The sequence below is a fragment of the Mesorhizobium norvegicum genome, from assembly GCF_004919685.1.
Classification (GTDB): Bacteria; Pseudomonadota; Alphaproteobacteria; order Rhizobiales; family Rhizobiaceae; genus Mesorhizobium; species Mesorhizobium norvegicum.
The window spans coordinates 1-57,671 of the sequence record NZ_SMYZ01000066.1 but is presented as its reverse complement, the minus strand read 5'-3'; the positions used below and the strand labels follow the sequence as shown (position 1 = coordinate 57,671).

The window sequence follows — 57,671 nt, the reverse complement described above, 5'->3', positions numbered from 1 at the left end:
TCTAATCGGGCTGATCGAGCGAGGCGTCCATGATGTCTGGTGCCGAGGTGAGGTTTGGCACGCCGGTAGCGGCACCGTCGCGACCTTCGCGCCCGGCGAACCGCATTTCGGGGGTGCTGGTGACGATCTTGGCTGGAGCCAGAAGATCTTCTACATGCCCGAAGGCCTTATCCGGCAAGTCCTTGACGACAGCGGCCAACGAACCCGGAACGATCGACTTCAAAAGCCCGTTCCAGGAGAATGCCCCAGTTGCACACGGCCTCAGCGCGTTTTGGCGCCTGCTTGAACATGGGCATAGCTCGGCACTGGAGATCGAGGAGTATCTGATCCGTTTCCTGCCCACGTCTTCGCAGAGGCCGGCGGATCGCGCGTTGCTGAGCCAAAATTCGTGCCACCGAGGTTCCGCGACGTATGTGACTTCATCCATGCCCACTTTGAAGAAGTTCTGCAACTCGCCGCCCTGGCCGCCCTTGCGGGATGCTCCAAGGCGACGTTGATCGATGGCTTTAAGGCGCATTTCGGGTTGCCCCCCACCCGCTACCTGATCCAGGTCCGCATCGACGAGGCGCGACGGCTGCTGAGGCGAGGTCAGCACGTCGCCGAGGTTGCCGTCGCGGTCGGGTTCGCGGACCAGAGCCACCTGACCCGACACTTCAAGGCGGTGTTGGGGGTGACGCCGGCACGTTACGTCTCGATTTGAATATCGTTCAATAAAGCGCGCGGCGAACCGTCTAGCTTGGACGCTCAATGGATGAAACGAGCGTCAAGACCATGAACGAAAGCAAGCAGACCCGCCCCCGCGGCTTCACCAGCGACAACATCGCCGGCGTCTCCCCCGAGGTGACCGCAGCCATCACCGCGTGCGCGTCGGGTCAGGCGCTTCCCTACGGCAACGATGAGCTGACGCATACCGTCGAGCGCCAGCTCGCCGAGCTGTTCGAGCATGCGGTCGACGTGTTCCTCGTTTCGACGGGGTCGGCGGCGAACGCGCTGGCGCTGGCGGCGATTACGCCGCCATGGGGCAGCATCCTCTCGACGCCGACGCACACATCAACCGCGACGAGTGCGGCGCGCCGGAGTTCTACACAGCCGGTGCGAAGTTGGTGCAGCTTCCAGGCGAGGCTGGCAAAATCGACATCGACGCCTTGGCGGCCAATGCAACGCGCATGGTGGGCGATATCCACTCGATCCAGCCCTCCAGCGTCAGCATCACGCAGGCGACCGAGATGGGATCGGTCTACGCGCTCGACGAAATCAAGGCGATCGGACATATCTGCCGGTCAGCGACCCTGCCGCTCCACATGGACGGTGCTCGCTTCGCCAACGCCCTCGTCACTCTCGGCTGCTCGCCGGCCGAGATGACGTGGAAGGCCGGCGTCGACCTTGTGTCGTTTGGCGCCACGAAGAATGGAACGTTTGGGGTCGATGCGGTCGTCTCGTTTCGCAGAGATCTCGCGAGCACGATCGCCTTTCGCCGCAAGCGGGCCGGCCAGTTGAGTTCCAAGATGCGCTTCATGGCGGCGCAAATGGACGGTTATCTGAGGGACGGTGTCTGGCTTCGCAACGCGACCCATGCCAATGCGATGGCATCGGCGCTCGCGCGGGGGTTGGCCCTGGTGCCAGGCGTGAAAATCCAGCAGCGTCCCGAGGCCAACATCCTGTTCTGCAGACTTCCCACGTCCCTGATCCGGGGGCTGCTCGACATGGGATTCCGCTTCTACCATGATCGCTGGGAGCCCGGGATCGTGAGGTTCGTCACCTCTTTCGCGACGACCGAGGCCGACGTGTCCGACTTGATCGGCGCGGCGACCAGCCTCTGCGCACCGGTCGGCTCGGCTCGTGTTCCGGCTGGCGCCGAATGAGTGTGGCGACCGTCGAGCGCTCTCGCCGCCCGTCATGGATGTCCTCTTTGCTCGACTGCATTGTCCGAGCGTTCCGGCCGCACGAGCATCTCAGGCTGTATCTTTTGTCTCAGGCCCTTTTAGACCTGCAACTTCATCTGACCTCGGCAAGGCGGCTTCACCGTGCGGTCACGAAGTAACCAGGTTGATTTGCAGGCCCCCTATCTGCGCAATTCACCTCAAGTCATCCGTAATCCTGCATGCTTGTAATATATATTTTGCATTCTTTTATCATATTTTTGATGAAAAATGCTGTTCACTCGTCCGAGTTACTTAAAAGAATGAGTCGGATCTGCGCGGGGTGGCAGCATCAATCGGGATTTTGACCACTAGCAGGAGAAAATATGCCTTCCATATCCACGCGCCGCGCCAACGCAACGGACGCAGGGACGGTCGTCCGTTTTATTCACGCGCTACTCGATGAACTCACTGGCGGGAAAGCGCCCGCGCCCGACGACGTGAGACAAAGCGCGGAGATAATGCTTGCCGACGCTGGCGTGGTCGCAGTGATCGCAACTGCAGATGACGAGCCGGTCGGCATCATGGTGCTGAATGAATGCACGGCGATCTATGCAGGAGGCAAGTTCGGCTATATTTCGGAGCTGTATGTTCGACCCGAAAAGCGCTCCAAAGGGATTGCCCCTCATCTGCTTGAGGTCGCCTCGCGGGAAGGCCGTGCGCGTGGTTGGAAGCGACTTGAGCTTGCAGCGCCCAGGCAACCAAAATGGAAGCGCACGCTCGATTTCTATCTGCGCAACGGCTTCGAGGAACTCGGCCCCCGGCTCTTTCGGATTATCTAGACTAGAGAGTTTGCTATGGGCTGCTCAAAGCAACCTGCGCGATCTCAGTGGATTGAGGTCCGGCGTGGTCGCTGCCTGACGCTGCAATCGTACCAGCATCGTCATCGCAAATGTGTGCCTCGGACAATGCAGCGTTCCCGTCACGCCGGCCGCCCGGAACGCATCGGCAAAAACCGCCGTTAATCGGGTCACGCTAACGGCGTTTCCTTGAGTGTTGAGGAACAGAGCCGAGGGCGGCAATTTTGCCAACCTACAGGGGCGCTGCATAGACGACCGCACCTGAGTTGCACCCGGTTACGCTGCGTATAGCCGAATGGCGGATGATTCCTATGAGGGTAGTCCTATGAAATTGTACGCGAAAGTCTTTGGTGGAGCGGCAGCCTTGCTTGCTGCCTGGCCGGCGATGGCCAGCGACGCGGTGGCGAGCGAACCGGCGCCCTACAATCCCAATTTCTCTTTCGTTGGCGGCGTCGGCGTCATCGACATCCAGGCCAACGAGCTGGTCTATCAGGCTCCCGGCAGCGGCTCGAAGCTGAGCAACCTTATCTGGGAAAGCACCTCTGCGGTCATTTCAGCCGAGATGACGGCGCGCAGCGAGGCCGGCTGGACCGCCAAGCTTTCCGGCCAGATCGCCTTCAGCGGCAACAGCTACATGGAAGACTATGACTGGACCCCGCGATTCTCGACCAATGATGGCTGGAACGACTGGAGCAACCGTTCGCGCCATTCCGACACCGATCTTGATTACTTCTATTCGGCAACCGTCGCGCTCGGCCACGATTTCCAGTTCAGCGACCAGCTGCTGATCAACGTCAACGGTGGTTTCAAGTACACCTCGGTCAAGTGGACTGCCTATGGCGGTTCCTATGTCTACAGCGTTGCCGGCTTCCGGGATTCGGTTGGCGACTTCCCAGGAGACGCAAAGGCCATCAGCTACCAGCAGAAATTGCCGGTCGCCTTCGCCGGCATCGATGCGACCTATGTCCAGGATCGCTGGAACTTCGGCTTTGCGCTGAAGGGCGGCACGACCTTCTCGGCCGGCGCTACCGATCATCACTGGATGCGTGACCTGCGCTTCGAGGATGATTTCGAATCGGCGCCGGTTCTGATGGTCGGCGGCAGCGTCGGCTACCAGTACAACGAGCGGACCAGCTTCTTCGTCTCCGGTTCCTACGAAAAGGTGTTCACCGCTCGCGGCGACTACAACACCTATGACATTGCGACCGGCGCAGAGACTGGCGGCGAAGACGACTGGATCGGCGGCGATTTTGCCGCGGCGACGGTGATGGTTGGCATCAAGACCTCGTTCTGATTGAACGAGTTCGACCGGAACGCCAAACCGATGTCCGCACGGCGCAGAAATCTGACGCGCCCGCGCGCCTGACGGCGCGTGCCGGGTGCTCGTGAACCGAGCCCGCTTTTTCTTCGCCAGGCTCAGGCGGTCTCGGCCATCCGGCTTCGCCCCCTGGCGCGGGCAGCCTGTCGGCTGCTGACGGTCGCCGCCCTGTCGGCCGGCGCGGTTTGTTCGTTGGCCGTTCCCGGCGGCGCGGGGTGGGCGGCACTCCCTTCTAGGCCCGCCGCGGCATCCCGCAACCCTTCGCTTCGCTTCGGGTCCTCCTCTTCGTTCCGGTCCTTCGGATGCGGTCCGCCTCCGACGGCGGGCCTTTCCGGTCGCGTCTCGCCGCCCACCCCACTTGCGGGGAAAGGCGCGGGATTGAAGAGCGGAGGACCAGACGATGCGTGCAAAACACCAGCGTTCCGGCAGCCGAGAGGCTGGCGCGGGCAGGGGCGGGCGCCCGGGCGCCAGCCTTTATCAGGAAATCACGGACCGCATCATTGCCGAACTGGAGCGCGGCACCGTGCCATGGGTCAAGCCATGGGGCAGCGCAAAGGCCGAACTCGGCCTGCCCAGCAACGCGGCCACCGGGCGCCGCTATTCCGGCATCAACATCCTCATCCTGTGGGGCGCCGTCATCGAGCGCAGCTATCCCGGCCAGAACTGGCTGACCTTCCGGCAGGCGCTTGCCCTTGGTGGCAATGTCAGGAAGGGCGAGCGCGGCACCACAATCGTGCATGCCGACCGCTTTGTCCCAAAGGGCGAGCAGGAGCGTGCCAAGGCCGATGGCGACGAACCGCAGGCGGTCCCTTTCCTGAAGCGCTTCACCGTCTTCAACGTCGCGCAGTGCGACGGCTTGCCCGCGCACCTTTACCGCAAGGCCGAGCCGCTGCCCGAACGCGAGATCGTCCCGCAGGCCGAGGCGCTTATTCGAGCAAGTGCCGCGGATTTCCGCATCGGCGGCGATCGCGCTTGCTACATGCCGGGCACCGACTCCATTCAGGTGCCGCCGCAGCCGGCATTCTTCCGGCAGATCGACTATTACCGCACCTGCTTCCACGAGCTTGGCCACTGGACCGGCCACCCGGCGCGGCTGGCGCGCGACCTCTCCGGCGCCTTCGGTTCCAAGACCTATGCGCGCGAGGAACTGGTTGCCGAAATCACTGCTGCCTTTGTCTGCTCGACCCTCGGCATCGAGCCGACAGTGCGCCATGCCGACTATATCGGCACATGGCTGAAGGTGCTGCGCGAGGACAATCGCGCCATCTTCCGCGCCGCCAGCCTTGCCTCCAAGGCCGCCGATTTTGTTCTGGGCTTCAACGCCGAGGCCCAAGGCGCGCAACAAGACGAGATCGCGGCATGAGCGCGCGCGATCGCCACACCCTGCAGACCGAGCCAACGCCGCAAAGGCGAGCAGACGCTCATTCCCGGTGTCCGGCCGCTCACCACGCGCGACCGACTCGCCCTTTTGGCCGACGCGCCGATGCGCCCGCGCGCGGCGCAAAAGCTGGTCGATATCGGGCTGTTCGATGACGCCCCCAGAAATCAACGCGACCTGTTTTGAGAGGAGTTTCCCATGATCCTGATCACCGACGAGCTTTGCGCCCGGCTGCTCGCCAATGGCGCAACCGACACCGACACCGACCATGTCCCGGTGGTCAAACTGTTCGATCCGACCGGGCCAGCAACCTGGCTTCTCACCGAACTCGACGCCGACGGCGACACCCTGTTCGGCCTTTGCCGTCCGGCGCGCGTTTGGAATGGCGCATGTTGAGCGCGGAAATGTTGAGCTTATTAAGCGGAATGTGGGCAAGTTGCATGGTTTGTCTCCTTCGTTTCAGGGGTGGGATTCCCCGCCGCAGAGGCTGCAAGCCGGCGCGGCGGGGCGGTTTTCGCGCCTAGCGGCGCATCTGTTCCGCCGTGTCGGGCGGAAGCTTGGAATGGGCGTTGCCAAGGGCCTCTGCCGCCTGTCGCAACAGCCGCTCGGCTTCGGTGATGTGGCCGGCGCTGCACGCTGCCTGGGCGTAGACGGAGAGCGGAAAGCGCGCCTTGAAGGCAGAGGTCGCGCTCGATGCCGAGGCCAAGCCGCCCCTTGACGCTTGCAAGCTCGGCAAGGCTGACGCTGCCGAGTTCGGGGAAGCCGAAGCCGAGGTCGTGTCGGACATTCTGCCGTCGGTTCGCGCGCGCGGCGTCCTGGTGCCGCTTCTGGTGCGGCCCAACGGCACGCCGGAAAGCTTCGAGATCGTCGCTGGCCGGCGCCGCTATTTCGCCGCGAAGTCGCTCGCCGACGAGCGCGGCGAGGACGATGCCTTGCCCTGCGCCATCATGGAGGACGGCGACGACGCCGACGCGCTCGAGGCCTCGCTGATCGAAAACTTCGCCCGGCTCGATCCCGACGAGGTGTCGCAGTGGGAGACGTTTTCGCGGCTGATCAGGGAAGGCCGCACCATTCCAGATATCGCCGCAACCTTCGGCGTCACCGAGCTTCTGGTCAAACGCATTCTGGCGCTCGGCGATCTTCTGCCCAAGATCCGCGAAGCCTATCGGCGCGAGGACATCGACGCCGAGACGGCGCGCCATCTGACCATGGCCTCCAAGGCGCAGCAGAAGGATTGGCTGGCGCTTTATGCCGACCCCGAGCAATACGCGCCGCGCGGCCACCAGTTGAAGCAATGGCTGTTCGGCGGCCAGTCGATTTCCGCCAAGGTGGCGCTGTTTGCCGTCGAGGATTATCCGGGCCTGGTCGTCTGCGACCTGTTCGGCGAGGACAGCTATTTCGCCGATGCCGACCTGTTCTGGCAAAAGCAGAACGAGGCAATTGCCGCCAAACGCGATGCCTACCTGGAAGCCGGCTGGCCCGAGGTGGCCGTGCTCGAACCGGGCCAGCATTTCCAGTCATGGGACCACAAAAGGCGCCGAGGAAGAAGGGCGGCAAGGTCTTCATCGGTCTCGCATCGCGGCGCGGTCGAGTGCCACGAGGGCTGGCTGTCGCGCAAGGAGGCCCGCCGCGCCCGCGCGCAAGGCGAGCGCGGCGCGCACGAAGAAATCCCAGCCAGGCCGTCGCGACCGGAACTCACCGGGCCGATGCAGAACTATGTCGATCTGCACCGCCACGGTGCCGTGCGTACCGCCATGCTCGACCATCCGGGGGTCGCGCTGCGCCTGATGGTGGCGCATGCCATCGCAGGTTCGGGCCTGTGGCAGGTTCGCCGCGAGCCGCAGCGCACCGCCAATGGAGCGGTGGCGGCAAGCCTCGCAGCCTGCAAGGCCGAAGCCGCATTCGCCGAAAAACGGCGCGCGGTGCTGGCGCTGCTTGGGCAGGCCGACGAGGAGGGTGCGATAGCCGGCGGCAATGGCGACGCCTTTGCGCTTGCCGCAGTCTTTGCCCGTTTGCTGGCACTTTGCGACGACGACGTCATGCGCGTTCTCGGCCTTGTCATGGCCGAGACGCTCGAAGCCGGCAGCGCCGCCGTCGAGGCGCTCGGCAACCATCTGGGCATCGACATGGGTGCGTGGTGGCAAGCGGACGACGCCTTCTTCGACCTGCTGCGCGACAGGGAGATCGCCAATTCGATGCTGGCCGACCTCGCCGGCAAGCCTGTCGCCGACGGCAATGTCGCCGAGAAGGTCAAGACGCAAAAGAAGATCATTCGCGATTGCCTCGCGGGCGAGAACGGCCGCGAGAAAATCGACAACTGGCTGCCCAACTGGATGAAATTCCCGGTCGAAAGCTACACGAAACGCGGCGGCTTCCGCACCGCCGATCAATGGGCGAGCGTCCAGCCGCTGTTCGTCCGCCAATAGCTGCCAAGCCGGGCGGCGGCTCTTTTCAAGTGCCGCCGCCCCGTTTGCCTGCCGCTGGAATATTGGCTGATGCGCACGGCGATCCGAACAGCATTTGCCACGCGCAAGGCTATTGTGCGTTGCACAAAAACCGACGCGCGCCTACACGTCCCTCCGTTGCGGGAATCGGGCTTGGACCAGCGGCGAGGCAATGAGAACCGATGCTTCGTCGATATCATATTGCATTCATAGCTGAGGACCTTCATGACCCTTTCGAGCCCTGACAAATCCGGCGCCGCCAGTCTCGAGGCCATCGCGCGAAACGGCGGCGTGCTGCGCCGCATCGCCGTGCGCATTCCGACCTATCTGTCGGACATTCGCGAGAACCCGGCATGGCTGCCGATGTTCGTGCTCGCCCGCACCATGCCGGCGCGCCGGATGCACTGGCGTGGGGCAAAGCCGGTTCGCGTGTCGCAAAAAGCCCACGACACCATGTTTGCCGGCGTCGATCGCCAGGAAATTGTCGAGGCGCTGCGGTCGGACGGGCTGTTTTGCGGGCTCGTCCTGCCGACTTCCATCCATGAAGAGATCGCCGCCTTCGCCCGCTACACGCCTTGTTTCGGCAATTTCGATCGCCGTCTCGAATTCATGGCTGAGGACCATGCCGAGGCCGAGAAGCGTTTTGGCCGCTCGCTGCTCAGCGGCCACTTTTTCGAACACATCCTCGGCTGCAAGGCAGCGGTCGCCATCCAGAACGATCCGCTGCTGCTCGACATCGCCGCGCATTATCTGGGCGCTCAGGCGAAACTGATCACCACACGCGTCTGGTGGAGCTTCCCGACCAGCGAGGCCTGCGACGCCGACAAGAACCGTGCCTCGCTCGGCAAGTATCATTTCGACCTCGATGACTGGCGGATGCTGAAATTCTTCTTCTATCTGACGCCCGTCGACGAAGGCACCGGCCCGCATGTCTATGTCCGTGGCAGTCATAACCGCCGCGCCATCAAGCATCAGCTGACGCTGCTTGTCGGCCATCCGGCGCAGGAGGTTCTCAAGGTCTATGGCGATGACAGCCCCGTCACGCTGACCAGCGAAGCCGGCCTCGGCTTTGTCGAGGATCCGTTCGGCTTCCATATGGGCACCGTGCCTTCGCGCACGCCACGGCTCATGATGGAAGTCGGCTTCGGCGTCTCGCCGCCCTCGCGCCGGCGCTTCCATGGCGAGCCGGTTATTCGCTGATCTCGAAAAAGTCCTGAAAACAGCCTTCCCCAGATCGGACGCCTGGTTCTCCCTTGGGCTGGCTGGTGCCATGGCGTGGTCATGGGACCAGCTGGCGCATGATTGGATTGGGCAGATACTTAAAGAAAATCACATATTTACGGGCCATTGTGTGCAAAAATCGCACACGAAAGTTCTGCTTCTCTCGCTTTTTCGTTCCCACGATGGAGCAACCGACAGCCCTTTTCGGACGCTCTTCTGCCGACGATATTGACCGCTTCAATGCTGCCGGCGGCGCTCGCCAGTCGGACGACGACGTTTGAATGCTCTTTCGCTAGGGTGAGCGCCCTGAGCCAATCATCATGCTGGCGGCGAACCACGTACCGGCGGCTCAAAACGACGTATTTTGGACTTTCCGCGGCGCCCTCCTAGCGTTCTCATTGACAGGAGAGACATCGAATGATGGAATGTCCTTGGTCCTAGGACAGAGGACAAGCTACAATGATTGGAATGAAAAGTCAGGATATCGTGGTGCTTCTGAAGCTCGTGAGCTTGCAGGAGCAAGGAGAGTTCGCGGGCCATGGGGAACAGCGTAGGGGCCTTGCGGGCGAGGACCCCTTCTCTGTTCGCGGGCTGGAATCCCTAACAGGTATCAGCAAGACGGAGATCAACGCCTCCTTAAAGCGCAGTCTCTCATCGGGGTTGGCCATTAAAGACCGGGATACGGGACGGGCCAATCCTCACCGCCGCAATCTCTATGAATTTATCGTCCACGGCCTGAAGTTCGTGTTTCCCGCGAAGGCAGGCGCGATGACGCGCGGTATTCCGACGGCGTTCGCCGCGCCGATGCTGAAGGGGCTATTGGTCAGCGGAGGCGAGTACATACACATATGGCCCTATGCCCAAGGGCGGGACATGGGGCAGTCGGTTGCACCTTTGTTCAAGAGTGTGCCTGAAGCAGTCCAGAAAGATGAACGGCTTTACGAATATCTTGCTCTCGTTGATGCCATCCGGCTCGGCAATCAGCGCGAAGCGGGCCTGGCTGGACAGCGGCTTTCGGAGAGGTTCCTGAAAAAATGACGGTCCGAGGCCAATTGCTCCTGATGCTGCAGACGGTGGCGGAAGCTTTGGGGGAAGACTTCCGGGAACGGCTGGTCTTTGTCGGCGGGTGCACAACCGCTCTTTTTATAACAGACGAAGTGACCCTTGAGGATGTGAGGGCGACTGACGACGTCGACCTCATCGTCGATCTTGCCGGTTATGGAGAGTGGGCGCAGTTGCGGGAAGAATTGAGGCAGCGAGGTTTCGCTGAGTCCCCCGAGGACAACGTCATCTGCCGGATGCGGCTGCGGGACCTCAAGGTCGACTTTATGCCGGACGATGCCGGCATACTCGGCTTCACTAACCACTGGTACGCAGCTGGGATCGAAACGGCAGTAACCCATGAATTGACCGATACGCTCAAGATCAAAAAGCTTTCCCCGGAGCTATTTGTCGCGACAAAGCTGGAAGCTTATCTCGGGCGCGGCGCAGGTGATCTGTTTATGAGCCGTGACATGGAAGATATCCTCCTCATCGTCGACGGGCGGCCGGAGATCGTGGACGAGATTCTTGCTGCAGAGGCCGAAGTCCACCGGTTCATCGCCGAACAGTTCACAGTCCTGCTTCAGAACGGCGACTTCGAATATTTCCTTGAGGGAAATGTCCGCGGCCCGGCAGGGCGGACCGATATAGTGCGAGACCGGTTTGTCGCCATTAGTCGTGGCGCCGGGTGAAGAGGATGGTGGCAGCCAGTGCAGGAGCACGTGTGATGATTTCGTTGAGGTCGGCAGCAAGGGCGTGACGCTCGAATACGAACCGCACTTCGGTGGCAATGCCTGGGTGACGCGGGAGCTCAAGGCGGCGGGCAAGGTGACGCTGAGCCGGGTCTTCTTCTTCCGCAGTTCCGACCTCGTGGCTGAGACGGCGCACGGTGCCGCTCACGACGACGAGGCGGACGAGGACGATCGACCGCTCTATCGGTTTCGGTTCGCGACCACAAAAGACGGATATCACCGCATTCTCGGGCGGATCCTGGGGATCGACAACGATGTGCTGATCGTCGCGGAGGGGATCGCGCCGGACCGGAAGGTCTTTGTCGCCGAGCGCAATATCAGCATCTTTCGGCGCATTGCAAAGCTGAAGCCTGGCAGCGAAATCGTCGTTGGCGGCGACCGGGTCGACAGCATCGCCGTCGAGGCCTTCGGCGAGCTGCTCGAGATACGTCGACCTGTGCGTGGTCGACGCCAACGGCAACATCGACGTCATCGAGATCAAGAAGCCTTTTGACGACATTCTGCTGAGCAGAGGAATTCATCGTGGCAACAGCGTTCCGACCAAGGAGCTGTCAGGCACCATCATGCAGGCCGAGAAATACCTGTTCCACCTCTCCAAATGGGGCGTTGAGGGGGAGCGCGAACTGTCGAAGCGATACGGGTCAGCACTTCCCGCCGGCCTCCAGATCCGGGTGACCAATCCCAGGCGCTGCTTCTGCTCGGCCGCGATCGCCGAACGGACGGCACGGGCGGGCTCACCGAGAACCAATCGTTCGACCTGGACAAGCTGGGAGACGTAGTTGTTGTCGTAGAAATAGGCCTCGAGCTCGCGGGCCACCTGCTCGACCAGCCCGCGGGCTTCGCCGGGAAACGAGAGACCAACATCGAAATGGTGCTGGGTGATGTCGACGGCGCGGCTGGCCTGCCGCGTCCACGAGGGCAAGGCAATGCCCCTCGCAGCGTGCAGTTCAGTTCTTTCGGCAGGTTGACGTCCTTGATCGCCCAGTGCGTGCGATTCATCTCCCATTTGCCGATGTCGAGCTCGAAGGCGAGGGCGTCGAAGTCGGCCGCGCTGAAGGTCGATAAACGAGCGATCTTCGCCGCCGCCGCGCACGCGCAACGCGCCGTAGACTATCTGTTGCGCTTCAGCGCCTCCGAAGCAGCCGCCGCGTGAGCGGCGGCCTTCTGGACCGAAGCGTCTACAGCATGCGACGGCTGGCCGTCGCTGCCAGGCCGAGTGTCACGTTACGCGTCGGCGTGGGTATCGGCGCGCAAGAGAACATCGTCAAAAATAACGCCGGCCTCATCGCTTATGGCTGACAGGGCGACTTGATAGCGTGCATACTCGCCGGGCGCGAATTCCACTCCGAACCGGTCGACGACATCCTTTTGGGAAAGCCTGAAGCCGTAGGTGCGTAGCGACCGGCGCCCATTAGTATCGCGCGTCGAGACCGCAACCACTTTCCAAAAGACAAGAGGATACTGCACCGGGCCGGTCCCGAAATCTTCGGATGGATCGTTCGGGTTCAAGATCGGACCCGCTATGATGCAGGCGCGCGTGTCACCTGATTGCAAGTCGCGTTGAATGTGGTTTTCGAAACCGCCCCACAAGCCTTGAACTCCCGGCCATTGCTTTCCCGGTTGGGAGCGGTTGAAGGCCGCGTGCTGCGGCGTGCAATTTGAGAAGTGAAACGTGTCGGAATTGGCAAACTCGATTTCCGTCGGCGTATCACCCCAGGCATTGTCTTCCCTACGCACGATATGACCCCGGTCGATCTGTTTGGCGGGCGCGTAGATATCGGGATCGCCCAACTGGTATTTCTGGGGAATTCGCGGGTCAAACACCCAACGATCTTGACCGAAGAAGGCGCGGCCGCTGGAGGTCCTTTTCGATGCATCGTAATCGACATTCACCGCCGACCACATCTGCATGCGCCGGGAAGCGTTCATCGCCAGGCTGAAGTGATGGTACTTGAGCACGACGATCTGGCCATTCTCCTTATACATCTCCTGGTCCCGCTCCTGCGAAATGCGAGGCAGCGGCACGGTGATATCGTTTTCGAGAAAGTCAGGGTTGTAGCCTTCTCGATCGTCGTAATTGGGGTCGAAGCGCAGTGCTTTCTCGAGCGCCTCGTCTGCCGCGACCGCGGCCGTCGCCTGTGGAAGCTGTGATGCCGGCACACCGCTACCAACGAAAATCGTCACTGGTCCGGAAAAATTCATGGTAACGCCGCCCATCACGTTTCCTTTCATGTTTGCGAAAATTTTGGAGGGATCAGGTAACACAGGACTAAGGGCTTCTGGCGCGCGAGGCGTCGCTAGCTTCGCGACCTCATCGGTAGGATCGGTCGTGTTGGCCAGCAATTCGTCCAAAAGATGCTTGGAGGCGGGCGTGGTCGGTACAAGCCCGCCGAAGGCCTTTACCAACGCACTTATGCGCACACCCTCATTCGCGATCCAGTCTATCCCGTCATCCGGCTGGCCAGGTGACCATGCCGAACCGTCCTTATTGAGAATAGTATTGCCACGCATTTTTGGAATGGAGGCGTGGTGCAAACCGACGACCTCCCACATTTCCGAATAGCAGGCCGAGCCCGACGATCCTTCCTCGGTGTCGGTCTCGTACCGGAGGAAACCGTCCTCCCGCAGCTCGAGCAGCCGGCAATTCTCCATCGCATAGCGTTTTGGCCCGCCATCAGGATATTCGATCATCCGGATAGGCATTCCGGGCAGGATCTTTGACCGCGATCCATTGATCGCCAGGAAGTTGACAGAGGAGAGAAGCTCGCCGGTGATTGCCTTCGGCTTCACCGCGACGAGCGCGAAATCGAGATCCTCCGCCGAGAAGAAAAGGGCGTCCGGATCAAACTCGAAAATGATGCCGCGGGCGACACCTGATGCCGTCTCGTCATGAAGAAAATTTGCGCCGGTTCCTCGTACCGAGCCGGGATCCGGAAACACATGCCAGTTTGTCAGAAGAACGTCAGGTGAAACCATGAACCCGGTCGCAAACCCGACCGGGTCGACCTTCGGATCGACGTTGGCCACGATGCGGGCGACCGGCCGGCCAGCGGCTCGGGCAGCATCGTCTGGCGGCAAGGTGTACCAGTCAAGGGTAGGCCCCATCTTCCGCTCGACGAACACCGGAAGACGGCCTTGTGCCTTCAGTTCACTCGCCTGATCAAAGCTCGAACGGCGAGCGTCGTAGCGCGCCTGTTCCGAAGGCGTCACTTGCGTCGTCGCGGGCGTCGGGGGTTGCGCTTTCCATCGTTTTGCGGCCGCAATCATTACCGCGCGGCGGCGCTCGTCGAACAAATTAGTCGCAACCATGGGAGATTCCTTCCTCCAAGGAAATAGGGAAAGTCTAGCGGACTCTATTTAATGATAGCGATTGAGAGATTTTACGTTAAACAATTAACCTTCAACGGGCGAATAGTTCAAACGGTTTAATATTTAAGCGGCTAACAGATTTGCAAACGCTGGTCGTTATTAACTCGCTCTTCCTCTATAAATTTCTAAAAAAATTCAAACCTCCTCTTACGTCACTATGCAACAAAGAGTAATGTGCGGTCAATGAAGAATATAGTTCTATGGCGGGATCGCTTGTTCGGTTGTCTTTGGCGGCAGGAGCTTCGGTGCCTGCCTGCGCATAGGGGGGACCTGAAGGTCATTCGATCACGTAGAGATCACAAAGCGGTGACTTTCAGTGCCGCCGCTTCAACGGGTGCAGAGCATTCTTGGGGGAGAGACGTCCATGACAGCGCGTACCAGACCGGACACGAAGTTGCGTGTCGCTCACTTTGCCGCCGCCGCTCGTCGGTTCGCTCCGGTCCTTCTCATTTTGGTTGGCGTTTCGGGCTGCGAAAAAAATCTCTTCCAGGCGCCACCCCATGGTGGCACTGCCGATGTGCCACCGGCACCCGTGTCGGACAGCGTTCTCACGCTGGTGGCGCAAATCCCGTACGAGACGCTAGTGCAAGCAGCGCAATCGAAGATACCGCAATCCGTTCCGGTGCAAGGAGATGGTCAAATCGGATGTGTCGGTATTCCTCATATTAATCCCGGACACGTGGGACATCATACTGAGTGCCGTTGGATCGGTGTCCGTGTTTGCGCTGAAGTACCAGATATTACCGCTCCGAGCCTTGGCACTACGAACCAATGCGCCGAATATCATTGGCACGCTGACATCAAAACGGATGGCCCTCTTGTCGTGGCCCAGGCGGGCAATGGCGTTCACGTCGAACAGCCGCTGTTTGTCAGCGGTCAGGCCGGCGTAGGCGGCGACCTTGCCAAACTGCTTTCGCTTTCCGGAAAGAACTTCGAGGCTCGGCTGGTCCCCGGCGTCGATCTGCAGCTCGACGTGAACGATAAGTGGTGCCCCGTGCTCACGGGAACCCCGACCGGCAGATGGGTGAGCAGTGCTTCGGTGGAAGTCGTGGGCAAAAACTGTCTCGGCTTTGATTTTGGGAGCCTAGGCCACCCAGAGGTCTGCGCAGGGCCAATCAATCTTGGACTGGCTGACGTGTTGAACGGCCAGATCAATGACCACCGCGCCAAGATACAGGATGCCATCGCCAAAGCTCTGCCTTGTGGTGCGCTTCGGTCAAAGGTTGAGGCCCAATGGCACGCCATTGCGATCAAGATCGACCGCCCGGATAGCACGCCCGTCTATCTCAACATCGTCCCCACAGCGGCGAGCTTTTCGGGCCTGGTCGGTGAAGCGCAAGGCATGAAGATGACCGTGCGTGTCGCAGCAAAGACCAGTCTTGCCGCAGAGCCAGTTGCCACACAGTCCTTGTCTCTGCCGCCATTGGGCAAAACATCAGCCGATCGAAGTCAAGCCGACATCACCGTGCAAGCAGCTGCTCCCTACGGATTGCTATTCGACGAGCTGTCAAAGAACCTTAAGGGTCGCGATTTTCAGCAGCAGACACCGGCCGGCGCCGTCGATGTGAAGGTCGAGGATGTTGACCTCTATCCCAGCGCCGGCTCTGTCGTGGTGGGCTTGAAGGTACAGGCAAAGCTGCCGGGCGAGTTCCTGAATACGACCGGCTGGGTTTACCTCTCAGGCCTACCCCGCGTCGAGAAAACTGGCACAGCGATCTCGATCAATCAATTGCATTTCGCGACCGTCCTGGACAACGCCTTCTGGAAGGCTGCACAATCCCTGTTCGAAACCCAGATCCTGGCAGATTTAGAGGCTCATTCGAAAGTCGATCTCAACAAGCAGATCAACGACGCGTCCGATGAGATCTTGAAGGCCGTTCACAATACCAACGTTCCGGGGTTGAAGATTTCCGCTGACACGCCGTCGATCGAACTTCTCGATATCACTGTCGGGCCAAAAAATCTGATTGCCAGTGCGCGCCTCAAAATGAATTTCGATATGGCGCTATCAGCTGATTTAGTAGGTCAATAGCCCGTATGCCGAATGAGTTGCAATCTCACGAGTTGACGATGCATGGGTGCAAATAGGCTGTCGCTGACCAAGGCCAGGGACGGCCCACCAAACGAAAAAGAGGTGCAAATGACGCAATCGCAACTTAGCAAGGTTTGGTTTGTGGTCAGTGCGCTGCTTCTCTACTACACCCTGAATTCTTGGGTGGTAGCGCAAGGCGGGGAAGAGATTTTCGGTGCAAAGCTGGTCATGAAGGCGAGGGTGCCTGCAGTAATGATCGCAATCCCGATATGTTCGATTTTGCTCGCACTAACCTCACTTGTTGGACGCGTCTATGCCCTACGCGGCGGCTCGCACTGGCATGCGCGGATACCGGTTGTCGGCTTCGACGCGATCGAGACGGGCTCGCGAGAAGGCCGCGTCTATCAAGGCGCGATGATTGTGGTTTTCTCCGTGCTGCCCGCGATCGCGCTGGTCTATTTCTGGTGTACGTTTCTCTCCGCGACGGTAATGCTGAACGACGGCAAGAAGGACCCAGGCGCCAGCCTTTGGGATTGGTCGGAGCTCCGGACGCTGAACGATCCCGCTCGTATCTGCACTGAATTTGACAAGGGGCTCGACAAGCCGTGTATCGGCAGCGCCACGGTGCTGCCGGGCCTTGAGCCAACAATCTTTGGCGCGCTAACCCTCGCGGGCTTTATTGCGCTCGCGATGCACTGGCGTGCTGTGGCGATGGGTCAACGGCATGAGGCCTCACCGATCACGACCCACGGCAAGTAGGAGTCAGCGGATTGAAACTGTCAGTCAGTTGCGGGCGACGAAAGAGGCTTGCGGCCAAGCAATTCCAGCAAGGCGACCTGGCCGGTAACGGCAGATCCGGCAACCCACGCCAGCATCACCCACTCGGAAAACAGTCATGCCGCCGGCGCGCGCGTAGAGCATTGCGCCTACCACGGCTGAGAACAGGCCTAACCCCACCGCCAACATCACGGCCATCTTAAACAGCGCGTGTGGCGGTTTCTGTCCGACAAACTGTCCGCAGGCGTACATGGCGGCAATGGGGATGCTCACAGCGATGAAAAGAGTCCGATTGTTGCAAAGAACACCATCTCTCTCATCCCTCCGCCTTTACGGCGTTTGCATCTGTGGCCGCTTCTTATCCAGCGCCATCAACAGAGTGTCTCGCAAGCAATTCCGTCGCCATCGCGATCCAGCTTGCCGCCCCATGGGCAGTTGCTGAGATACTATTGGGCTTCGTCGCAAGAGCTGATTTGCGAGCATGTCCGGCGCGGCTGGCACGAAAAGCTTTGCGCTACCTGTCGGCGGTTGATGATGCCGAGCGGCTGGCTCGACGGCCTCGCATCGTCAGCGTGCGCTGCCCGCCATTCCCATGGCGCCTGAAACGCTCCGACCCAAAGACCGAGCTTCCCGGCTTCCGCCTTCGCCTGTTGCGCTGAAAATGCTCCGTGGCTGTAGCGGGGCCAATCCAGAGCCTGACCGTGCTCGACCATCCACCCGGCCACGCTGACGCCATCCGCGCGCTGGCGATCACCGACAAACCGGTGATATCGGTCCCAAGTTAAGAAGGTGCAGTGCACCGGCTTGGAGGCCGCTAGAAAGATGTCCAGAGCCTCGGCTGAACGGCGTCCGCATGGATAGTCGAATCCCTTGGCGTCGCTGCAGTACTGCTTGCTCTCCGGCGCGTCGATGCCGTTGAAATGGATACGCTGACCATGGATTTCGATGGTGTCGCCATCGACGCTCACTCGGACCTGGATGCCGCCGTTGCCGGAGCCTACGGGTGGCCTACAGATATCTCTGAAGATCAAGCTCTGGCGAATCTCCTAGAACTCAATCTGGCGCGTGAGGCATTCAACGAGCACGCCAAATCCGGTCTGAAGACAAGAAAGCCACGTCGTCGTCCGACGCCGGAAGAGGTTCGACGTGCCCCGCAGATGAAGTTGCCCATTGCAGGTGGCCGCAAGTCCGTTGTCGGTCCGCAGCAATTGACCACCGAGGATCGCGAAAACCAGCTGACGTCAGCAGAGCGTCCGCGAAACACCAAACGCCGAACAAGCTGACCCAGGTCAGCCTAATTGTGCGAGACGCCCTTGCTCCAAGACCGATGATAGACCCATTCCAGTCATATCCGTTACACCTCATCAAAAGCAGATCGAAGCCGGCCGCGCCTATGACCGCCTTCTCAAGCGCGGCACCCGGCCGAAGGGGCTCAAGGCAATCGTCGCATGGTTCAAGCGCCTGTGGATCAAGTTCATCGGCTAATCAGCGTGCGGCCGACGGCATCGCCTTTGCAGGCACAGATCAGGTTGCCGACGCCTTCGGGAAAGCCGGCCTCCGCGCCGAGTGCAACCATTGCGCCTGCAACAAGCGGCGTCTGTTCGGCAGGTTTGAGGATGACCGCGCAGCGGGCCGCCAGGGCCGGCGAGCTCTTGCGCGCAACCCTCGAGGCCGAGAAAATTCCACGGCCTGATGGTGCCAACAACGCCGATCGGCTGCTTGACCGCCAGCATGCGCTGGCCCGTCTAGGGCAGGGAGATCGTCTCGCTATAGATGGCTTTGGCCTCTTCGGGCGTCCCATTGCAGATCGCAAGCAGCGTGAGAGACTTCCGAGCCGGCTTCGGCAAGCGGCTTGCCCATCTCAGCGGTGAGAATGGCAGCAAGGTCGTCCGCATGGTCGATGATCAGCTGATGCCAGTGCCAAGCCATGTCGCTGCGCTCTCGGGCGGTCATGGCTGCCCATCCAGTCTCTTGCGATACAGGCCTTGCTGCCCGCGTCTCCGTGACCCCATGTTGGGAAATTTCCGCCAACACGTCGCCAGTGGAATCAAGACCTCGAAAATTCGCTCGCCCAGGCGGCGTGCCGAGTGGCGGCATGCGGTCGAAGGCGCCGAACAGCTATGCAGATTTCAGGTGCAAGCGGTTGGCACAGAGGCACGCCTCGCGGGGGCACCGGCGTTAAGTCCTGCGAGCTGATAAAACCGCAGCGCAAGGCATGGCGTCCAGGCATCCGGCAAGCGGCAGTCTGCCGGCACTTGATGACGCCCGCGCGCCTGACGGCGCGTGCCGGGTGCTCGTGAACCGAGCCCGCTTTTTCTTCGGCAGGCTCAGGCGGCCTCGGCCATCCGGCTTCGCCGCCTCCGATAGCGCCAAGGGCGGACGGCCGCCCTTTGATACGGTGATGATGTTGAAGATCGTGGTTCTGCAGGCGCTCTACTGTCTCTCGGACGATCAAGCCGAGTTTCAGATCCAGGACCAGCTGTCGCCGGTGGGCATGGCCCGCATATCCATCCCATGGATGCATTATATCCAAACAATCAAGTTTACCCCTCCGTCATGATGCTGCATACCGCAGTATAGGAAAGCCAATGTCCCGTGCTTTCCAGCTCACGTTCACGAGCGTGGACTTTGTAGGAAGACCAAGTCGAAACCGGCGCATTCATAAGGGGCAGAGTATCCATGAACGGAATGGCGGCGGGGCAGGCCGGATCTGAACGTTTTATTGCTTTAGAGGGGTTGAGGGGGCTGGCTGCAGTTGGCGTCCTCTTGTCTCACGCCCTCTTCGCTGTCGAGCCAGGGATATTCAAAACCATGTACCCGTTGGCGCAAGCAGCGTGGCCAGAAATCGGATGGCCTGCTCAGCTTCTAACTCTCCCCCCATTCAGCATGCTTATCAACGGAAGCTTTGCGGTTTGTGTATTCTTCGTTCTAAGCGGCTTCGTCCTTACCAAGTCTTTTGCTGACACTGGAAATGCGTCGGTGCTTGTATCCAGAGCAATCCGACGGATACCCCGCCTCGGCATTCCAATCGCGGCTTCAATCGTTTTTGCCGGTACCATTTTTGCCATGGGGCTGATGAGAAATCTTGAAGTTGCTCCACTCACGGGCTCGATCTGGCTGACCTGGTATTACCCTAGCTCAATTACGGTCGCGACCATCGCCAAGGAGGCCCTATATGAGTCCTTATTTCTCGGTAAGAACCAACTCAATTCACCACTCTGGACGATGTCCATCGAGCTCGTCGGTTCATACTTAGCCTTCATGTTCGCCTTCGCTGCGAGGTGGTTCACCTTCGCCCTCGTCACAGTTTTTGCCGCGGCTCTCTCTTTTGCGGTCCATATAGCTTACCTGCCCTTCGCCTTGTCGTTCGGGGTCGGCGTCCTCCTGACTCGCGTTTCTCCAGCGAAATGGCCTCACAAAGCTAAGATCGCAATCTTTCTTGCTGCCATCTATCTTGGCGGCTTCTCAAACGACATCTTGTATGAGCCGATCATCAAACTCTCCCCAATCGACTTTAACCCCCTGAAGGACGCAATGCACTGCGTCGGTGCAACCTTCCTTGTCGCTAGCGTTCTCGCGCTTCCATCGCTTCAGCGAGCCTTCTCGTCATACTTTTTCCCACTCCTAGGTCGATTGTCGTTCTCGGTCTACCTTCTTCATTTCCCTCTCCTTTGTTCCCTCGGGTGCTCTGTCTATCTCTGGAATATCCAATGGGGGCATGCCATTGCGGCTAGTAGCACTGTCGTCATTGTACTTGTAACCACCATCATTGCTGCGGTGCCTTTTCAGCGCCTTGTAGACGTGAAGTCCATGGAAGTAGCCAAGAGGGTGGACCAATACCTGAGAGGTTTTTGCGTAAGTCTGCGGAGGCGTAGACTGGCGCTGCGCTCAACCATTTGAGCGGGACAAACATAGCTAATCATTCTGACCTCAATAAAACGAAAGGTGCCCTGCCTTGGAAGAATTCGTATCGCGCATCGCCACCGATGTCGGCGTCGACCCGGCTCTCGCAGACAAGGCCGTTGGCATGATGCTGGGTTTCCTGCAACGCGAGGCAGCCGACGGTCCCGCTGCGCGCATGATCGAGGCCATTCCCGGAGCTTCGGAATTGGTGGCGAAGCATGATGGTGAGGACGCAGAGGGCGGCAGCGTCCTCGCCGGAGGCGGCGTGGTGGGTTTCGGCCAGCAATTGATGAATGAGGGTCTCAGCCTAGGAAATATCGCCGGCCTTGCTAACGAGACGATCGCCTTCGCCAAGGAACATGCCGGCGACGAACTCGTGGACGAGGTCCTCAATTCCGTTCCCGGCCTTCCCCAGTTCGCCTGATCAGCAGCAGCCGGGTGGCGTACGATGTCGTGCGCCCGTCTCGGCCCGTTTGCTGCAGCCAGAGCAGATTCGACGTATTCCGGGTCAGAGCTGTCTGCCTCGAAATAGTGCCTGCATTCCTCGGCTGTGAAAGCTGCGAGGCAGTTGGCCACGACCGACCAGAACTCGTCGATGGTTCGGGTTGCAGCCTTTCTCAGGAGAGCCTTGAGCTTCGAGAAAGCCATCTCGATCGGGTTGAAGTCGGGCGAGTATGGCGGCAGGAACAGGAGCGCGCCAACTTCTCGATCACCTCGCGCCCGCCGCTGATCTTGTGGGCGGGCAGGTTTGTTCATGACCACGATGTCGCCTGGGAGAAGCTCGGGTGCGCGGACCTGCTGCGCATAGGCGAGCAAGGCAGAACCATGCATAGGGCCATCGAGCAATATTGGCGCCGCCAAGCCGCCCAGCCGCAGGCCGGCCGTGAATGTGGTGGTCTTCCAATGGCCGTGAGGAACGGCCGCCCGACAATCGTTCGCCGCGCAGGCTGCGGCCACGCAACCGCGCCATCTTTGTGGATGCTGCGGTCTCATCGATGAAAATCAGCCTCTCGGGGTCGAGATCGAGCTGGCCATCGAACCAGGTTCTGCGGCGGCGCAGGACATTGGGGCGCTGCTGTTCGGCGGCGTGCGCCGTCTTCTTTTGAAACGTGATGCCGCGCCGGTCGAGGCACAGCCGGACCGTGGACGACGCTACCAGCACGCCACGCTCGGCGGCAAGGCGCTCGCCGATCTCAGCAAGCGTGATGTCCGGCGCCTCCTCGATGAGGCCAAGAATGAAGGCCTCATGCGCATCGAGCTTCGAACGCGACGGCTGGCCCTGCTTGCGCGCTTCCAACTGGCCGGTCTCGCGATAGCGGCGATACCAACTCCCGGCCATCGAAATACCGATCCGGAAGCGACGCGCCGCCTCCCGCCTCGAAACCCCGACTTCAATGGCCGCAATCACGCGCCCACGAAGGTCCGCCCTTGGGCTCCTCGTCATCATCACATCCTCGTAAATCACCGGGACAGTGAATCAGACAGGATCTATCGCGTGATTCCCAAACCGACTCTGTGTTCATCAAAGATGCTCGAGGCATTCTCCGCCGAGTGTTGCGTACGGACCCTGCCAGATCACCAACCGCCGGGCGCGCGAAGCGAATGAACTTTGGAGTTCATTCGTCTACCCCAAAATCGACCTCGGGCGTACCGATGTGCATAACTTTAGGCGGCAAAGGCTTATCCTGAACGCTTTCGATGAAGCCCGCGAGATAAGCAAATATATTGTACTTCTCAAGTACCAACCGCTTCGCCTCTCGTATTGCATCGCGACGGTCCTTCCAGAGGTCCGAGTTGGTTATTTCTCGGATCTTTTGAATTACGTTCTTGTCCTCTGGATCAATCAGAACCATTGAATCCGGCGGAAAGAACCTCGTGATTGCCGGGCTGCCGTAATAGATCGGCATTGTTTCAGCAACGAAGCAGTCCATAAGCTTCTCTGTAAAATAGTAATCAGCTCTAGTATTCTCGAAAGCTATACTGTAGCGGTAAGGTGCAAGTGCGTCCCATTTATCTCCAATCAGGTGAAAACCTCGGCCGAACAGGTCGAACTCGAGCTCCTCTCTCAGCCGCTCCAAAAACGCCAGCCGATATCGATGTCCTTTAAGCAGGGCGATGTTGCTGGTAATCCATGAGAGCCGACGCGGCTTGTCAACGACTTCGCTGACCAGAAGTTGGTCATACGTCTTTCTTACAGACCAAGACCGAGTGATAGGTGGAGACAAGACGAATCGACGCCCTGCATTCTGCCGAGCTACCAGCTCTGCGTCAGACGTCAGAACGATGGTATTTTCCCCTTGCCCTAGATGGAGCGCGCGATGAGCTTTCGTCGGCGGTTCGCCGATTGCAAAAATTGTCCTGTTCGGGCTCGCCTCGATATCAACTGGAAGTCCAAAAACAGAAGGAGAGTTAAAGATTATATGCCAATCCGGCGTGAAGGATGTCTTGCGTACAAAAGCGACATTGTTCCAGATTCCACTGCCCTTTGGAGTGAGATGGTGGATGGCGTCATCCAGACCGCCCCAAGAATCGAGGCATGCAGCAACAATGGGCGCCGGACGTTCCGTCGGCAATTTGGCGCTATACAAAGCAGTTCGACTCCTTCACTTCGGTGGTGCCGGGAGTAATTTCTGCACCAGGGCCAGACCTCTCTGCGCTCCGTCGTGAGATGAAGCTAAAACGATCGGAATCGATGGCCAAACGGTCCGCAGGTAAGCCCTTCGATATCGAAAAGTTTGGGGGAACTATACAGAGGCTTGTAACCCCTCCTCCTCCATCTCGATCGGCTTCCATAATTTAGCTCTGACTATTTTTGATGAAGTTTGGGAGCTCTGTCCAGAGTCTTCTGCAAATTTGCGATCACGGTCGCCGGTGTTGGCGGGTCAGGCGCGGCGTCTTCAAGTAACCGCGGCCTTGGGCTCCTCCAGCTTGCGCAGCATCTCCTTCTTGTGCTCGGCCAGGTGCTCCATGTTCAGATTCGCATGGCCTCCGCCAGTTTTCGTGTGTTTCGACGGCGAGCGCGCGGACGAGCCGCAGGCAGCTCTCGGCGCTGGGAAAGATGCGCACCACATGGGGTGCGCCGCTTGATCTCCTGATTGAGCCGCTCCAGGATGTTGATGCTCTTCAGGCGCTTGTGATGCTGGCGTGGCAGCCGGTTGAAGGTGAGCGTCTCCTCGATGTTGTCCTCTACCCACTGGCACAGCTTGGGGCAGCGCGTCTCCCACTTGGCCAGCCATTGGGCGAGGTCGCGCCGCACTTCGGAAAGGTCGCGCCGGTCATACATCCAGCGCAGTTCCTGCAGGCAGTCATCATCGATCCATTGGGCCGGCAAGATGTCTCGCGAGCAGATCGAAGCCGGCCGTGCCTATGCCGCCTTCTCAAGCGCGGCACCCAGCCGAAGGGGCTCAAGGCCATCGTCGCATGGTTCAAGCGCCTGTGGATCAAGTTCATCGGTTGATCAGTATCAGGTTGACGACGCCTTTCGGGAAAGCCGGCCGCGCGCATTGCGCCTGCAACAAGCGGCGTCTGTTCGGCAGGTTTCAATATCACGGCGCAGCCGTCGCCAGTGCCGGTGAGATCTTGCGCGCCACCATTGAAGCCGGGAGATTCCATAGCGTGATCGTGCCAACAACGCCGATTGGCTGCTTGATCACCAGCATGCCCCGGTCAGTCGAGGGCGGGGAGATCGTCTCGCCATAGATGCGGTTGGCCTCTTCGGCATACCATTGCAGATATGCCGCCGCATGCGAGACTTCCGACTTGGCTTCGGCAAGCGGCTTGCCCATCTCAGCTGTGAGGATGGCAGCGAGGTCGTCGGCGTGGTCGATGATCAATTGATGCCAGCGCCAGAGCATGTCCCTGCGATCCCGGGCGGTCAACGCCGCCCATCCAGCCTGCGCCGTAGAGGCCTTGTCGATCGCCGTGCGCGTCTCAGCGCCCATGTCGGGTAGCGCTGCGGATTAAAGACCCTCGAACTTTCGCTCACCCAACACCGTGCCAAGCGTCGGCATGCGGTCGATAGCGCCGAACAGGTCGGGGAGTTTCAGATTCGCATCAGCGGCTGGCACAGAGGCATCCCGGCTTTCTCTTCAAAACGGCGGATGTTTTCTATTAGCTGCGTCAGGATGTGTAACCCCACTTCGCATAGGACCTCGAGCGACGGGGCCCTGGCGACCTGCCGACCGCGTTATGGAACAGGAACGACCGTTCCTGGAACGAGAATTCCTGTTCAGCGCCTTTCTCGCCCGCACGCCTGGCGGGGGCACCGAGCGCTGAGCCCTGCAACCTGATAACCGCAGCGCAAGGCATGGCATCCACGCATCCGCGGGAGGCCTAAGCTTTGACGGCGCCCGCGCGCCTGACGGCGCGTGCCGGGTGCTCGTGAACCGAGCCCGCTTTTTCTTCGCCAGGCTCAGGCGGTCTCGGCCATCCGGCTTCGCCCCCTGGCGCGGGCAGCCCTCGGCTGCTGACGGTCGCCGCCCTGTCGGCCGGCGCGGTTTGTTCGTTGGCCGTTCCCGGCGGCGCGGGATTGAAGAGCGGAGGACCAGACGATGCGTGCAAAACACAACCGTTGCGGCAGCCGAGAGGCTGGCGCGGGCAGGGGCGGGCGCCCGGGCGCCAGCCTTTATCAGGAAATCACGGACCGCATCATCGCCGAACTGGAGCGCGGCACCGTGCCATGGGTCAAGCCATGGGGCAGCGCAAGGGCCGACCTCGGCCTGCCCAGCAACGCGGCCACCGGGCGCCGCTATTCCGGCATCAACATCCTCATCCTGTGGGGCGCCGTCATCGAGCGCAGCTATCCCGGCCAGAACTGGCTGACCTTCCGGCAGGCGCTTGCCCTTGGCGGCAATGTCAGGAAGGGCGAGCGCGGCACAACAATCGTGCATGCCGACCGCTTTGTCCCAAAGGGCGAGCAGGAGCGCGCCAAGACAGACGGCGACGAGCCGCAGGCGGTGCCGTATTTGAAGCGCTTCACCGTCTTCAACGTCGCGCAGTGCAACGGCCTGCCCGAGCACCTTTATGGCAACGCCGAACCGCTGCCCGAACGCCAGATCGTCCCGCAGGCCGAGGCGCTTATTCGAGCAAGCGGCGCGGATTTCCGCATCGGCGGCGATCGCGCTTTCTACATGCCGGGCAGTGACACCATTCAGGTGCCGCCGCAGCCGGCATTCTTTCAGCAGATCGACAATTACCGCACCTGCTTCCACGAGCTTGGCCACTGGACCGGCCACCCGGCGCGGCTGGCGCGCGACCTCTCCGGCGCCTTCGGTTCCAAGACCTATGCGCGCGAGGAACTGGTTGCCGAAATCACCGCAGCCTTTGTCTGCTCGATCCTCGGCATCGAGCCGACCGTGCGCCATGCCGACTATATCGGCACATGGCTGACGGTGCTGCGCGAGGACAATCGCGCCATCTTCCGCGCCGCCAGCCTTGCCTCCAAAGCCGCCGATTTTCTGCTCGGCTTCAACGCCGCTGCCGAAGGCGCGCAACAAGACGAGATCGCGGCATGAGCGCGCGCGATCCCGACACCCTGCGGACCGAACCAACGCCGCAAGGCGAGCAGACGCTCATTCCCGATGTCCAGCCGCTCACCACGCGCGACCGCCTGCCCGTTGCGCCCGCGCGCGCGGCGCAAAAGCCGCTCGATATCGGGCTGTTCGATGACGCCAGAAACCAACGCGACCTGTTTTGAGAGGAGTTTTGCCATGATCCTGATTACCGACGACCTATGCGCCCGGCTGCTCGCCAATGGCGCAACCGACACCAAAACGACCATGTCCCGGTGGTCAACCTGTTCGATCCGACCGGGCCAGCAACCTGGCTTCTCACCGAACTCGACGCCGACGGCGACACCCTTTTCGGCCTTTGCGACCTTGGCTTCGGCTTCTATGGCGAGCCGGTTATTCGCTGATCTCGCAAAAGTCCTGAAACAGCCTTCCCCAGATCAGACGCCTGGTTCTCCCTTGGGCTGGCTAGTGCCATGGCGTCGTCATGGGACCAGCTGGCGCATGACTGGATTGGATCGATGTCATCTGACGCCGGTTCCGCCTCGACTGACCCAGATCAACGCCACGCCCTTGTCGGCGTGGTTTGATCACCAGTCCTTCACGGGAAAAGCATGGGCTGACCGACAGCCTGGTCGTCGCTCCCATCATCTTGACAATCCAGATCATACAGCAGGCAAATGACGCTTCACCAGCCAGGAACCGACGTGAGAACCGCGCTTGAGGCGATGCGGGCAATAGATCACAGCGCAATCGATGCACGACCTGCGGCTCGACTCCCCCAACATCTCACGAAGAGAACCGACGCGCTGGCGCCACGCTGATGGCCGGCTGTGACGACAGCTTCGACATTATTGTCGTGGGCGCCGGTCCGGTCGGACTTTCCTTCGCCGCATCGCTTGCCTCTAGCCAGCTCAAACTGGCGGTTGTGGAAGGGCAGGCCCTGGAAAGACTGGCAAGTCCGGCTTTCGACGGCCGCGAGATCGCGCTCACTCACGCCTCGATTGGAATCCTTCGCGAGCTCGGCGCCTGGGATGTTATCTCCGCTTCGGACAGGTCACCGCTTCAAGGCGCACGCGTCCTCAACGGATCGAGCCCGTTTGCGTTGTGTTTCGATTCCCCCGGCGGATCCGCGGAACCACTGGGCGTTCTGGTCCCGAATTGCCAGATCCGCGATGCCCTGTTCAAGATCAACCGCTTGCGGGGCCATGCCCGGCTGCTGTGCGGCCACTCGGTCGTGCGTGCAACAAACAGCCGTCAAGGAGCACTGATAACGCTCTCCAATGGCAGGCAGCTGAGCGCTCGGCTTCTCGTTGCAGCCGATTCGCGTTTTTCCGCCACCCGCAATCTGCTCGGCATCGGCGCCGATATCAATCGGCTTGGCAACTCGATGCTGATTTGCCGGGTGAGGCACGAGCGCCCCCACCGCCAGATCGCGATCGAATGGTTCGATCACCATCAGACGGTGGCGATGTTGCCTCTCGCGCAAGGCGTGTCGTCGCTGCTTTTGACTTTGCCCTCAAACGAGGCCGACGGACTGCTTGCCCTCGACGACGAGTTGTTCCTGAGGGAGTTGACAAAGCGCTGTCGAGGGCGCCTCGGCAACATGAGCCTGGCAAGCCAACGCTATATCTATCCGTTGGCCACGACCTGGGCGCACAGGTTCCGGGCGCCGAGCGCCGCATTGATCGGCGACGCTGCCATTGGCATGCACCCGGTGACCGCGCATGGCTTCAACATCGGCCTCGGCGGCCAGAAGCAGCTCGCCCGCGGTATAGAGACCGCATGGCGCGACCGTCGCGACATTGCCGACCCCGACATGCTCCACAGATATGAAAGCCGACTGCGCCTGTCGGCGGCGCCGCTCTACCATGCTACGAATATCCTCGTCGGACTCTACTCAAGCGAGAATCCGGCGGCACGGCTTGCAAGGCATGTGGGGCTGCGCCTCGGCCAACATCTTCCCTTTGTCCGTCATGGCATTGCGGCCATGCTGAGGCGGTAAACCCCAGTCACCATAGTGTCAGCATCAGCGTGCGGCGTCGTAGCAGGCGGGCGAGTGTGGTTCGATGGGAGCGGTCGCGGCTGCGCGGGATCAGCTTGATGAAGACGGGGCTGCTGAATGCCGCGAGCCTCTTCCATCGCGGATCGTCAACGTGTCAATCGCCGTGTGTGTGTGCGGAATCCACGCCCAATTCCGCCTTCGATGTGTTCAGCGCGTGGATGGTTGTCATCCAAACAATCAATTTTGCCAATCCTGCGGACCCAATTAGGAGCGTGACCGAAATCAACTGCCTCGGCCCGCAGTACACCCGACCCTACCGACATCTGACGGCATTTGCAGCGCCGGTGATTGCTGCCTTAGCTAGGTGCGAATTTGACCCATAAAATCGATCATGAACTGCTGAATCGAGAAATGGCCGCAGACGATCCATGGCGGCTCGATGGCAACCCGTTCGAGCGGGAGCGCCACACCCAAATTCTCCGGTTGTCACTTGCGCAAGGTCGAGTCGCGAATGCGCTCGAAGTCGGGTGCGCTGCCGGCGCTTTTACGGAGCGGCTAGCCCCCATTTGCCAGCGGCTCACTGTGATCGATGTCGTGGAGCCAGCGATTACGCGAGCACGTTTACGCATGAAGGAGACGCCGCACATCAGCTGGATAATTTCCGATGTTCAACAGTTTTCGAGTGACGAGCTGTTCGACCTGATCGTCGTAGCGGAGGTTCTTTACTACGTCGGAGACCTCGTTCAGATCCGCGCGGCAGTCCGCAACCTGGTAGGCCTGCTTGCGCCAGGCGGGCAGCTGGTTTTCGGGTCGGCACGTGACGCCAATTGCGAACGCTGGGGGCACGCTGCTGGTGCAGAGACCACCATCGCCATGCTGAACGAATCGTTGACCGAGATCGAGTGCATCGAGTGCCGGGGCGCGTCGATCAATGAAGACTGCCTGCTGGCTCTCTTCCGAAAGCCGATTTCCGCTTCCTGATGAAACACTGGGAGACACTGTGCGCTTCTGCGGTGTCAAGCTGACCCAATATGCGGACGTATAGAGCGCCCAATTGCAACAAGTAGCTGGATCCGGTTGATGGTAACAACTGCTGACTACATCCGGCTTCTTCATGCGGCTCGATGTTCTGCGCCGCGAGCCTCGAGGGGTTTTCGCCCGCTTCCACCTCAACGGCCCCAGACTTTTTAACCGATCTCGTCGTTGCAGTGAGTCCCGCGTCCCGGCCCTTCGGCGGGCGCAAGTGCTGACGCTCCTTAGGCTGCCTTTTCTGTTTGCGGCGATCTTTGACCCCTCGTACGGAGTGAAAACTTAAGGGCCAGCCCCTTCGCGCACTTCAGCCTGCCAAAACCTTAAACAATTCGTTCGAAGTAGCGCCATCCGGGCGCGCCCTCCTTCCCAATCTCCAGGTGCTTTCACCGACAGTCCGGTTGACTGGCAACACTCGAAAGCATTGACCAGACAATTCCTGTTGGCGAGCGCGACCATCGCGCCATTGGCATGCCGCCTTGCCGCAACTTGTCGAGCCAGAGCTTCGCGGAACCTGTTTGCCGCCGGCGATCCAGAGCTGCGCGATCGCCATGCATCATCAGCGTGCGCCAACGGTCGCCGCCTTTGCTGACGCCTAACAGTCGGGCCATCCTCCACTTGATCGCTGCTTCGGCACGGGCGCAGCCACGCGCTGGCGGCCGCTCTTGAATCAGGTTGTGTCACCGACAGCTGCCATCGGTGCCGCCGCTTATCGGGCCAATCGAGCACGACCAGATGGTTCAGATCAGGGCCTTTGAAAGGCACGGTTTTAACATCCATAGCGTGGATGCTCGCGATCTAAACAATCAATTTTACCAATCCGGGAGGGTCGTTCATAGACCCATGACATGCACCGCCATTGCTCTACCGCGTGAGGTGCACAAAAGAACCCGAAAAAGAGGAAGTCTTCGCATGCGCCCTGACGTGCAGTGGAGGTTATGCTGGGAAAATGAGTTGCAGCTTCCCGATCACCTCGAACTCTCTGAGTTCTTCCGGAAGACCTATGAGCCGACCGGAGCCTTTAATGGGAAGCAATTCGCAGGCGGTCGAAGTTGGGCCGGTGCAAGGCCGGAGCTCCGCGTAATCGGCCGTGATGTGCACGGGATAGCTGCTCACTTGGGCCTGCTGCGTCGATACATCAAAGTTGGCGACGTTGATCTGCTTGTCGCTGAACTCGGTCTATACGGCGTGCGTCCGGATCTTGAGGGGCTGGGAATCGCCCATTCGATTAGCGTGATGTATCCAGTGCTGCAGCAGCTTGGCGTTCCATTCGCTTTCGGCACGGTTCGGCAGGCGCTCCGGAACCATGTTGGGAGGTTCCGCCGCAAAGGCTTGGCGAACATTTTGACAGGCGTTCGCGTGCGTTCAACCCTCCCGGACGTGTACCCCGATCTGCCTTCCACGACGCGAGTCGACGACGACGTGCTCCTCATTGTGCTGCCAATTGGACGCTCAATGAGCGAGTGGCCGGCCGGCACTTTGATCGATCGGAACGGTCCAGAGCTATGAAGGACACCCGCAATGATATCAGTCAGCCCGATCCGGCCCTCATGGCATTGATCGATCTGACTCCAGCATTGGCCGCGGATTTACTATCCGCCCGCTTCCCTCAAATTCACTGAAAAATCTGACATCTCATGAACCTATTTGCCTCAGCCAGTACTGCTGCCGTCTGCTCTTACGCGCTGCTGTCGACCGTCTACAAAACCGCGCAGGTCTTTTATACCCTGCCTGCAAACGTACCGCCAACCTCGGGCGAACCGGCCGGCTGTGAGCTTTGGCCGAGCGTCGATGTCATTATCCCGTGCTACAACGAGGCGCCTCGCACCCTCTCGGACTGCCTGGCTTCCATTGCAAGTCAGGACTACGCCGGCAAACTGCAGGTCTATGTTGTTGATGACGGTTCTGCAAACCGCGATGCCCTCGTGGGTGTACACGAGGAATACGCGGGCGACCCGAGGTTCAACTTCATTGCGCTCCCAAAGAATGTCGGAAAGCGCAAGGCGCAGATTGCCGCCATTCGCCGCTCGTGCGGAGATTTGGTGCTGAATGTAGATTCGGACACGATACTCGCCCCGGACGTCATCACCAGGCTTGCGCTAAAGATGCAAGATCAAGCGGTCGGCGCCGCCATGGGCCAGTTGGCGGCTAGCAATCGCAGTGAAACTTGGCTGACTCGGTTGATCGACATGGAATACTGGCTCGCCTGCAACGAAGAGCGGGCAGCGCAGGCTCGGTTCGGTGCCGTCATGTGTTGCTGCGGTCCGTGTGCCATGTACCGGCGATCCGCGCTTGTTTCGCTGCTGGATCAGTACGAGACGCAGCGCTTTCGAGGGAAGCCGAGCGACTTCGGCGAGGACCGCCACCTTACGATCCTGATGCTGAAAGCAGGCTTTCGAACAGAGTATGTCCCGGAGGCCGTCGCGGCAACAGTCGTTCCCAACAGCATGGGTCCCTATCTGCGCCAACAGCTTCGCTGGGCCCGGAGCACTTTCCGTGACACGTTGCTGGCGTTCCAACTGCTGCGCGGCCTTAATATTTATCTCACATTGGACGTGATTGGCCAGAATATTGGCCCATTATTGCTATCTTTGTCGATTCTGGCGGGGCTCGCGCAATTCGTAACGACAGGTACTGTGCCTTGGACGGCATGCCTGATGATTGCAGCCATGACTATAGTTCGTTGCAGCGTTGCAGCGTTTCGTGCGCGCCAACTTCGATTTCTCGGGTTCTCGCTCCACACACTCATCAACATCTTTCTCTTGCTCCCTTTGAAAGCATACGCGCTGTGTACATTGAGCAACAGCGATTGGTTGTCGCGAAGCTCTGCGGCCAATGTGCAAGACACCGGCGGCGCCCTTCCAAAGCCAAACTTGGTGGGATCTGACGCACCTTGCGAACAGCAATAGTCACGTGATCTCAGGTGGAAGAGTTTTGAGCCAGGACCAGAAACATCAAGTGTTGAAGCGTAAGTTGGGCCCAGAGGATTTGCGGCGATTCGAGACTCCTGCGATCGAACGGGAGTCTCACGGGCAAACAAGCGCGAAAAGCTCCGTGCCTGACTCTCTGTCGACCGTGGCAGTCGATTTTGCCGGCGTAACCAAGTCGTATGGGAACAAGATCGTTGTCGACGAACTGTCGTTCTCCGTTGCGTCGGGAGAGTGTTTCGGCCTCCTCGGACCAAACGGGGCGGGCAAAAGCACGATTGCGCGTATGCTCCTCGGCATGACATGCCCTGACGCGGGCACGATCACGGTGCTCGGCGTCCCGGTGCCGGCGCGCGCTCGGCTGGCACGCAGGGGCATTGGCGTGGTCCCGCAATTCGACAATCTTGACCAGGAATTCACCGTACGCGAGAACCTGCTGGTGTTCGGACGCTACTTCGGCATGAGCACACGTCAGAGCGAAGCGGTCATCCCGTCGCTTCTCGAGTTCGCTCGCCTCGAGCGCAAGGCGGATGCGCGCGTCTCGGAACTGTCCGGCGGCATGAAGCGATGCCTGACAATGGCGCGGGCGTTGATCAACGACCCCCAGCTCATTGTGATGGACGAGCCGACCACCGGCCTCGATCCGCACGCGCGCCACCTGATCTGGGAGCGGCTGCGCGCCCTGTTGGCACGCGGCAAGACGATTATCCTAACGACGCATTTCATGGAAGAGGCTGAGCGATTATGCGATCGGCTGTGCGTGCTCGAAAAGGGCCGCAACATCGCCGAAGGCGGCCCGCAGGCGCTGATCGACGAGCATATCGGATGCCAGGTCATGGAGATTTATGGCGGCGATCCGCACGAGTTGCTTTCGCTGGTCAAGCCACATTCCCAGCGCATCGAGGTCAGCGGCGAAACCCTTTATTGCTATGCGCCAGACCCTGACCAGGTGCGCACGCAACTGCAGGGGCGAGCAGGTCTGCGTCTTCTTCTGCGTCCAGCCAATCTCGAGGATGTTTTCTTGCGGCTGACCGGGCGCGAGATGGAGGAGTGAACGATGATTGAAGGTTTTGCGGCGGCGCTGCCGGCCAATGCGTGGAACTGGGTTGCGGTATGGCGACGCAACTATCTGGCATGGAAGAAAGTCGCACTCGTGTCGCTTCTCGGTAACCTTGCCGATCCTATGATCTACCTTTTCGGCCTAGGCACCGGCCTCGGCATAATGGTCGGCCGCGTCGACGGTGCGTCGTATATCGCCTTTTTGGCGGCCGGCATGGTCGCGGTAAGTGCGATGACCGCATCTACCCTGGAAACATTGTACGCGGCTTTCGCTCGCATGCATTCTCAACGCACATGGGAAGCCATGCTGTATACGCACGTTACCCTCGGCGACATCGTTCTGGGTGAACTGGCGTGGGCAGCCACCAAGGCCTTCATGGCCGGTACGGCTATTACCATCGTCACCGCAACCTTGGGCTATGCCGCCTGGCCGTCCGTACTCTATGCGCTGCCAATCATTGCTCTGACAGGGTGCGTATTTGCGAGCCTCGCGATGATCGTCACCGCACTTTCGCCCAGCTACGATTACTTCGTGTTTTACCAGACGCTTGTCCTCACACCTATGCTGTTCCTGTCGGGCGCCGTTTTCCCATTGAACCAGCTGCCTGGCGCCTTTCAGCAGATAGCGCGATGCATGCCGCTGTCACATGCGATCGACCTCATTCGTCCGGTTATGCTTGATCGCCCGATCAGCGGCATCGCCCTGCACGTCGGTGTGCTCGGCCTGTACGCGCTGTTGCCATTCTTCCTCTCGATGGCGCTGTTGCGCCGCCGACTAATGCGCTGACGAAAGAGAGCGAGATAAACAATGCGCTACGGACTTCGTGCTGCAAATAAAAACGACATCGCCAACGCAAATCGGCATCCAACCCAGGGTCTTCGTGGCATCCACTCAATCTCTCAACGTTATGGAACGCCCGGGACCTCGATCACAGAATCTCATGTTGATCCAGGCGTAAGAGAATTTCTTTGAGGTTGGTGATGTCTGACTGGCGTTCGCGGCGGCGAACGACAACGCAGCCTGTGTTTTTGATCAAACGGCCTTGAGACAGGCCAATTCAGTCTTCCTGTACGATAAACGGAGAGCGAGATGCTGTGTCTAGGATTGAGCGGCGGATTAGACAAAGTCTATGAAAACCGATTCCAGATTGCGAATACATTCATGCACGATGGCGCTGCGGTGCTCGTCCGAGACGGACAGGTCATCGCGGCCGTAGAAGAGGAGCGCCTCAATCGGATCAAGCACTCCAACAAGCTCCCAATCAGTTCGGTTCAATACTGTCTTTCAGCCGCTGGGGTTCAGCTCAGCGAAATCGATCATGTGGCGTACTACGCTACCGAAGCCTATTGCAACGCCATGCTCGAAAACATGCTTGCTTCCGAGCCGGACGCCTCCATTCCGTTGGATGCCAAATTTTTGGTGCAGCAGCTGTTGGCGCAGGAGTTCGGTAGCGAGCTCGACCCTTCGCGTATCTCATTCGTAAGTCATCATCAGGCGCACGCCGTGAGTGCTTTTGCAATGTCGGGCTTCGAGCAAAGTCTGATTTTCGCGATTGATGGCTCTGGTGATTTCCAGTCGGGTCTTGTGGCGGTAGGATCTGGTGCTGAAATTTCGCAACTCGCGACTTTCCCAGAGAACAATTCCCTTGGGCTATTTTATCTCGAGGTGATCCGGTATCTCGGCTACGGCTTGTTCGATGAATATAAGGTAATGGGGCTTGCCCCCTACGGCGATCCCGTTCCCTATCGCGAGCTTTTCGAGCAGTTCTATGAACTGTCTGCAAACGGCGAGTATCGCGTCCACCTGGACCGCATCGGTCCGACTTTGCTTCGCACCATTCAGGTCCGGCAAAAGGGAATGCCATTCACCCAGCAGCATAAAGATGTGAGTGCGTCGTTACAGGAAGCGCTCGAACGCATCGTGTTTCACATTCTTCGGCATCATCGTGAGGCCACAGGGATGACTCGGTTGTGCCTGGCCGGCGGCGTTGCGCACAACTGCTCCATGAACGGCAAGCTGCTCTATTCAGGCCTTTTCGAAGACATCTTCGTGCAGCCCGCATCGCACGACGCTGGCTGCGCATTAGGCGCTGCACTAATCGTGTCTGGTGAGCTGGGCCGCCCCGCGCCGCGTGCGCGATTGCAGGAGGTTTATTGGGGGCCGGATCTCGCGAGCGATCATGCTGTGGAAGAGGAACTAAAGGCATGGGCGGGGCACCTGGAGTTTGAACGCACTGAGGAGGTGGCGGATAGGGCAGCCGAGTGGATGGCCGGTGGCGCCGTGATCGGCTGGGTGCAAGGTCGTTCGGAGTTCGGGCCGCGCGCGCTCGGAAATCGCAGCATTCTTGCCGACCCCAGGCCCGCCACAAACAAGGACCGGATCAACGCCATGGTCAAGAAGCGGGAAGGCTATCGCCCGTTCGCCCCATCAGTGCTGGAGGAGGATGCGCGCGAATTTTTCGACCTCCCAGGCAGTGCGTGCGAATTTCCCTTCATGAATTTCGTGGTCCGTGTGCGCGACTCCAAGCGTGGTTTGCTCGGCGCCATTACCCACGTCGACGGTACGGCTCGGCTGCAAACAGTATCGCGCAAGGCCAGTCCGGCCTACTGGGACGTCATCAATGCCTTCAAGCAGCGCACTGGCATCCCAATTCTGCTCAATACGTCCTTTAACAACAATGCCGAGCCGATCGTGGATTCAGTTGCAGACTCGATTGCCACGTTCCTGACGACAGAGTTGGATGGACTTGTGGTCGGGCCGTTCCTTGTCAAAAAACGGGCCGCAACGCTGGAGGATTGGACTGCGCTAGCGGTTTCATTGCCGCCTTATGTATCCCTGTACAAGGTCCGCGCTCACACGGCGCTGGATCGCCAGGAGACCATCTGCGAAATCCGAACGGATCACTCCAGCCGTGACGGTGTGCGTATTTCACATGACTTGTTCGATCTGCTGACGCGGATCGAAGGCGAAGCCGTGCTCGCGGATCTCCTCGATACAATTACGCTTGATCAGGCCCAGCGCGAGGCTCTCACAGGAGAACTGCGACGGTTGTGGGAGCAGCGCCGCGTTCGCATGCGTCCCTCGCAAGCTGCTCGCGTCCATCAAAACTGATGCCAATCGCTGGACGACAGATAGCAGTTGCCGAAACACCGGTCTGTCCAAGCATCTTCATATGACTGTGCCCAATCCATCGGCTGAGGCAAGGATCCTGACGATTGCATCTGCTCGCGAGCATGTCATGTTCAACCCATCTAACCGGCAGTCGAGGATCAGTAATGGATTTGCTTGCCGGTGGCCCAAAACAGCACCAATTTGTCGTTTCTCGACGGCGGAGCCGGTTCGGTGACTGCCTATGGTCTCCGGCATCAGCCTGGTGCTCCGCATAGCGGACGGGACGTGCGAGCGGGCTGCGCCGCTCGCGGGATAAGGCGGCCGCCTTACGGCGCGCCAAGCCGGCATATTCGTCGTTGAGATGCTTTTTGGCCAAATGCGTTGGTGGGGCGACGATCATGTTTTAGCGCGGCTTGACCCTTCGCCCTCCAATTATGACGCCATTGCGGATTTCGCCGGCGCTTTCTTTAGGACTCGAGATCTGTTGGTCAAGGCCACCCGCGCGGTTAGCGTTGGCGATGCCCGACATCTGCTTTCGGGCATCGCCTGATCGGGATGCGAGTCGAGGAAGGGGAGCTCACCCAGCCCACGGCCGAATGCCCGTCGCGCACCTGCGCGATCGCAAGCGCCGTGGTGCTGTGCCATTCCAGGCGAAGCGTGAGAGTCCTTTTCAGCCCGCGCAGAACCAGGAAGGCCGACATGGTCGGGAGCGCCGCGCCGGTGATGTAGCGCAAGGCCGTTTCGTACAGCGTGTGGAGGGGTTCCGCGTCGCCGAGGATTGCGCCGCCAAGGCTGCGGCCTCATTCGCCGCGACACTTTCAATCGTCGGTCGAGTTCAGGAAGGCGCGTGGTTGAACGGCATTGGGAAAACCAGCCGGATCGTAGCCGGTGATGGATCGCGCGGGTAGCGAAGCCGAATTTGGCATCGTTCGCAGATGTGCCACTTTCCGGTCTTGGATTGCGGTCTCGGGCATCGGCTTCAGACGTGCTCTTGGCTTTCGGAAGGAGTGGCTGCAAACTGGTTGATATGGAATGTCCAGTTGGCAGGAAAAGAAATGGTCCAGTCTCCAGGTCCCGGTGCTTCAACCCGCTCGCATGGCATGGGCGCGCGCCAGATCTACGAAGCGCTTCGCGAGCAGATCCTCAGAGGCGTTTACGGCACCGGCAGCCAGCTGCCGTCCTCCCGTGGTCTCGCCGAGGAACTTGGAGTCTCGCGAACGACCGTCACCGTCGCCTACGAGCAGCTGGCCGCGGAAGGTTTCATCGACATCCGTCAAGGCGCGCGCCCTCGTGTCGCATCCTCAGTGCTGGGACATGAGCTGACCGCCAATCCCCCAAAACGGTTCGGCCCGGTTCACTTGTCAAGCTATGGCGAACGGCTGCGTGGTACTCCGCGCTGGCCGGATTACCTGCCGAACACGCTGAAGGTTGATTTCCGCTATGGCGTCCTGGCGCCCTCAGATTTCCCCGCATCGGTTTGGAAGCGCGCGATGAACGCGGCGATGGCGCAGCGGCCGGCACGGCTCGCCTATGACGATCCGTGCGGTTCGAGCCGGCTCCGCCAAGCGCTTCAGGGCTATCTCTGGCGCGCCCGTACTGTGCGCTGCGACCCCGAGCAGATCGTCATCGTCAATGGTTCGCAGCAGGGCCTCGATCTCTGCGCGCGCCTGCTGCTCGACCCCGGGGACAGCTTCGTCATCGAGGACCCCTGCTACAGGATGGCGCGCCAGGTCTTTGCCAGTACAGGTGCCACGCCCGTTCCCGTCGAGGTTGACGATCACGGCATGCAAACGGAGCAACTGGCGGGGGTCGCGGCCCGGCTGGCCTATGTGACGCCCTCGCATCAGTTTCCGCTCGGCGGCGTCATGCCGATCCCGCGGCGGCATCAGCTTCTGGAATGGGCGCGGGAGCAGGGCGCCTATGTCATCGAGGACGACTACGACAGCGAATATCGCTACGATATCAGCCCCGTTCCCCCGCTGCATAGCCTCGAGGATCATGGGGCCGTCATCTACCTCGGCACCATCTCCAAGACGCTCTCGCCGATGCTGCGGATCGGTTATCTCGTCGTCCCGGCGGAATTCCTGCAGGTTTTCGAAACCGCCAAGCAGCTTGCCGACCGGCATTCTCCGATGGCGGGGCAGGAGTCATTGGCCTCTCTGATCGAGAGCGGTGGCTATGAAAGCCATGTGCGCCGCGTGCGCCGCATCAACGGCGAGCGCCGGGAGGCATTGCTGACCGCCCTGAAGCGGAGTTTTCAAGGTCGGATCGCCGTCCAGGGGGCAGAGGCTGGACTGCACGTCGTCATATGGTTCAACGACCTGCCGCGATCGCGTGAAACGGCGTTGGTCGAAGCTGCCCAATACGCGGGTCTGGGTCTGCACCCGATTTCGCCGCTTTATCATCGGCAGTCGGGAGCAGGCGAAGCCGACCGCGTCGGGCTTGTCATGGGCTATTCCGCCCTGAGCATCCGGCAGATCGAAAAAGGCGTCGAGATGCTGCGCGACGTCGTCGCTCGACTCTGAGACGCTGACGGTTCCGCACGCGGGTTAGAACGCATTCGCGGCCGCTCATCGTAAACAGTTCATCGTTGAAATAGTCGCGCGGCCGGGCGACGGCCGCGCTCATGGCCGGCTGACTAAGGTTGATGCTGCTGCCGCCGCCGTGAGGTTGCGCGATCCAAGCCTTTGTCTCATCTATCCGCAACGTGGATGCTTGTCATCGAAACAATCGATTTTGCCGATTGTACAGAACGTCCCATAGGAAGAATTCAAGGATGCAGCCCTAAGGAGATAGTCGATGCATGCGTTGGCTCCGAGGAGCATTTTCTGGTGTGTCCCTCCTGGTCTGCGCCGAACATCAAGCGAGCCGATCCCCTTTTCGACCAGGTACATCGGTGATCGGCGCAAGCTGCATCGCGTCGGCTCTTCGCGACAAGCTCCCCCCGATAGCGTAGGCCCCTACCTCAAGGATCGGGGTTATGCCGATTGCGAATGGCCGACCGGTACAACAATTGACCGCAAGGGTTCGCAGCTATGAGGCGTCTCGATGACAGATGGGAGGTGCAGAGTGAATGCGCTGACGGCACCGGGCGTCGAAGCGTTTATCTGACGTTTGACGACGGTCCCAATCCATGTTTCACACCACAGATACTCGATGTGCTGGCGCAAAATCGGGTGCCAGCGACATTCTTCGTCATTGGTGCTTACGCTGCAGAGCATCCGGATCTCATCCAGCGAATGATCGCAGAAGGGCATGAGGTAGGCAACCACACGATGTCTCATCCGGACCTGTCCAAATGCGGCTTGGGCGAAGTGCAACGTGAGGTATCTGAGGCGAACCAGGCCATCATGCTGGCATGCCCGCAGGCCTCGATCCGCTACATTCGCGCGCCATACGGCGCCTGGAGCGAAGAAGTGTTCACTGCCTCAGAGATCGCGGGGCTGGCGGCCCTTCATTGGTCGATCGACCCAAGAGACTGGTCGCGCCCCGGCACCGACGCGATCGTCGATGCAGTGCTCGCCTCGGTACGCCCCGGCGCAATCGTGCTCTTGCACGACGGATGCCCTCCCGACGAGTCGACACGGAGCACTCAAGCCAGTCTGCGCAACCAGACCGTTATGGCGCTGTCCAATCTGATTCCTGCATTAGATGCCAGGGGATATGAAATTCGCTCGCTTCCAGAACATCACTGAAATGCGAGATCCCACGGACCTGCTTTCCCAGCCAGTACCTGTGTGGTCTCGCTTATGAAGGCTTACAGGCCGCTGCGAACAAGCACTTCGTCGACATCGGACAAACTGGTCGGCTCCGACCCGTTGGCTAAGGGTAGTGTTGTCACCTGCTACAGTGAAAACCCGCGCAGGCTCTCGGCATGCCTCATCGCCGGTAGGTTCACTTTTCGACGATTGTTTGAATGTGGTTCACTTTGCGTTGGATCGATTTCATTGGGCTTGCCGCAGGCTCACATAGCGCGACCAAGCGGGATCGCTGGCTGCGTCCAAAAGGTTTGGCAAGCAATTTGCATACCGTGACCGGCACCGGGGGATTCCGGTGCTCCGATGCGGCGCGTGATGCCAACTTTCCCCAACTGGACCGCCTCAAAAGCTTCTGACTGGCTGTTTCCAATATGCCAGCTTGCCAGTATCTGACCTGATAACGCAAGGAGTTTCGCGATGTACATCCCTCCCGCTTTCCGCGACGACGACAAGGAATGCCTGCGCGCGACCATTCGCGCGGCGCTGCTGGCGAACTTCGTTACCGTCACGGCGGAAGGGCCGCTCGCAACGCCACTGCCCCTCTTCCTTGACGAGAGCGAGGGCGAGCACGGCGTGATCTACGGGCACCTGGCGAAGGCCAATCCCCAGTGCCGTGTTCCGCCGCTGGGCGACGGCTTGGCCATCTTCATGGGGCCGGACGCTTACGTGACGCCGGCATGGTATGCGACCAAGCGGGAAACCGGGAAGGTCGTCCCGACCTGGAATTACGTCGCCGTCCACGCCTATGGCCCGGTCGAGTTCTTCGAGGATGCGGGAAGACTGCTGGACGTCGTGAATCGGCTGACCGACCACCACGAGGGCGAGCGCGCCTCGCCTTGGGCCGTGTCGGACGCGCCGCCGGATTTTGTACAGGCGCAACTCCGGGGAATCGTCGGCCTGCGCATGCCAATCACGAGGCTGGAGGGCAAGCGCAAAATGAGCCAGAACCGGAACGCGGCCGACCGCGCTGGCGTGGCGGCGGGCCTTGCGGCGAGCGAGCGGGCATCTGACCGCGACGTCGCCGCTCTCATCCCAAAATAATCATGAACTTCGTCGGAATCGACCATCATGCCAGAACTGACCCCTCTCGCCCTGTACCTCGCCGCGGCCTCCGTGCTCGCCATCACCCCCGGTCCGGGCATCTTCTACGTTGCCGCGCGCACGCTCGCCGGTGGTCGTCGGGAAGGTATCGCTTCCAGCTTCGGCACGGGGTTGGGGGGCATGATCCACGTCCTCGCCGCAAGCTTAGGTATTTCCGCGATCGTGCTCGAGAGCTCGGAACTGTTCTCCGCATTAAAGCTGTTCGGCGCGGTCTACCTCGTCTGGCTCGGCTTTCGCACCTTTCAAGCCGCCCGCCTCAAGGGAGCGACTGGCGGCGATGACGGCGCCGCAGTGGGTCCAGTCGGACCCCGGCGGGCGTTTCGTGAGGGGGTACTGGTCGAGGCGCTCAACCCGAAGACGGCAGTCTTTTTCCTCGCCTTCATTCCGCAGTTCGTGAATCCGAGCGCAGGGCTCGTGGCTCTGCAATTCGTGGTGCTTGGCTCCGTGTCCATTGCGCTCAACACGCTCGCCGACATCGTGGTTGCCGTCGTGGCCAGCGGCATTCAAGACGGCGCGGCAGCGCGTCCCGGGTTGATCCGCCGCCTGAGGGAGGCGTCAGGTGGCGCGATGATCGCGCTGGGCGTCGGCCTCGCTCTGGCGAAACACCCTGCTGCCTGACTTTGAATTTGATCGATTGGGCATCTTTCAGGGTTGGCGGGTACCTTGCGGAAGCAGTTGGATGGCTGCGAGTCAGTTCGGTCATTGCACCTATTCAAGCCATGTCTCAGGAGGCGCGGCACCGCCGTTTGGGTGAACGTCGGCTCATAAATGAGAGAAAAACATAGCGTGAGAGAAACGTGAGTACGACTGCCTCGCCTCGCTCATGCCCATCATTTCGGCCCTCGCGAATCAACGCACGATAGAAGCCAGTCAGCCGAGAATGACGCCCGTTTCATGGAAGGAAAGCCAAGCCATGCGCCAAGCATCGCCCCGCTTTGCACTCGATTATATGGCGACGCCCGGACTTGACGTCAGGGCACTTTTCGCTTTTGCCCGCGACCAGGGCCTAACCGATGTCCAGATCCGCAGCCAACCGGGCAGCAATGCTATGGCACGCGGCGAGCCGGCGGCGGACGTCCGGTCTGCGGCCGCCGACACAGGCGTTGGGATTATTTCCGTCAATGCCTTGCAGCGCTTCAATGAGTGGACCCCCGCCCGCAGGGCCGAGGCGAGCAAGCTCGCCGATTATGCAGCGGCCTGCGGAGCCACGACGCTCATGCTGGTGCCGGTCAACGGCGGCTCCTGGCCCGCCAATGCCGAGCGCCGGGGCGATCTCCTCGTCGCCTTGAAGGCGCTCAAGCCGATCCTCCAGTCGCGCGGTCTGATCGGTCTCATCGAGCCGCTGGGCTTCCGGACCTGCTCGCTTCGATCGAAGAACGAAGCGGCTAAGGCCATTGCCGCCATTGATGGCCAATCCGTCTTCCGCCTCGTGCACGACACGTTCCACCACACGCTTGCCGGGGAGGCGTTCTTCTCCTCCGAGCTGACCGGTCTCGTCCACATTTCAAGCGTGAACGATCCGATCCACTGGATTTACCCCGATCGCGTCCTAGTCGGTTCCGACAATGGCAGCCAGATCCGGGCGCTGCTTGATGGCGGCTATGGGGGGCCCTTCTCATTTGCACCGTTTGTCGACGCAGCCCACCCGCTGGACGACCTCGCAGGCGCACTTGCCGCGAGCATCGCTCTCTTCCGACACGGGCTATTGACGCGAGTGCCGGCGTGAGACGCGGGAGTAAATTAGGGCTGCTTAGGGCGCCTTTTGGCGTCTCCCGGAGAAGTCATTCGAGACGCCTCCTGTAGCAATATCTCTCGCAGCCAGATGCTTGCCGGATCACTGTTGTGAAGGGCGGGCCATTGAACGGCCTCGGTGAATGCGGGAAGCGGCAGCGGAAGGTCGATGATCCGCAGGGGGAAGGTTTTTTTGAAATGCTGAACCAGCCGGAAGGGCATGGTCGCTATACGAGCTGTGCCTGAGACCATCGGCGGGATCATGCTAAAGGCCTGCACGACGATCTCGACACGTCTCTTGAGACCATGCTCAAGAAAAAACTGTTCCTCGATGGAGGGCTTCAGCGTCCGCCCGAACTTGACCGCAACGTGCCTCATCGACATGTATCTCTCGAATGTAAGCTGCCGTGGCAACTGCTTGTTCGTGGAGCAGCCCACGCACACGAGCGTGTCGTCGAACAGCGCCGCTCTTGGATGGGCGCTTGACATGAACAATTCTGGAAAAATCAGAAAATCGACGTCACCGCGCCGGAGAAGCTCATCGGGGTCGTCGTCGATAGGCAGCAATTCGAAGCTGACGGCGGGTGCTTCGCGTGCAACCCGCTCCACGACCTTTTCAAAAAACACGAGTGTGGCGAAATCGGAAAGAATGACCCTGAAGCGGCGATCGGATTGAGCCGGGTTAAATGGATCCCAAGAGATAATCGAGCACTGGATTTGCAAGAGTGCGCTGCGAACTGCGGGGGCGAGTGTTTCCGCACGCGGGGTTAGAACACGTTCGCGGCCGCTCGTCGTAAACAGTTCATCGTTGAAATAGTCGCGCAGCCGGGCGACGGCCGCGCTCATGGCCGGCTGACTAAGGTTGATGCTGCTTGCCGCCGCCGTGAGGGTCCGCTCGGTTAGCAGTGCGTCGAGCACGACGAGAAGATTCAGATCAAGGCCTTTGAAGCGCATGGCTTTCACTTATCCATAGCGTGGATGCTCGCGATCTAAACAATCGATTTTACCAAACTTCCAGGGCGCTGCATAGATGACCGCACTTGGCATGCGCCCGACCACGCCACTGCTTCTGCAGCGTGTGCTGGGAAATGACTTGCAAGTAGCCGGTCATGTCGAACTCTCCGCCTTCTTCCAAAAGGCCCATGGGCGACAGGGGCTTTCAGGCGGTAGTAGCTGGGCCGGTGCAGGGCCGAAGGTTCGCGCAATCGGCTCTGATGTGCACGGCGTAGCAGCTCACTAGGACCTGCTGCGCCATTTCTTCACGGTTGGCGAGGTTGATTTCTTGGTAGGGGAACTCGGATCGTACAGGATGCACCCGGATCTTGAGAGACTCGGAATGAGCCATTCTATCCGCGTCATGCGTCCGGTGCTGCAGCAGCGTGGCATTCCATTCGCTTTTGGCATGGTTCGGCACCCGTTGCGAAACCATCTTGAGAGGTTCTGCAGAGACGGCCAGACGACCATAGTGCCGGGCGTTCGCATCGCCACACATGATCGCGACCGCCAATGCGCTCGAGGTTTGCGATCAGGCGCTGGGATTTTGTCCGCTCGGTTGCAGCCAATCGGCCCTCCATACCACGCCGCGATCCGCGTGATTTTCGATCCTTTGCACCGCGCTCGCCGTGCCCAGAAACGGCAAGTAGCAACTGCAACAGATAGGCTGGAGTCTGATGCTTGATCACATAAGAGCCGGAGCGAAGGGACACGGCTCGTGCCCAGCAGGGACAAACAACCGAGACCTAAGCTTTGATTTCGCGAAAGGCATACTCATCACTTTGGTGATAATTGGGCATCTGCTACAATATTTTATCTATCGGGGCACCGACGCTTTCTGGCTGTCGCCGTATTTCAAGTCGATCTACATGTTTCATATGCCCCTCTTTATGGCAATAAGCGGATATCTTTCTTCTGGGGCAATTTTGCGAAAATCGTTCACCCAGGGTGCCAGTGAGCGGGCAATGCAGCTACTACTGCCAATGCTATTTTGGTGTACGTTGATTTGGACGTTAAAGTCCGCAGTTATTTTTCCTACGAAGAGTTTGACTGATACTCTGTTAGATTTGTCAACGGAAGTTATTGGAACTTACTGGTTCATATGGGCCGCATTTATTTCGTTCATTCTGATTAGAGTTCTTACAACGTTCAACCGTCTATCGATGTGGATCATAAGCGCATCTGCAATTGCGGTCGCATTCGCACCCATCACGTTATCAATAACCCCGTTGTTAAAATACACTTACCCATTTTATTGTTTAGGGTTCCTGTTTGCCCAGCCGATCGGATGGCAGAATGGCGTCATCTGGCGTTACAAATCGATTTTTGTTGTCTTATTGTCGATAGCGGCTTTCATATGCTTCCTCGGGTGGGGCAAGGAGACTTATGCCTACAACAATCTCGTTTTAATTCATGATGAACCGTCAGCTAAACAAGTTTTTCTGATGTTCTCTGGCTCTTTGGCGGCTTCTGCGGTAGCAATGCAGTCTATGTTCCAATGCTGGAGACTTGTCTATTCGACTAGAGTAGCTCGCTTTGTCGCGGTGCAGCTTGGTCAGAGCACGCTGCTGCTTTACCTGGTCCAGGGTGCCGTGTTTCGCCTCATGGATTTGATACAGTTTGGAGAAGTCTGGAATCTCACGACCAGAATCGCCTTCGCAACTGTGCTTGGAGTGGCGATTGTCGTCATAGCGATGGCAATTCGCAGTATTGCGCGCCACCTCGGATATGTGTCGCGGATCGTTGTCGGAGCGCCGCCACGCCCAAGTCTGCTCAAATCTCAATCTGTAATCAATTAGCCACGTGAAAAATTCGCATCTGTAATCGACATGTTTCATAGCTCCGGACCTATCCGATCGACTGTTGTACCGGTCGGCCATTCGCTCGTCGGCCGCGCTATCCCCATAACTACGACGAGCACGTCCTCCACGCGCGCGGGCGGCAGGTCGGGACACAACACCTCTGAGTGGGACCGTAAACGAGCGCCCATAATGGTCACGATGACAAACAACCACGTTACGGACAGATGAGGCATGCGTTTCAAAGGCCTTGATCTGAACCTTCTCGTCGTGCTCGACGCACTGCTGACCGCGCGCAACCTCACGGCGGCGGCAAGCAGCATCAACCTTAGTCAGCCGGCCATGAGCGCGGCCGTCGCCCGGCTGCGCAACTATTTCAACGATGAACTGTTTACGATGAGCGGCCGCGAACGCGTTCTAACCCCGCGTGCGGAAACACTCGCCCCCGCAGTTCGTGGCGCACTCTTGCACATCCAATGCTCGATTATTTCTTGGGATCCGTTTAATCCGGCTCAATCCGATCGCCGCTTCAGGATCATTCTTTCCGATTTCGCCACACTCGTGTTTTTTGAAAAGGTCGTGGAGCGGGTTGCACGCGAAGCACCCGCCGTCAGCTTCGAATTGCGGCCGCTCGACAACGACCCCGATGAGCTTCTCCGGCGCGGCGACGTCGATTTTGTGATTCTTCCGGAATTTTTCATGTCGAGCGCCCATCCAAGAGCGGCGCTGTTCGACGAGACATTCGTGTGCGTGGGCTGCCCCACGAACAAGCAGTTGCCACGTCAGCTTACATTCGAGAGATACGTGTCGATGAAACACATTGCGTTCAGGGTCGGCGGTGCCCAGATGCCCTCCATCGAGGAACAGTTTTTGCTTGAGCATGGTCTCAAGAGACGTGTCGAGATCGTCGTACAGGCCTTTAGCATGATCCCGCCGATGGTCTCAGGCACAGCTCGGATAGCGACCATGCCCTTCCGGCTGGTTCAGCATTTCAAAAAAACCTTCCCCTTGCGGATCATCGAACTTCCGCGGCCACTACCCACGTTCACCGAGGCCGTCCAATGGCCCACCCTCCACAACAGTGATCCGGCAAGCATCTGGATGCGGCAGATAATGTTGCAGGAGGCATCCCGCATGTGAAGTCGCGGGCACTCCTGGTCTCAGTCTCGATTTACTCAGCGCCTCATACGGGTGCGAACCGGCGTGCAAAATTGGGTCTGACGCACATTCGATGATTTTGCATGACGGCGTGCCACGTGTTTCCCCACGCTGGCAGCCGGCAACACCAAAAACATGAAGTGGAAGAAGTACTTTTACCGCAAGCTATGCGAGGCTGAAGGTTTTCGCCATGCGCCGCACCGAATTGCGGGGATCCTGAGCGTGAGATAACTCGTCTCGTCGTCCTGCCGAATTCCGGTAAGCCGCCTTGCCAAGGGCAGGCGGCGCTTGAGATTCCGCCGCTGGAAAATCCGCCGCGTGGGTCTGTCGACGTTAAATCGCGGCTGGATTACAGTTGGTGAATACAACTACGACATCGCCGAACGATCCTACTATTTCGGGCCGAATCAGAAGCCGCGGGGCATGTTCGGCCCCGAGCTTCATGTAAGAGACCAGGCGCGCGATCCGCCCGATGCTCGCCGCAAGACAAAGCCGCATAGACCGCACGTTCTAACGGTTAGCGGCGGCCTTTGTGGCCACGTAGCGTGTTCTCGCCTGTTGGAGGATCTTTCAAAATTCAGGTGGTTATAACCACACTGCAGCGGCATTGTCGCCATGCCAGAGCGGTCGACGGCGAGGCGGTCCGGTTCGGTCCGGCACTCTTAGCTTCTCTCGTCGGCACCATCATTCGAAACGCCCCCGCCGGTCGAAATCGACCGGACTACAGCGTCCGATCACCCGGAGACGAGGCCTGCAACCGCCAAAAATCGTGCGTAGGATCGCACCGCGCGGCTGATGATTGCATCTTTCCCGCGCTGCACTGATGGCCTCTCTGTCAGGTGGTCTGGGGTTCGCGCTTCGGGCCGAGCAAGAACACTGTCAGGGCGCCGAGGAATGAGGCAACGGCGCTGTAGGCAAGGGCACTGGCGACGCCGGCATTGTCCATCAGTAGTCCGCCGAAAATCGCGCCCGCTGCGATGGCCACCTGGAACGTTGCGGCCATCAGCCCACCGGCGCTTTCGGCCTGCTCGGGAGCAGCGTGCAGCACCATCCATGTCTGCAGTCCCACGGGCACCGCGCCGAAGGCAAAGCCCCATACGGTAACCGCAATCGCCGTGGCCCAAGCCGATGCTCCCAGCGTCAGCAGCGAGACAGTGGCCATCGCAATGAGCAGGGGCGGCAGCGCCGCGGCTGCCTTGAGGCTGTGCTCGGCCAGGAATCCGCCGGCCAAATTGCCGAAGAAGCCGCCGATGCCAAAGACGAGCAACACGAGCGAGATCGTCTCGATATCAAGCGCGGGAAACTTCTCAAGGAAGGCGCGGATATAGGTGAAGCCGGCGAAGTGCCCGGAAGCGACCAGCAGGACGACCAACATCGCGACTTTGATCATCGGATTCTTGGCCACATCCAGCAGACTGCGGAAGCTGGCCACTCCAATCGGAGGCAGCCTCGGAATGGTTATGAGTTGCACTACCAGCGTAACGGCGCCGACGACCGCAGCGATAATGAAGGCGGTTCGCCATCCCCAGATATCGCCGACATAGGCGCCGATTGGAGCCGCGCAAACGGTAGCGCAGGTAACGCCGGTGAGGATGATCGACATGGCGCGCCGCAGGAGGTGACTTGGAACGAGCCGCATCGCCAGCGCTGCCGAAATCGACCAAAACCCTCCGAGTGCTATGCCGAGCACGACGCGGGCGGCCAGGAGAACCGGGAGCGACCCCGCGACGGCCGATAGAACGTTCGACAGGATCAGCAGCAGCGTCATCGCCCATATGACGATCCTGCGGTCCAGGGGCCTTGTGATGACGGCCATCGTCGGCGCCGAGATCGCCCCCACGATGGCGGTCGTTGTCAGCGCCTGTCCAACTGCACCCTCGGTGATAGAGAGATCATGCGCGAGCGGCGTCAGCACGCTGGCAGGCAGAAACTCTGCCGTCACAAGCCCAAAGGTGCCTAAGGCAAGCGAAATGACTGCACCCCATGCGGGACCAGACCGTTGATCTGGCTGTTTTGGGTCATGCAGAACTCCGTCCATGAAGCCCGTAGCGGATTCGGTCATCAACAGGGTCTCCAGTTTGGATGTGCTGCAAACTCGGGTTGCTGCGTTGACCCGCATTAACGCCAGAAGCGCCATTCCCTGCGGCATTGCACGGACGAGGGGATGTTCATCGCTTCGCGATATTTTGTGACGGTGCGGCGCGCAAATCGATGGCCCTTTCCTTGGGCCGGACGACGATGTCGTCGTCGGAAAGCACGTCATCTTGCGATTCGTCGGCGATTGTCGCCTTGATCCGATGGCGGACAGCTTCGGGGGGGACCGCGCGTCGCCACCTTGGGAGGACGCGCTCGCGACGGTGAAAAAATACTTCAGTTCGAACACTTCGCGCGGGGTCTGCATGTATGTGTTCGACGTCACCCGGCTTACCGTCGCCTGATGCACGTTGATCGCGTCGACGACAGTCCTGGGCCCGAGAGGCCGCACTTGGTCGATGCCGTGTTCCAAAAAAGGCATCCTCCTGGCGGAGGCGGGTAAGCGACAATTGGGCGAGCGCCACGGCTCCGTCAGTCTCGAACCAGCCATAGCAAATCAGATACCGGAGGAGGGACGTCTGGAGGGGACGTTCGGCGCCAATGTGCACGGTCTCCTTGGGCGCTTGTATGGAACTTCGCGTTTTTGCCATGGTTCTGTTCATAGCTTTCTACGTGCTTTGGTGGGCTCTAACGGATAACAGCAAGCGCTATGCCATTTCACTTGGGGGCACCGAATCGGACTATCTTTTGCCGAAGCCCTGTCGGCTTGAGCAGGGGCGCCGTGCCTTGACCGAGACCGAGCGCGCCGCACAATCGCGTGGTCACCCGGACCGAGCAAAGGTGCTGTACTGTCGGAGTAGTCAGAACTTCCGCACCGGCTAGGGAAGGCGAAAACCGTTCCGGACGGGCCGAGCCGATGCATTGCCGCACGCCGGCGGGCACTGCATCGACCGCGTAAGGCTTTGTCTCTAGCGTGTAATTGCGTGCGCAGGCTGCGATCTGCGAAGACGCGGCCGTCGCGCCTACGGTCGCGCTGTTGCTGCTCCCCCTGTCGAGGAAGGCCTTTGACACCTTCGAGCTCTTCAGCACGGCGCGCCGGTCTCCACGCCGTGAGGATCGAGTCCGGCTGGGCGTCACGGCGTTTGCATGATTGAGATTCCTTGATTTGCTCCCTCGTGCGCGCCTATCCGAAAACATTGTTGTGTCCCGAAGGCTGACAAGAATGTCGCAAGCGCGACCAAAAGATCGCCACGGCCCACAGGGGCAATTGCGACCAGTGGCCTTCTTCGGAAATCGGTGGAGCAATACCCTTTCCTCGTCGACTTCGGATGCGGGCTCAGCTGTGCCCGCCGCGCCGCTACGAACAACGCTAACCATGGCGCATGGCGGCTGGGCTTGGCCGAGGAGGTCGACCCGGTCCGCTGGCGCCTGGATGATGAGCTGGAAGCCACGCTGCGCCGCACCGGCGAACGCGGCGACATCATCAAGACCATGCACCGCGAGCTGACTGGCAAGGGGCTCGCTCGCAGTGCCGCCGATTACCTTGTCCACGATCGACGTGAAGAGCCCTCCCCACCGGTCGTCGGCCGCCTCTTCGCGCGCGGGCTCGCCGACGAAATCAACGATCGGCATTACCTCATCGTCGACGGCGTTGACGGCAAAAGCCATTGGATAGACATCGGCAAAGGCGAGTTGACGGAACCGACGCCCGACGGCTGCATCGTGCGTGTCACGTCGAGGGATACCAAGCCCAGGCAAGACGACCGTACAATCGCCGACATCGCTACCGCACACGGCGGCCGTTACAGCGTCGATATGCACCTCAAGCATGATGCGTTCGCCACCGAAAGCTTTGCCGAGACGCATATCCGCCGGCTGGAGGCGATCCGGCGCTCTACCGGCGGCGTGGAGCGCGAGCCGAATGGCACCTGGATCATCGCGCCGGATCATCTTGATCGTGTCGCGGAATACGAGCGCCTGCGGGCCAGGGTCGAGCCGGTGATAGTCGAGAAGCTCTCATCAATGCCGCTGGAACGCCAAGTCAGCTTCGAAGGCGCCACCTGGCTCGACCGGAACCTGGTTGCCGAGAGACCGGAGCCGTTGCGCAACTCAGGCTTCGGGCATGAGGTGCGGGAGGCGCATGCCCGTCGGCGGCAGTGGCTGACCGCGCAAGGCCTCGCGCACGAAGAACAGGACCGGGTCGTCTATCGTGCCAACATGATTTCGATCCTGCGCCAGCGCGATCTGAACCGTGTCGCCGGCCAGCTGTCGGATCAGCTCGGTCTCTCGTATGCCGAAGCGCAGCCTGGAGAACGAATAGAAGGCACGCTGCGCCGATCGGTCGAGCTTGCCAGCGGCAAATATGCCGTGATCGAGAAGTCGCGCGAGTTCACGCTCGTGCCGTGGAGGCCGGTGCTTGATCGGTACATCGGAAAGGAGGTTTCCGGTGTGGCGCGTGGGGAGGCTATCTCATGGACCCTCGGACGGCAGAGGAGCGGACATAACGTTTCGTAGTGGCGCGCACATCGCCGCCCGGCGGCAACGGAGACATTCGCGCGTCTGCTTAGGCGGCGGAGACATCGCTTAGCTGTACGACGCTCTTGCCGTATTTGCGCCTGTAAGCTGCAATGAAATCGTCATCGCTACAGATGCAGCGGCCGCTGGAATCCTTGGCCTTTGGATCGTGCAAGTGGGAGCCAAGTGGGCGCAGAAGATTCACCCGAGTGCTCGTCGTCGGGCCCACGGGAAAACCCGCGCTATGTTTGACGAGCTCGGCGGCAAGCATAATCCCGGCAAGCGCTGACTGGAAGGCCATCGGAACCACGGTTCGACCGCGGCGACTTCCATCACTGAGCTGGAACACCAGACCGCCGCAGATAGCCTGCTGATAAAAGGAACGCAGGGGCTGGCCAACAAACGGGGCTAGCGGTTCAAACGGCACAGCCATCGCTGTAGCCACCCGAACTACAAAGTCGTTGGGAACTCCGGCATTGGTCTGCAGGAGCGTTTTCACCTGCTCGTGTGCTTCCGGTATTCCGAGTTCCTCGGCAATCAGCTGGTGCTCGTCCTTGGATTTCCCGGACGGCAGGTACATGCAACAAAGGCAAGCTTGGCCGTCATCGAACCCGTGCCGCGAGATGCCGAGGTCGTGCTCCTGCGTCCAGGCATTCGCGATCCATCGGGGCAGAGCACCTTGGACCGCCAGACGGTCGGCGGCGGTGTCAAGCGCCACACCCACTCGGTCGAAGACCCAGTCGCCCTGGCGCGCAACATATTCTGCCCACGTCAGCGGGTGCGCCTCGACCCCAAGGGCCGTCGATCTAAGGGCGGTGGCTGCAAGAACCGCCTTGGACATGCCAATCTCCGCCTGGCCGGCCAAGGCATAGCGCTGCAGGTTTGAGAGTTCGATTGCTTCGTGATCGATTACATGCAGACGTCCCGTGAGACCGGGTTGTCTCGCTAGCGCCCAAAGCGAGCCATGGCCTATCGCACCGAGCCCAACGAGGTGCGTTTCGCCAAGGTCGACAGGTATGTCGATCGGGCCTGCCTCGCCGGCTTTGGTCTTGTCGTAGCTGTATAACGAGAGGTCGATGGTTTCGTCTAACTCGGCGCCGGTCAGCTGAGCGGCGAAGATGGTTCGAAAGACGTTGGCGGCGCCGAAGCAACTGGCGGCGCCAGCTCCATAGGGCAGCAAACTCGAGCCGGAGCCCACCGGGTCCGTACGCGACAGCTTTGCCGCCCAACCTTCCGATCCCATGAAAAAGGTCGGGCACCGGAGTGGTGGGCGCGTCACCCCTGCAGCTACGCAGATGGTGGCAGACTTGCCGGAACGCCGGATGCCAACTTTTGGATTTATCGACTTTGCCAAGCGCTCCAGCGCTTGGGCTTGAGAGCTTGCCGCGGTGCCCAGCGGGAGTATCGCCAGAACTGGATAGAGCCTGGCGAGCAACCTCACCGCAAGATCTAGTGTCGCCTGGCCTTCGGCGCAGGAAGCGGCTTGATCGTCAAAGGCGACGGCCACGACCTGCTTTTCAAGAGCTGCTTTAAAGTCCTCCAGATGAAAATCGGCTAGGACCTGAGATGCCGCCGTGGCGGCGCGGTCGATGAAGTTAGCGAGTGCCATTGTTCAACTCGTTATTGTGATCATTCGCGACAGTGCCGCGGAAGGGAGCGCATTCCAGTTGGCTTTTCCGTCGAGCCGATAGGCGGCGACTCGAGCAAAATCGAAAGGCTCGCGGGCGAAATTCGGCACTACCAGCGACAGACACCCAACAGTGGTAGCAACCGCATAAGCATCGTCGGTCGTCGAATGGTAGGCTCGGCCCGGATGGCTATGGATCTGGGCCAAGAGTTTCAGGCCGCTATTGTAGAGCCAGACATTAAGCCGGTGCAGTTCCTCGGCCGGAACCATCACGCAAACACCATCGCCCGTCCGAATGTGACGCTGCGCCGGGATAACGGTCTCTGTTACGGCAAAATGCTGGTCTTGCTGAACGCCGACCCAGAGCGCCATCCCCTCATTGCCTTCGCGACCAACCGAGCGCAGATGCGCATGCACAGTCGAGATGCAGTGGCGCGGGAGCGTCACGGTCGTTACATCCATCAAAACGCTCATTCCGGGATGGCGGATGGGGGTACTACCATCGCTCCCACTGAGATTTGGAACTGATACTGTATCTGCTCCACGGGGCCGGTCCCGTACTTGATGATCTTGTCCAGGATAAAGGCCAAACAGCCTTCGCCAGAACCCCGGTGGAGAAGCCATGAGTCACCTGAATGGGCTGGATTGTCGTGGTATTCCCGGACGCCTGCCATGCACAGGAATGGCGTATGTTCCGCACTGTTGGCCTGGAGGAAGTCCGATAGCGACAGAGCTTTCTGCTGCATGAGGACCGAAATCATATCCGGTGGGGTTCCGGGTAGATGCGGTCGTCTGAGCATACTTAGCAGTAAATCCTTGCGGGCAACCGGCCGGCGGGTAAAGGGGTCGACGAAGACTACCGACGGAGGTCGGAGGTCGTAATTGGAGAAGTCGATCTCGACAGCTGCACCGATTATCTGTGGCCTTATCTTGGGCGGTGCGAAGATGAAGAAGGCAGTAGGGAATCTCGCCTCGATCAGGAAACAACCCTGAGCCCGGTAAGCGCCCGCTTGTGTTTGGAACCAGCCGATCTGCCGATCGAATTTCGCTCGCGAGACCGCAGGGTCCACAGTCTGGATTTCAGGCACCTGCTACACCCGCCTTCAGGCTGAGGAACAGGGTCACAATGTTCGCGAAACCGAAATCGCCAACTTTTTTGTCAACGTCGAGCAGGTTGCCGGCCTCATCCTTGAATTCCCAATTCTCGGCCGGCTGGGCGACGTTCTGCGTGTTCTCAAGGGCTTTGGCACGAACGACGTGAAGCGGCTGGTTGGGATTGGCTTCGACTTGCGTGGGCTGGCCGTTCACCACCACCGTGATCTCAATCTTGCCTGGCCCGCCGCCGTGATCGCCCTTACCCGAATCCTTCGACATTTGTCCTACTCCTGTGGCTTGCCAACCGGCCCCAGGCGCTTGTGCCCACCTGCTAGTGAGACCGGCGATCTTCAATCGTCCACTCGGCGCCACGGGCCGCGAGTACGCAAAAGACAGGGGATAAGCTACCGAATCGGTGCTACCTTCTTTTATGCGTGACTTGAGCGGCAAGTAAACGGGCTGAAATTGCGCTTCACAACTATAATCGATTAGAGCAATACGAAAATATTGGCGACACGCCTATTCATTTGCTCTTTCACGCGCTGCTCCACTGGCCGCGTGCAAAATTGACCCCCCCCCGCGCAAGTCCCGCCGAGCCGTGATAACCAGTTACAAATATGAAGTGTCGATTAGACGAACCGTGCTATATGCAAGCGATAAGGTAGGGGCCCCCCGACCAGAGGTTCACCCGGGGTGTTGACAAAGAGAGTGTCAATACCCATACTTTGGACGTGAGCATCGCTCCGGGGTTGGCGCTAGGCGCCAGCCGAACTTTTCAAAACGAAGGCCCGGCTAGTCCGGGTCTTTGTTTTTTATCCGTTCAAAGCAGCTGTATTTGATGCCGCAGGATGCCAGGTCCTCGGGCTGCAGGTGCGCGTCGATGAGACGCTTGTGGTCCATCAGGGCCCTGTAGGGCCGGCAGGACGGGTCATAGCCGCCCTTGGCCATCGGATAAAGGTAGAGATCGGCGATCTGCAACATCGGTGTGGTTTTGGTTCTGCCGCGCGGCTCCCCGCGCACGATGTCCCTGAACTCCTCGGCGGTTAACGACCCGTAGCTGGCGGAGTTGGCACCGTCGAACGGCATCCCCTGCGTCTTCAGGATCCGCGTGTAGGCCACCAGGTCGCGGTCCTCGGCTTTGCCGGCTCTCTCGAAGAACACGCGCAGCTTGCGGTCCTGGCTGCGGGCATATTTGGCGGCGCGCTCGATCAGGATGCAGTAGGCGGTCTTGCACATGAACCAGAGCTGGTCCCGGTACCGGTCGCGGTAGCGGGCAACATAGCCCGGTCGGTCGATGACCGCGGCGATGCCGATCACGGGCAGCGCAAGCAGCATTCCCTGCAAATCTCCCAGGAATTCAAAAGCGGTCTCCGGCTTCTTCAGCCAGCCGAAGTCGCCACGGCCGCCCCGGATCGCCCAGGAGTGAAGCGGGTAGGTGATGCCGTGGTTCTGGCAGAACACCTTGTGGCGGGCATAGAGCTCGTCGACGTCTTCCTCGTTGATGAGGATGCCGCCGAGGGCGAAATAATCCATTTCGTCCCGGCGCTTCTCTTTGGGCTCTCGGTCTGGCTCGCGGCTGCCGCTGTCGTCGAGGTACAGGTGGATTTCGCGATCTGTCACGGGCAGGCTTTCATATCCGCACCAGCTTGGCTCAAAAACCGGAACCTGTACAGCTTTGCGACGCTCGCGCGCCACACTCGCGCGTTGAAACTCAGGCCGATTTCATCTGTACGATCAAAGCTTCGCAGCTGAGCGTGAGCTGGCGAGCGTATGCCTTGGAGGCGTCAAGCACGGCGCGCCGGGTGACGCCGAAGATCAGGTAGCCCGCATGGACGGCTGCGAGGATGCCGAGTGCGACGAGCTTGCCGTGGGTCAGCTCGGCGAAATCGGGCTTGTAGTAGATGATCGCGGCTGCGGCCGCGATGGTCAACAGATTGAGCATGATGCCGTAGGGCTTCAGCGCCAGGAGATTGCGGTAATAGCCGTAGGCGATGTTCTCGTTGAAAAGGATCCGGAATTTCTCGGTGTCGCGGGTGTTTTCGCGCAGCCAGTTGTAGCACTGCACGTAGAACGCGGCCGCTTCGTCGGGATCCTCGACCTCCATGTCGCGCGTCGGCGCCGGCTGATCGAGCTGCCGGGCAAGGAATTTGCGGTAACGGTCCTTGGTCCTATCGTCCAACGTCTTGTCCAGATAGCTGAGTTCGCGGTTTTCCGGCCGCCCGCCGGTCGTCGCGAACAGCTGCCGCTCCTTCCTCTTGCCCAGCCGGCGGGCCACATTCGACGCGGCGAAGAACAGAACCATGACGGCGAGACTGATGATGGCCTCGGGGAGGCTTGGCTGGGCCCAGTTGAAGGCCAGCACGATCAGCACGATGACCGGGGCAATCGCCAGGGCTGCGGGCGCGAGGCGCGCCTTGATGGCGTAGGGGTCGAGATATTCGTTCATCGTGCCTCCTGATGCATGATCGCATGGTAGGTGGTCGGGGTGGCGATCAGCAGGATCGCCGGCGGAGAGCGTTCGGCCGCCACCTGCCTGGCCGTCTTGCGGTCGGTGGGCGAGGGGCCCTGTTCGGCGAGGTGGCTGTGCCAGGTGCCCACGTCGAGCAGCGAGCGGCCGCTGTCTTCGAAACGGGCGTCGATCCGCCGCTTCATGCCCTTGGTACCGAGCACGAACAGCGTGGGTGTCCGCCGGCTGTCTTCCGGGGCCTCAATCAAGTCGACCACCGTCACCGTCTTCATGAGCGAACTGCACGAACCGACCAGGAGCCCGCCGGTTTCAACGCCCGGGTAGTTGGCAATGTCGTCTCGAATCATGCCCGCAACGCGTGCGACCAGGCGCAACGTCCAGTCGCCGCCGTCCACGGGGATTTCGATGAACGGCGGTACCTTGAGCCGCCGCCAGGTGGTCGAGGGGCCGTCGGGCGACGTCATCCCGACGGCGATGTCTCCGTCGGCCGCGTTGTTCGCGGCCAGCCGCACCAGTTCTTCGGTGGCCATCGCGGTCATGGCCGAGAGCCGTGCATCGGTCATCGGCATGGTCAGCGAACCGCAGCCTTCTCCGATCTGGATCTGCGCGAGGCCGAACTCGGGATCGAAGAGCAGTTGGCGTTCCTCCACCGTGACGTTGGCACAGAGCACGGCATGCAGGTCGGCGAGGCTTGGATTGCGGCCGATCCCTTCATGATACACGAACGCGCCACGGCCACGGCCGAACAACGCGACTTCGGCGACGCGCGCCGGGAGGTCGGCCGGCGCCACCATCGAAAGG

General features: G+C 60.1%; 49 protein-coding genes and 14 pseudogenes (1 of these 63 running past the window's edge). 40 read left to right on the top strand and 23 right to left on the bottom strand.

Annotation, left to right across the window (positions count from 1 at the left end):
- The 8 genes and pseudogenes from FCU66_RS42095 to FCU66_RS26600 all read left to right on the top strand — a co-directional run.
- A protein-coding gene (locus FCU66_RS42095) for an AraC family ligand binding domain-containing protein (RefSeq protein ID WP_246094027.1) crosses the window boundary here: on the top strand, positions 1-286 show its 3' portion. The gene continues 89 nt to the left of window position 1, outside the view; only the last 286 of its 375 coding nucleotides appear in the window; its start codon lies off the left edge, out of view; its stop codon occupies positions 284-286.
- 102 nt (positions 287-388) lie between these two features.
- On the top strand, positions 389-700 hold the full coding sequence (locus FCU66_RS42090; RefSeq protein WP_246094017.1) for a helix-turn-helix domain-containing protein: 312 nt from the start codon (positions 389-391) through the stop codon (positions 698-700).
- Between the two features lie 47 nt (positions 701-747).
- Positions 748-1,011, top strand: a pseudogene (locus FCU66_RS42665) (beta-eliminating lyase-related protein); the annotation flags it as partial.
- Between the two features lie 5 nt (positions 1,012-1,016).
- Positions 1,017-1,862: a threonine aldolase family protein gene (locus tag FCU66_RS26625; protein ID WP_342778202.1), complete on the top strand. Its 846-nt coding sequence runs from the start codon at positions 1,017-1,019 to the stop codon at positions 1,860-1,862.
- Between the two features lie 383 nt (positions 1,863-2,245).
- Positions 2,246-2,701 (top strand): GNAT family N-acetyltransferase, encoded by a 456-nt coding sequence (locus FCU66_RS26620; RefSeq protein WP_136617872.1) that lies wholly within the window; start codon positions 2,246-2,248, stop codon positions 2,699-2,701.
- Between the two features lie 343 nt (positions 2,702-3,044).
- Complete coding sequence (locus tag FCU66_RS26610; protein WP_136617873.1) at positions 3,045-4,013, top strand: omptin family outer membrane protease; 969 nt, start codon at positions 3,045-3,047, stop codon at positions 4,011-4,013.
- Between the two features lie 424 nt (positions 4,014-4,437).
- The gene (locus FCU66_RS26605) at positions 4,438-5,400 is read left to right on the top strand and encodes an ArdC family protein (RefSeq protein WP_136617874.1); all 963 of its coding nucleotides are present in this window, start codon (positions 4,438-4,440) and stop codon (positions 5,398-5,400) included.
- 213 nt (positions 5,401-5,613) lie between these two features.
- Positions 5,614-5,778, top strand: a pseudogene (locus FCU66_RS26600) (DUF2958 domain-containing protein); the annotation flags it as partial.
- Positions 5,779-5,831: 53 nt separating this feature from the next.
- Here the strand turns inward: FCU66_RS26600 and FCU66_RS42865 are convergent.
- A complete protein-coding gene (locus FCU66_RS42865) occupies positions 5,832-6,302 on the bottom strand; it encodes a DUF2958 domain-containing protein (RefSeq protein WP_425462871.1) in 471 nt (156 codons plus the stop codon).
- Between FCU66_RS42865 and FCU66_RS26590 the strand changes: the two genes are divergently transcribed.
- The 6 genes and pseudogenes from FCU66_RS26590 to FCU66_RS42860 all read left to right on the top strand — a co-directional run.
- Positions 6,192-7,841 carry a ParB/RepB/Spo0J family partition protein gene (locus tag FCU66_RS26590; protein WP_342778205.1) on the top strand — a complete coding sequence of 550 codons (1,650 nt, stop codon included), beginning with the start codon at positions 6,192-6,194 and terminating at the stop codon, positions 7,839-7,841. The genes FCU66_RS42865 and FCU66_RS26590 overlap by 111 nt on opposite strands.
- Before the next feature lie 243 nt (positions 7,842-8,084).
- Positions 8,085-9,059 (top strand): hypothetical protein, encoded by a 975-nt coding sequence (locus FCU66_RS26585; RefSeq protein WP_136617875.1) that lies wholly within the window; start codon positions 8,085-8,087, stop codon positions 9,057-9,059.
- A 489-nt stretch (positions 9,060-9,548) separates the two neighbouring features.
- On the top strand, positions 9,549-10,118 hold the full coding sequence (locus FCU66_RS26580; RefSeq protein WP_136617909.1) for a hypothetical protein: 570 nt from the start codon (positions 9,549-9,551) through the stop codon (positions 10,116-10,118).
- Between the two features lie 23 nt (positions 10,119-10,141).
- On the top strand, positions 10,142-10,813 hold the full coding sequence (locus FCU66_RS26575) for a hypothetical protein (protein WP_425462869.1): 672 nt from the start codon (positions 10,142-10,144) through the stop codon (positions 10,811-10,813).
- Positions 10,785-11,366, top strand: a complete 582-nt coding sequence (locus FCU66_RS41310; RefSeq protein WP_168992262.1) for a hypothetical protein — start codon at positions 10,785-10,787, stop codon at positions 11,364-11,366. The genes FCU66_RS26575 and FCU66_RS41310 overlap by 29 nt, the downstream gene beginning before the upstream one ends.
- A pseudogene (locus FCU66_RS42860) lies at positions 11,314-11,499 on the top strand (Shedu anti-phage system protein SduA domain-containing protein); the annotation flags it as partial. The gene FCU66_RS41310 and the pseudogene FCU66_RS42860, both read left to right, overlap by 53 nt.
- Here the strand turns inward: FCU66_RS42860 and FCU66_RS26565 are convergent.
- A pseudogene (locus tag FCU66_RS26565) lies at positions 11,493-11,926 on the bottom strand (hypothetical protein); the annotation flags it as partial. The pseudogenes FCU66_RS42860 and FCU66_RS26565 overlap by 7 nt on opposite strands.
- A gap of 171 nt (positions 11,927-12,097) precedes the next feature.
- On the bottom strand, positions 12,098-14,182 hold the full coding sequence (locus tag FCU66_RS26555; RefSeq protein ID WP_136617877.1) for a DNA/RNA non-specific endonuclease: 2,085 nt from the start codon (positions 14,180-14,182) through the stop codon (positions 12,098-12,100).
- 424 nt (positions 14,183-14,606) lie between these two features.
- Between FCU66_RS26555 and FCU66_RS26550 the strand changes: the two genes are divergently transcribed.
- Complete coding sequence (locus tag FCU66_RS26550) at positions 14,607-16,274, top strand: DUF4403 family protein (RefSeq protein WP_136617878.1); 1,668 nt, start codon at positions 14,607-14,609, stop codon at positions 16,272-16,274.
- Positions 16,275-16,316: 42 nt separating this feature from the next.
- Positions 16,317-17,033, top strand: coding sequence for a hypothetical protein (locus tag FCU66_RS26545; protein ID WP_136617879.1), 717 nt, complete (start codon positions 16,317-16,319; stop codon positions 17,031-17,033).
- Positions 17,034-17,422: 389 nt separating this feature from the next.
- Here the strand turns inward: FCU66_RS26545 and FCU66_RS42855 are convergent.
- Positions 17,423-17,470: pseudogene (locus FCU66_RS42855) on the bottom strand (excalibur calcium-binding domain-containing protein); the annotation flags it as partial.
- 27 nt (positions 17,471-17,497) lie between these two features.
- A complete protein-coding gene (locus FCU66_RS26535) occupies positions 17,498-18,019 on the bottom strand; it encodes a thermonuclease family protein (protein ID WP_246094016.1) in 522 nt (173 codons plus the stop codon).
- Here FCU66_RS26535 and FCU66_RS26530 point away from each other — a divergent pair.
- Entirely contained in the window at positions 17,987-18,334 is a 348-nt protein-coding gene (locus FCU66_RS26530) for a hypothetical protein (protein WP_136617881.1), read from the top strand. The genes FCU66_RS26535 and FCU66_RS26530 overlap by 33 nt on opposite strands.
- A gap of 197 nt (positions 18,335-18,531) precedes the next feature.
- On the opposite strand, the pseudogene FCU66_RS26525 reads toward FCU66_RS26530, so the two are convergent.
- Positions 18,532-19,148 (bottom strand): annotated as a pseudogene (locus FCU66_RS26525) (aldehyde dehydrogenase family protein); the annotation flags it as partial.
- 118 nt (positions 19,149-19,266) lie between these two features.
- On the opposite strand from FCU66_RS26525, the gene FCU66_RS42850 reads away from it, so the two are divergent.
- The 3 genes from FCU66_RS42850 (at position 19,267) to FCU66_RS26510 (ending at position 21,378) form a co-directional block, all read left to right on the top strand.
- Entirely contained in the window at positions 19,267-19,611 is a 345-nt protein-coding gene (locus FCU66_RS42850) for a transposase (protein ID WP_425462868.1), read from the top strand.
- Between the two features lie 119 nt (positions 19,612-19,730).
- Positions 19,731-20,951, top strand: a complete 1,221-nt coding sequence (locus FCU66_RS26515) for an acyltransferase family protein (protein ID WP_136617882.1) — start codon at positions 19,731-19,733, stop codon at positions 20,949-20,951.
- A gap of 55 nt (positions 20,952-21,006) precedes the next feature.
- Complete coding sequence (locus FCU66_RS26510; protein ID WP_136617883.1) at positions 21,007-21,378, top strand: hypothetical protein; 372 nt, start codon at positions 21,007-21,009, stop codon at positions 21,376-21,378.
- A 77-nt stretch (positions 21,379-21,455) separates the two neighbouring features.
- Here the strand turns inward: FCU66_RS26510 and FCU66_RS26505 are convergent.
- The 4 genes and pseudogenes from FCU66_RS26505 to FCU66_RS26490 all read right to left on the bottom strand — a co-directional run.
- Positions 21,456-22,398: pseudogene (locus tag FCU66_RS26505) on the bottom strand (IS630 family transposase); the annotation flags it as partial.
- Between the two features lie 172 nt (positions 22,399-22,570).
- Positions 22,571-23,542, bottom strand: coding sequence for a glycosyltransferase family 10 domain-containing protein (locus tag FCU66_RS26500; RefSeq protein ID WP_136617884.1), 972 nt, complete (start codon positions 23,540-23,542; stop codon positions 22,571-22,573).
- Between the two features lie 309 nt (positions 23,543-23,851).
- Positions 23,852-24,264, bottom strand: a pseudogene (locus FCU66_RS26495) (transposase); the annotation flags it as partial.
- Positions 24,265-24,415: 151 nt separating this feature from the next.
- Positions 24,416-25,029: pseudogene (locus FCU66_RS26490) on the bottom strand (aldehyde dehydrogenase family protein); the annotation flags it as partial.
- 475 nt (positions 25,030-25,504) lie between these two features.
- Here FCU66_RS26490 and FCU66_RS26485 point away from each other — a divergent pair.
- From FCU66_RS26485 to FCU66_RS26440, 10 genes and pseudogenes are all read left to right on the top strand, one after another.
- Positions 25,505-26,467, top strand: coding sequence for an ArdC family protein (locus FCU66_RS26485; protein ID WP_136617885.1), 963 nt, complete (start codon positions 25,505-25,507; stop codon positions 26,465-26,467).
- Positions 26,464-26,649, top strand: a complete 186-nt coding sequence (locus FCU66_RS26480; protein ID WP_136617886.1) for a hypothetical protein — start codon at positions 26,464-26,466, stop codon at positions 26,647-26,649. The genes FCU66_RS26485 and FCU66_RS26480 overlap by 4 nt, the downstream gene beginning before the upstream one ends.
- 13 nt (positions 26,650-26,662) lie before the next feature.
- A pseudogene (locus FCU66_RS26475) lies at positions 26,663-26,844 on the top strand (DUF2958 domain-containing protein); the annotation flags it as partial.
- Between the two features lie 440 nt (positions 26,845-27,284).
- Complete coding sequence (gene ubiM / locus FCU66_RS26470; RefSeq protein ID WP_136617888.1) at positions 27,285-28,466, top strand: 5-demethoxyubiquinol-8 5-hydroxylase UbiM; 1,182 nt, start codon at positions 27,285-27,287, stop codon at positions 28,464-28,466.
- 372 nt (positions 28,467-28,838) lie between these two features.
- Positions 28,839-29,447, top strand: a complete 609-nt coding sequence (gene nodS / locus FCU66_RS26465) for a nodulation methyltransferase NodS (RefSeq protein ID WP_136617889.1) — start codon at positions 28,839-28,841, stop codon at positions 29,445-29,447.
- Positions 29,448-30,407: 960 nt separating this feature from the next.
- Positions 30,408-31,004, top strand: a complete 597-nt coding sequence (locus tag FCU66_RS26460; protein ID WP_136617890.1) for a NodA family N-acyltransferase — start codon at positions 30,408-30,410, stop codon at positions 31,002-31,004.
- 128 nt (positions 31,005-31,132) lie between these two features.
- Entirely contained in the window at positions 31,133-32,404 is a 1,272-nt protein-coding gene (nodC, locus tag FCU66_RS26455; RefSeq protein ID WP_136617891.1) for a chitooligosaccharide synthase NodC, read from the top strand.
- A gap of 49 nt (positions 32,405-32,453) precedes the next feature.
- A complete protein-coding gene (nodI, locus tag FCU66_RS26450) occupies positions 32,454-33,476 on the top strand; it encodes a nodulation factor ABC transporter ATP-binding protein NodI (protein ID WP_006328887.1) in 1,023 nt (340 codons plus the stop codon).
- 3 nt (positions 33,477-33,479) lie between these two features.
- Positions 33,480-34,268 carry an ABC transporter permease gene (locus tag FCU66_RS26445; protein WP_010913823.1) on the top strand — a complete coding sequence of 263 codons (789 nt, stop codon included), beginning with the start codon at positions 33,480-33,482 and terminating at the stop codon, positions 34,266-34,268.
- A gap of 303 nt (positions 34,269-34,571) precedes the next feature.
- On the top strand, positions 34,572-36,593 hold the full coding sequence (locus tag FCU66_RS26440) for a carbamoyltransferase family protein (RefSeq protein ID WP_136617892.1): 2,022 nt from the start codon (positions 34,572-34,574) through the stop codon (positions 36,591-36,593).
- A gap of 506 nt (positions 36,594-37,099) precedes the next feature.
- Here the strand turns inward: FCU66_RS26440 and FCU66_RS26430 are convergent.
- On the bottom strand, positions 37,100-37,327 hold the full coding sequence (locus FCU66_RS26430; protein ID WP_246094015.1) for a PLP-dependent transferase: 228 nt from the start codon (positions 37,325-37,327) through the stop codon (positions 37,100-37,102).
- 321 nt (positions 37,328-37,648) lie between these two features.
- Here FCU66_RS26430 and pdxR point away from each other — a divergent pair, with 321 nt between their 5' ends.
- Entirely contained in the window at positions 37,649-39,118 is a 1,470-nt protein-coding gene (gene pdxR / locus FCU66_RS26425) for a MocR-like pyridoxine biosynthesis transcription factor PdxR (protein ID WP_136617912.1), read from the top strand.
- Positions 39,119-39,140: 22 nt separating this feature from the next.
- Here the strand turns inward: pdxR and FCU66_RS26420 are convergent.
- Positions 39,141-39,289: pseudogene (locus FCU66_RS26420) on the bottom strand (LysR family transcriptional regulator); the annotation flags it as partial.
- Positions 39,290-39,628: 339 nt separating this feature from the next.
- On the opposite strand from FCU66_RS26420, the gene nodB reads away from it, so the two are divergent.
- The 4 genes from nodB to FCU66_RS26400 all read left to right on the top strand — a co-directional run bounded on the left by nodB (position 39,629) and on the right by FCU66_RS26400 (position 43,178).
- On the top strand, positions 39,629-40,288 hold the full coding sequence (nodB, locus tag FCU66_RS26415; protein ID WP_136617894.1) for a chitooligosaccharide deacetylase NodB: 660 nt from the start codon (positions 39,629-39,631) through the stop codon (positions 40,286-40,288).
- A 480-nt stretch (positions 40,289-40,768) separates the two neighbouring features.
- Positions 40,769-41,392, top strand: a complete 624-nt coding sequence (locus tag FCU66_RS26410; RefSeq protein ID WP_006328898.1) for an FMN-binding negative transcriptional regulator — start codon at positions 40,769-40,771, stop codon at positions 41,390-41,392.
- Positions 41,393-41,419: 27 nt separating this feature from the next.
- A complete protein-coding gene (locus FCU66_RS26405) occupies positions 41,420-42,070 on the top strand; it encodes a LysE family translocator (protein ID WP_136617895.1) in 651 nt (216 codons plus the stop codon).
- Positions 42,071-42,365: 295 nt separating this feature from the next.
- A complete protein-coding gene (locus FCU66_RS26400) occupies positions 42,366-43,178 on the top strand; it encodes a TIM barrel protein (RefSeq protein ID WP_168991866.1) in 813 nt (270 codons plus the stop codon).
- A 14-nt stretch (positions 43,179-43,192) separates the two neighbouring features.
- On the opposite strand, the gene FCU66_RS26395 is transcribed toward FCU66_RS26400, so the two are convergent.
- On the bottom strand, positions 43,193-44,137 hold the full coding sequence (locus FCU66_RS26395; RefSeq protein ID WP_136617896.1) for a LysR family transcriptional regulator: 945 nt from the start codon (positions 44,135-44,137) through the stop codon (positions 43,193-43,195).
- Positions 44,138-44,213: 76 nt separating this feature from the next.
- On the opposite strand from FCU66_RS26395, the pseudogene FCU66_RS26390 reads away from it, so the two are divergent.
- Both FCU66_RS26390 and nolL read left to right on the top strand, forming a co-directional pair.
- Positions 44,214-44,861: pseudogene (locus tag FCU66_RS26390) on the top strand (GNAT family protein).
- Positions 44,854-45,975 (top strand): nodulation factor fucose acetyltransferase NolL, encoded by a 1,122-nt coding sequence (gene nolL, locus FCU66_RS26385; RefSeq protein ID WP_136617897.1) that lies wholly within the window; start codon positions 44,854-44,856, stop codon positions 45,973-45,975. Before FCU66_RS26390 ends, nolL begins: the two are co-directional and overlap by 8 nt.
- A 35-nt stretch (positions 45,976-46,010) precedes the next feature.
- Here the strand turns inward: nolL and FCU66_RS42080 are convergent, their stop codons facing one another.
- Positions 46,011-46,166: a GNAT family protein gene (locus FCU66_RS42080; protein ID WP_274609110.1), complete on the bottom strand. Its 156-nt coding sequence runs from the start codon at positions 46,164-46,166 to the stop codon at positions 46,011-46,013.
- 43 nt (positions 46,167-46,209) lie between these two features.
- Here FCU66_RS42080 and FCU66_RS26375 point away from each other — a divergent pair, with 43 nt between their 5' ends.
- Entirely contained in the window at positions 46,210-47,115 is a 906-nt protein-coding gene (locus tag FCU66_RS26375) for a LysR family transcriptional regulator (RefSeq protein WP_010913836.1), read from the top strand.
- 111 nt (positions 47,116-47,226) lie between these two features.
- Positions 47,227-47,495 (top strand): annotated as a pseudogene (locus FCU66_RS26370) (nitrogen fixation protein NifQ); the annotation flags it as partial.
- 473 nt (positions 47,496-47,968) lie between these two features.
- On the opposite strand, the gene FCU66_RS26365 reads toward FCU66_RS26370, so the two are convergent.
- Positions 47,969-49,195: an MFS transporter gene (locus FCU66_RS26365; RefSeq protein ID WP_136617914.1), complete on the bottom strand. Its 1,227-nt coding sequence runs from the start codon at positions 49,193-49,195 to the stop codon at positions 47,969-47,971.
- 56 nt (positions 49,196-49,251) lie between these two features.
- Positions 49,252-49,642, bottom strand: a pseudogene (locus FCU66_RS26360) (RNA polymerase factor sigma-54); the annotation flags it as partial.
- A gap of 920 nt (positions 49,643-50,562) precedes the next feature.
- Here FCU66_RS26360 and FCU66_RS26355 point away from each other — a divergent pair.
- Positions 50,563-51,681, top strand: a complete 1,119-nt coding sequence (locus FCU66_RS26355; RefSeq protein WP_246094014.1) for a DUF3363 domain-containing protein — start codon at positions 50,563-50,565, stop codon at positions 51,679-51,681.
- Positions 51,682-51,730: 49 nt separating this feature from the next.
- Here the strand turns inward: FCU66_RS26355 and FCU66_RS26350 are convergent, their stop codons facing one another.
- The 7 genes from FCU66_RS26350 to FCU66_RS26320 form a co-directional block, all read right to left on the bottom strand.
- A complete protein-coding gene (locus FCU66_RS26350; RefSeq protein WP_136617898.1) occupies positions 51,731-53,290 on the bottom strand; it encodes an E2 ligase fold family C protein in 1,560 nt (519 codons plus the stop codon).
- 3 nt (positions 53,291-53,293) lie between these two features.
- Positions 53,294-53,770, bottom strand: coding sequence for a Mov34/MPN/PAD-1 family protein (locus FCU66_RS26345; protein ID WP_224713146.1), 477 nt, complete (start codon positions 53,768-53,770; stop codon positions 53,294-53,296).
- An 8-nt stretch (positions 53,771-53,778) separates the two neighbouring features.
- Positions 53,779-54,396, bottom strand: a complete 618-nt coding sequence (locus FCU66_RS26340) for a putative metal-binding protein (RefSeq protein WP_097577013.1) — start codon at positions 54,394-54,396, stop codon at positions 53,779-53,781.
- Positions 54,389-54,682, bottom strand: a complete 294-nt coding sequence (locus tag FCU66_RS26335; RefSeq protein ID WP_027033387.1) for a DUF2604 domain-containing protein — start codon at positions 54,680-54,682, stop codon at positions 54,389-54,391. Before FCU66_RS26335 ends, FCU66_RS26340 begins: the two co-directional genes overlap by 8 nt.
- A gap of 513 nt (positions 54,683-55,195) precedes the next feature.
- The gene (locus FCU66_RS26330) at positions 55,196-56,023 is read right to left on the bottom strand and encodes a DUF3800 domain-containing protein (RefSeq protein WP_168991867.1); all 828 of its coding nucleotides are present in this window, start codon (positions 56,021-56,023) and stop codon (positions 55,196-55,198) included.
- A 91-nt stretch (positions 56,024-56,114) separates the two neighbouring features.
- Positions 56,115-56,849 carry a hypothetical protein gene (locus tag FCU66_RS26325; RefSeq protein WP_136625454.1) on the bottom strand — a complete coding sequence of 245 codons (735 nt, stop codon included), beginning with the start codon at positions 56,847-56,849 and terminating at the stop codon, positions 56,115-56,117.
- The coding region (locus FCU66_RS26320; RefSeq protein ID WP_181956570.1) for a Mov34/MPN/PAD-1 family protein at positions 56,846-57,671 on the bottom strand (826 nt) is incomplete at its 5' end. The genes FCU66_RS26325 and FCU66_RS26320, both read right to left, overlap by 4 nt.

Bases quoted from the DNA above. Each gene is read 5' to 3' on its own strand.
- FCU66_RS26625 (WP_342778202.1), top strand. From the start codon at position 1,017: ATGGGGCAGCATCCTCTCGACGCCGACGCACACATCAACCGCGACGAG.
- FCU66_RS26620 (WP_136617872.1), top strand. From the start codon at position 2,246: ATGCCTTCCATATCCACGCGCCGCGCCAACGCAACGGACGCAGGGACG.
- FCU66_RS26610 (WP_136617873.1), top strand. From the start codon at position 3,045: ATGAAATTGTACGCGAAAGTCTTTGGTGGAGCGGCAGCCTTGCTTGCT.
- FCU66_RS26605 (WP_136617874.1), top strand. From the start codon at position 4,438: ATGCGTGCAAAACACCAGCGTTCCGGCAGCCGAGAGGCTGGCGCGGGC.
- FCU66_RS26585 (WP_136617875.1), top strand. From the start codon at position 8,085: ATGACCCTTTCGAGCCCTGACAAATCCGGCGCCGCCAGTCTCGAGGCC.
- FCU66_RS26580 (WP_136617909.1), top strand. From the start codon at position 9,549: ATGAAAAGTCAGGATATCGTGGTGCTTCTGAAGCTCGTGAGCTTGCAG.
- FCU66_RS26575 (WP_425462869.1), top strand. From the start codon at position 10,142: ATGCTGCAGACGGTGGCGGAAGCTTTGGGGGAAGACTTCCGGGAACGG.
- FCU66_RS26555 (WP_136617877.1), bottom strand. From the start codon at position 14,182: ATGGTTGCGACTAATTTGTTCGACGAGCGCCGCCGCGCGGTAATGATT.
- FCU66_RS26550 (WP_136617878.1), top strand. From the start codon at position 14,607: ATGACAGCGCGTACCAGACCGGACACGAAGTTGCGTGTCGCTCACTTT.
- FCU66_RS26545 (WP_136617879.1), top strand. From the start codon at position 16,317: ATGGGTGCAAATAGGCTGTCGCTGACCAAGGCCAGGGACGGCCCACCA.
- FCU66_RS26530 (WP_136617881.1), top strand. From the start codon at position 17,987: ATGGATTTCGATGGTGTCGCCATCGACGCTCACTCGGACCTGGATGCC.
- FCU66_RS42850 (WP_425462868.1), top strand. From the start codon at position 19,267: ATGGCGTCCAGGCATCCGGCAAGCGGCAGTCTGCCGGCACTTGATGAC.
- FCU66_RS26515 (WP_136617882.1), top strand. From the start codon at position 19,731: ATGAACGGAATGGCGGCGGGGCAGGCCGGATCTGAACGTTTTATTGCT.
- FCU66_RS26485 (WP_136617885.1), top strand. From the start codon at position 25,505: ATGCGTGCAAAACACAACCGTTGCGGCAGCCGAGAGGCTGGCGCGGGC.
- FCU66_RS26480 (WP_136617886.1), top strand. From the start codon at position 26,464: ATGAGCGCGCGCGATCCCGACACCCTGCGGACCGAACCAACGCCGCAA.
- ubiM (WP_136617888.1), top strand. From the start codon at position 27,285: ATGGCCGGCTGTGACGACAGCTTCGACATTATTGTCGTGGGCGCCGGT.
- FCU66_RS26460 (WP_136617890.1), top strand. From the start codon at position 30,408: ATGCGCCCTGACGTGCAGTGGAGGTTATGCTGGGAAAATGAGTTGCAG.
- nodC (WP_136617891.1), top strand. From the start codon at position 31,133: ATGAACCTATTTGCCTCAGCCAGTACTGCTGCCGTCTGCTCTTACGCG.
- FCU66_RS26445 (WP_010913823.1), top strand. From the start codon at position 33,480: ATGATTGAAGGTTTTGCGGCGGCGCTGCCGGCCAATGCGTGGAACTGG.
- FCU66_RS26440 (WP_136617892.1), top strand. From the start codon at position 34,572: ATGCTGTGTCTAGGATTGAGCGGCGGATTAGACAAAGTCTATGAAAAC.
- pdxR (WP_136617912.1), top strand. From the start codon at position 37,649: ATGGTCCAGTCTCCAGGTCCCGGTGCTTCAACCCGCTCGCATGGCATG.
- nodB (WP_136617894.1), top strand. From the start codon at position 39,629: ATGAGGCGTCTCGATGACAGATGGGAGGTGCAGAGTGAATGCGCTGAC.
- FCU66_RS26410 (WP_006328898.1), top strand. From the start codon at position 40,769: ATGTACATCCCTCCCGCTTTCCGCGACGACGACAAGGAATGCCTGCGC.
- FCU66_RS26405 (WP_136617895.1), top strand. From the start codon at position 41,420: ATGCCAGAACTGACCCCTCTCGCCCTGTACCTCGCCGCGGCCTCCGTG.
- FCU66_RS26400 (WP_168991866.1), top strand. From the start codon at position 42,366: ATGCGCCAAGCATCGCCCCGCTTTGCACTCGATTATATGGCGACGCCC.
- FCU66_RS26395 (WP_136617896.1), bottom strand. From the start codon at position 44,137: ATGCGCTTCAAAGGCCTTGATCTGAATCTTCTCGTCGTGCTCGACGCA.
- nolL (WP_136617897.1), top strand. From the start codon at position 44,854: ATGCTTGATCACATAAGAGCCGGAGCGAAGGGACACGGCTCGTGCCCA.
- FCU66_RS42080 (WP_274609110.1), bottom strand. From the start codon at position 46,166: ATGGGCGCTCGTTTACGGTCCCACTCAGAGGTGTTGTGTCCCGACCTG.
- FCU66_RS26375 (WP_010913836.1), top strand. From the start codon at position 46,210: ATGCGTTTCAAAGGCCTTGATCTGAACCTTCTCGTCGTGCTCGACGCA.
- FCU66_RS26365 (WP_136617914.1), bottom strand. From the start codon at position 49,195: ATGACCGAATCCGCTACGGGCTTCATGGACGGAGTTCTGCATGACCCA.
- FCU66_RS26350 (WP_136617898.1), bottom strand. From the start codon at position 53,290: ATGGCACTCGCTAACTTCATCGACCGCGCCGCCACGGCGGCATCTCAG.
- FCU66_RS26345 (WP_224713146.1), bottom strand. From the start codon at position 53,770: ATGGATGTAACGACCGTGACGCTCCCGCGCCACTGCATCTCGACTGTG.
- FCU66_RS26335 (WP_027033387.1), bottom strand. From the start codon at position 54,682: ATGTCGAAGGATTCGGGTAAGGGCGATCACGGCGGCGGGCCAGGCAAG.
- FCU66_RS26325 (WP_136625454.1), bottom strand. From the start codon at position 56,849: ATGAACGAATATCTCGACCCCTACGCCATCAAGGCGCGCCTCGCGCCC.